49 protein-coding genes and 1 riboswitch (2 of these 50 only partly in view) are annotated in these 56,712 nt (G+C 64.0%); of the genes, 21 read left to right on the top strand and 28 right to left on the bottom strand.

Annotation, left to right across the window (positions count from 1 at the left end):
* Positions 1 to 993 carry the end of a translocation/assembly module TamB domain-containing protein gene (locus KLP40_RS02710; RefSeq protein ID WP_215592066.1) on the top strand. It extends 4,200 nt beyond the left edge of the window, so the window shows 993 of its 5,193 coding nt (coding positions 4,201-5,193); the start codon falls outside the window, past its left edge; its stop codon occupies positions 991 to 993.
* Positions 994 to 1,119: 126 nt separating this feature from the next.
* Positions 1,120 to 3,543, top strand: coding sequence for a translocation and assembly module lipoprotein TamL (gene tamL, locus KLP40_RS21505; RefSeq protein ID WP_215592065.1), 2,424 nt, complete (start codon positions 1,120 to 1,122; stop codon positions 3,541 to 3,543).
* Between the two features lie 97 nt (positions 3,544 to 3,640).
* Here tamL and KLP40_RS02700 read toward each other — a convergent pair whose 3' ends face one another.
* From KLP40_RS02700 to fdhD, 3 genes are all read right to left on the bottom strand, one after another.
* Positions 3,641 to 6,187: an FdhF/YdeP family oxidoreductase gene (locus KLP40_RS02700; protein WP_215592064.1), complete on the bottom strand. Its 2,547-nt coding sequence runs from the start codon at positions 6,185 to 6,187 to the stop codon at positions 3,641 to 3,643.
* 57 nt (positions 6,188 to 6,244) lie between these two features.
* On the bottom strand, positions 6,245 to 6,574 hold the full coding sequence (locus KLP40_RS02695; RefSeq protein WP_215592061.1) for a DUF7009 family protein: 330 nt from the start codon (positions 6,572 to 6,574) through the stop codon (positions 6,245 to 6,247).
* Positions 6,575 to 6,711: 137 nt separating this feature from the next.
* The gene (gene fdhD / locus KLP40_RS02690) at positions 6,712 to 7,587 is read right to left on the bottom strand and encodes a formate dehydrogenase accessory sulfurtransferase FdhD (RefSeq protein ID WP_215592059.1); all 876 of its coding nucleotides are present in this window, start codon (positions 7,585 to 7,587) and stop codon (positions 6,712 to 6,714) included.
* Positions 7,588 to 7,782: 195 nt separating this feature from the next.
* Here fdhD and moeB point away from each other — a divergent pair, with 195 nt between their 5' ends.
* The gene (moeB, locus tag KLP40_RS02685) at positions 7,783 to 8,874 is read left to right on the top strand and encodes a molybdopterin-synthase adenylyltransferase MoeB (RefSeq protein WP_215592058.1); all 1,092 of its coding nucleotides are present in this window, start codon (positions 7,783 to 7,785) and stop codon (positions 8,872 to 8,874) included.
* Between the two features lie 78 nt (positions 8,875 to 8,952).
* A complete protein-coding gene (locus tag KLP40_RS02680; RefSeq protein ID WP_215592056.1) occupies positions 8,953 to 10,116 on the top strand; it encodes a putative sulfate/molybdate transporter in 1,164 nt (387 codons plus the stop codon).
* 4 nt (positions 10,117 to 10,120) lie between these two features.
* Here KLP40_RS02680 and KLP40_RS02675 read toward each other — a convergent pair whose 3' ends face one another.
* The 4 genes from KLP40_RS02675 to moaA form a co-directional block, all read right to left on the bottom strand.
* Positions 10,121 to 10,930, bottom strand: coding sequence for a DUF2490 domain-containing protein (locus KLP40_RS02675; protein WP_215592055.1), 810 nt, complete (start codon positions 10,928 to 10,930; stop codon positions 10,121 to 10,123).
* Between the two features lie 115 nt (positions 10,931 to 11,045).
* Positions 11,046 to 11,849, bottom strand: coding sequence for an alpha/beta hydrolase (locus KLP40_RS02670; protein ID WP_215592054.1), 804 nt, complete (start codon positions 11,847 to 11,849; stop codon positions 11,046 to 11,048).
* A 568-nt stretch (positions 11,850 to 12,417) separates the two neighbouring features.
* The gene (locus KLP40_RS02665) at positions 12,418 to 12,696 is read right to left on the bottom strand and encodes a DUF1294 domain-containing protein (RefSeq protein WP_215592052.1); all 279 of its coding nucleotides are present in this window, start codon (positions 12,694 to 12,696) and stop codon (positions 12,418 to 12,420) included.
* A 58-nt stretch (positions 12,697 to 12,754) separates the two neighbouring features.
* Positions 12,755 to 13,771 carry a GTP 3',8-cyclase MoaA gene (moaA, locus tag KLP40_RS02660; RefSeq protein WP_215592051.1) on the bottom strand — a complete coding sequence of 339 codons (1,017 nt, stop codon included), beginning with the start codon at positions 13,769 to 13,771 and terminating at the stop codon, positions 12,755 to 12,757.
* 178 nt (positions 13,772 to 13,949) lie between these two features.
* Here moaA and moaD point away from each other — a divergent pair, with 178 nt between their 5' ends.
* Both moaD and KLP40_RS02650 read left to right on the top strand, forming a co-directional pair.
* Positions 13,950 to 14,192, top strand: coding sequence for a molybdopterin converting factor subunit 1 (moaD, locus tag KLP40_RS02655; protein ID WP_215592050.1), 243 nt, complete (start codon positions 13,950 to 13,952; stop codon positions 14,190 to 14,192).
* Between the two features lie 184 nt (positions 14,193 to 14,376).
* Positions 14,377 to 14,796, top strand: a complete 420-nt coding sequence (locus KLP40_RS02650) for a molybdenum cofactor biosynthesis protein MoaE (RefSeq protein WP_215592049.1) — start codon at positions 14,377 to 14,379, stop codon at positions 14,794 to 14,796.
* A 159-nt stretch (positions 14,797 to 14,955) separates the two neighbouring features.
* On the opposite strand, the gene KLP40_RS02645 is transcribed toward KLP40_RS02650, so the two are convergent.
* Together KLP40_RS02645 and moaC are read right to left on the bottom strand one after the other, a co-directional pair.
* Positions 14,956 to 16,131 (bottom strand): NTP transferase domain-containing protein, encoded by a 1,176-nt coding sequence (locus KLP40_RS02645; RefSeq protein WP_215592048.1) that lies wholly within the window; start codon positions 16,129 to 16,131, stop codon positions 14,956 to 14,958.
* Complete coding sequence (gene moaC / locus KLP40_RS02640) at positions 16,121 to 16,609, bottom strand: cyclic pyranopterin monophosphate synthase MoaC (RefSeq protein ID WP_125417263.1); 489 nt, start codon at positions 16,607 to 16,609, stop codon at positions 16,121 to 16,123. Before moaC ends, KLP40_RS02645 begins: the two co-directional genes overlap by 11 nt.
* Positions 16,610 to 16,987: 378 nt before the next feature.
* On the opposite strand from moaC, the gene KLP40_RS02635 reads away from it, so the two are divergent.
* Positions 16,988 to 18,217: a molybdopterin molybdotransferase MoeA gene (locus tag KLP40_RS02635; RefSeq protein WP_215592045.1), complete on the top strand. Its 1,230-nt coding sequence runs from the start codon at positions 16,988 to 16,990 to the stop codon at positions 18,215 to 18,217.
* A gap of 40 nt (positions 18,218 to 18,257) precedes the next feature.
* Here the strand turns inward: KLP40_RS02635 and KLP40_RS02630 are convergent, their stop codons facing one another.
* The 9 genes from KLP40_RS02630 to metH form a co-directional block, all read right to left on the bottom strand.
* Positions 18,258 to 18,920 (bottom strand): DUF2625 domain-containing protein, encoded by a 663-nt coding sequence (locus tag KLP40_RS02630; protein ID WP_215592044.1) that lies wholly within the window; start codon positions 18,918 to 18,920, stop codon positions 18,258 to 18,260.
* Positions 18,921 to 19,071: 151 nt separating this feature from the next.
* Positions 19,072 to 19,497: a putative signal transducing protein gene (locus KLP40_RS02625; protein ID WP_215592043.1), complete on the bottom strand. Its 426-nt coding sequence runs from the start codon at positions 19,495 to 19,497 to the stop codon at positions 19,072 to 19,074.
* 92 nt (positions 19,498 to 19,589) lie between these two features.
* On the bottom strand, positions 19,590 to 19,733 hold the full coding sequence (locus tag KLP40_RS02620) for an MFS transporter small subunit (protein ID WP_215592042.1): 144 nt from the start codon (positions 19,731 to 19,733) through the stop codon (positions 19,590 to 19,592).
* A 125-nt stretch (positions 19,734 to 19,858) separates the two neighbouring features.
* Positions 19,859 to 21,268: an OFA family MFS transporter gene (locus tag KLP40_RS02615; protein WP_215592041.1), complete on the bottom strand. Its 1,410-nt coding sequence runs from the start codon at positions 21,266 to 21,268 to the stop codon at positions 19,859 to 19,861.
* Between the two features lie 321 nt (positions 21,269 to 21,589).
* Positions 21,590 to 22,117 carry a hypothetical protein gene (locus KLP40_RS02610; RefSeq protein WP_215592040.1) on the bottom strand — a complete coding sequence of 176 codons (528 nt, stop codon included), beginning with the start codon at positions 22,115 to 22,117 and terminating at the stop codon, positions 21,590 to 21,592.
* A gap of 45 nt (positions 22,118 to 22,162) precedes the next feature.
* Complete coding sequence (locus KLP40_RS02605; RefSeq protein WP_215592038.1) at positions 22,163 to 22,732, bottom strand: energy transducer TonB; 570 nt, start codon at positions 22,730 to 22,732, stop codon at positions 22,163 to 22,165.
* 277 nt (positions 22,733 to 23,009) lie between these two features.
* Positions 23,010 to 23,483 carry a tetratricopeptide repeat protein gene (locus KLP40_RS02600; protein ID WP_215592036.1) on the bottom strand — a complete coding sequence of 158 codons (474 nt, stop codon included), beginning with the start codon at positions 23,481 to 23,483 and terminating at the stop codon, positions 23,010 to 23,012.
* Positions 23,484 to 23,590: 107 nt separating this feature from the next.
* On the bottom strand, positions 23,591 to 24,547 hold the full coding sequence (gene metF / locus KLP40_RS02595; protein WP_215592035.1) for a methylenetetrahydrofolate reductase [NAD(P)H]: 957 nt from the start codon (positions 24,545 to 24,547) through the stop codon (positions 23,591 to 23,593).
* A gap of 142 nt (positions 24,548 to 24,689) precedes the next feature.
* A complete protein-coding gene (metH, locus tag KLP40_RS02590; RefSeq protein ID WP_215592034.1) occupies positions 24,690 to 28,538 on the bottom strand; it encodes a methionine synthase in 3,849 nt (1,282 codons plus the stop codon).
* Positions 28,539 to 28,610: 72 nt separating this feature from the next.
* Positions 28,611 to 28,724, bottom strand: a riboswitch (SAM riboswitch).
* Positions 28,725 to 28,881: 157 nt separating this feature from the next.
* Here metH and KLP40_RS02585 point away from each other — a divergent pair.
* From KLP40_RS02585 to pulA, 9 genes are all read left to right on the top strand, one after another.
* Positions 28,882 to 30,015, top strand: coding sequence for a PA14 domain-containing protein (locus tag KLP40_RS02585; protein ID WP_215592033.1), 1,134 nt, complete (start codon positions 28,882 to 28,884; stop codon positions 30,013 to 30,015).
* 94 nt (positions 30,016 to 30,109) lie between these two features.
* Complete coding sequence (locus tag KLP40_RS02580; protein WP_215592032.1) at positions 30,110 to 31,105, top strand: SDR family oxidoreductase; 996 nt, start codon at positions 30,110 to 30,112, stop codon at positions 31,103 to 31,105.
* 246 nt (positions 31,106 to 31,351) lie between these two features.
* Entirely contained in the window at positions 31,352 to 31,942 is a 591-nt protein-coding gene (locus KLP40_RS02575) for a gluconate 2-dehydrogenase subunit 3 family protein (RefSeq protein WP_215592030.1), read from the top strand.
* Between the two features lie 115 nt (positions 31,943 to 32,057).
* Entirely contained in the window at positions 32,058 to 33,737 is a 1,680-nt protein-coding gene (locus KLP40_RS02570) for a GMC family oxidoreductase (protein ID WP_215592029.1), read from the top strand.
* Positions 33,738 to 33,828: 91 nt separating this feature from the next.
* On the top strand, positions 33,829 to 35,163 hold the full coding sequence (locus KLP40_RS02565) for a family 1 glycosylhydrolase (RefSeq protein ID WP_215592028.1): 1,335 nt from the start codon (positions 33,829 to 33,831) through the stop codon (positions 35,161 to 35,163).
* Between the two features lie 190 nt (positions 35,164 to 35,353).
* A complete protein-coding gene (locus KLP40_RS02560; protein WP_215592027.1) occupies positions 35,354 to 35,956 on the top strand; it encodes a hypothetical protein in 603 nt (200 codons plus the stop codon).
* Between the two features lie 188 nt (positions 35,957 to 36,144).
* Positions 36,145 to 36,888 (top strand): alpha/beta fold hydrolase, encoded by a 744-nt coding sequence (locus KLP40_RS02555; RefSeq protein ID WP_215592026.1) that lies wholly within the window; start codon positions 36,145 to 36,147, stop codon positions 36,886 to 36,888.
* A gap of 11 nt (positions 36,889 to 36,899) precedes the next feature.
* Entirely contained in the window at positions 36,900 to 37,751 is an 852-nt protein-coding gene (locus tag KLP40_RS02550) for an MIP/aquaporin family protein (RefSeq protein WP_215592024.1), read from the top strand.
* A gap of 106 nt (positions 37,752 to 37,857) precedes the next feature.
* Positions 37,858 to 39,852, top strand: coding sequence for a type I pullulanase (pulA, locus tag KLP40_RS02545; RefSeq protein ID WP_215592022.1), 1,995 nt, complete (start codon positions 37,858 to 37,860; stop codon positions 39,850 to 39,852).
* 192 nt (positions 39,853 to 40,044) lie between these two features.
* On the opposite strand, the gene KLP40_RS02540 is transcribed toward pulA, so the two are convergent.
* From KLP40_RS02540 to ruvX, 4 genes are all read right to left on the bottom strand, one after another.
* On the bottom strand, positions 40,045 to 42,372 hold the full coding sequence (locus KLP40_RS02540) for a patatin-like phospholipase family protein (protein WP_215592021.1): 2,328 nt from the start codon (positions 42,370 to 42,372) through the stop codon (positions 40,045 to 40,047).
* A 409-nt stretch (positions 42,373 to 42,781) separates the two neighbouring features.
* Positions 42,782 to 43,759, bottom strand: a complete 978-nt coding sequence (locus tag KLP40_RS02535) for a zinc dependent phospholipase C family protein (RefSeq protein WP_246558607.1) — start codon at positions 43,757 to 43,759, stop codon at positions 42,782 to 42,784.
* 155 nt (positions 43,760 to 43,914) lie between these two features.
* The gene (gene def / locus KLP40_RS02530) at positions 43,915 to 44,514 is read right to left on the bottom strand and encodes a peptide deformylase (RefSeq protein WP_215592020.1); all 600 of its coding nucleotides are present in this window, start codon (positions 44,512 to 44,514) and stop codon (positions 43,915 to 43,917) included.
* Positions 44,511 to 44,921, bottom strand: coding sequence for a Holliday junction resolvase RuvX (gene ruvX, locus KLP40_RS02525; RefSeq protein ID WP_215592019.1), 411 nt, complete (start codon positions 44,919 to 44,921; stop codon positions 44,511 to 44,513). The genes def and ruvX overlap by 4 nt, the downstream gene beginning before the upstream one ends.
* A 422-nt stretch (positions 44,922 to 45,343) precedes the next feature.
* Between ruvX and KLP40_RS02520 the strand changes: the two genes are divergently transcribed.
* Positions 45,344 to 47,026: a S41 family peptidase gene (locus KLP40_RS02520; RefSeq protein WP_215592018.1), complete on the top strand. Its 1,683-nt coding sequence runs from the start codon at positions 45,344 to 45,346 to the stop codon at positions 47,024 to 47,026.
* A 228-nt stretch (positions 47,027 to 47,254) separates the two neighbouring features.
* Here the strand turns inward: KLP40_RS02520 and KLP40_RS02515 are convergent, their stop codons facing one another.
* Positions 47,255 to 48,235, bottom strand: a complete 981-nt coding sequence (locus KLP40_RS02515; protein ID WP_215592017.1) for a transglutaminase-like domain-containing protein — start codon at positions 48,233 to 48,235, stop codon at positions 47,255 to 47,257.
* 312 nt (positions 48,236 to 48,547) lie between these two features.
* Between KLP40_RS02515 and KLP40_RS02510 the strand changes: the two genes are divergently transcribed.
* A complete protein-coding gene (locus KLP40_RS02510) occupies positions 48,548 to 49,753 on the top strand; it encodes a homogentisate 1,2-dioxygenase (protein ID WP_215592015.1) in 1,206 nt (401 codons plus the stop codon).
* Positions 49,754 to 49,935: 182 nt separating this feature from the next.
* The gene (locus KLP40_RS02505) at positions 49,936 to 50,472 is read left to right on the top strand and encodes a hypothetical protein (protein WP_215592014.1); all 537 of its coding nucleotides are present in this window, start codon (positions 49,936 to 49,938) and stop codon (positions 50,470 to 50,472) included.
* Positions 50,473 to 50,634: 162 nt separating this feature from the next.
* Here KLP40_RS02505 and KLP40_RS02500 read toward each other — a convergent pair whose 3' ends face one another.
* From KLP40_RS02500 to KLP40_RS02485, 4 genes are all read right to left on the bottom strand, one after another.
* A complete protein-coding gene (locus KLP40_RS02500; RefSeq protein WP_215592013.1) occupies positions 50,635 to 52,191 on the bottom strand; it encodes a hydroxymethylglutaryl-CoA reductase in 1,557 nt (518 codons plus the stop codon).
* Positions 52,192 to 52,281: 90 nt separating this feature from the next.
* The gene (locus KLP40_RS02495) at positions 52,282 to 53,157 is read right to left on the bottom strand and encodes a TonB family protein (protein ID WP_215592012.1); all 876 of its coding nucleotides are present in this window, start codon (positions 53,155 to 53,157) and stop codon (positions 52,282 to 52,284) included.
* A 1-nt stretch (position 53,158) separates the two neighbouring features.
* Entirely contained in the window at positions 53,159 to 53,242 is an 84-nt protein-coding gene (locus KLP40_RS21135) for an energy transducer TonB (RefSeq protein ID WP_246558616.1), read from the bottom strand.
* A gap of 252 nt (positions 53,243 to 53,494) precedes the next feature.
* Complete coding sequence (locus KLP40_RS02485; protein WP_215592011.1) at positions 53,495 to 54,295, bottom strand: WG repeat-containing protein; 801 nt, start codon at positions 54,293 to 54,295, stop codon at positions 53,495 to 53,497.
* 221 nt (positions 54,296 to 54,516) lie between these two features.
* Between KLP40_RS02485 and KLP40_RS02480 the strand changes: the two genes are divergently transcribed.
* On the top strand, positions 54,517 to 55,335 hold the full coding sequence (locus KLP40_RS02480) for a phytanoyl-CoA dioxygenase family protein (protein WP_215592010.1): 819 nt from the start codon (positions 54,517 to 54,519) through the stop codon (positions 55,333 to 55,335).
* 136 nt (positions 55,336 to 55,471) lie between these two features.
* Positions 55,472 to 56,254 (top strand): SDR family NAD(P)-dependent oxidoreductase, encoded by a 783-nt coding sequence (locus tag KLP40_RS02475; protein WP_215592008.1) that lies wholly within the window; start codon positions 55,472 to 55,474, stop codon positions 56,252 to 56,254.
* Positions 56,255 to 56,491: 237 nt separating this feature from the next.
* On the opposite strand, the gene KLP40_RS02470 is transcribed toward KLP40_RS02475, so the two are convergent.
* Positions 56,492 to 56,712, bottom strand: partial view of a phosphatase PAP2-related protein gene (locus tag KLP40_RS02470; RefSeq protein WP_215592007.1) — the final stretch only. It continues 430 nt past the right edge of the window; 221 of the gene's 651 nt are visible here — the last part of the coding sequence; the start codon falls outside the window, past its right edge; it ends in the stop codon at positions 56,492 to 56,494.

Here is a 56,712-nt window from a genome sequence, read left to right as displayed (position 1 = left end):
ACGGAGCGCGACTTCCTCATTGCCGAAGGCAGCTCCATCACCTGGTCGGGCGACCCCTACAACGGGCGGGCCGATGTGTCGGCTATTTACGTGGCCCGGGCGGCCCCGGCCGAGCTGCTCTCGGGCCAGGGCATCAGCTCCGAAACCCTCCAGTCGACGGCCCGCAACACGCTGCCCTTCAACGTGTACCTGAACGTGGACGGGGAGCTGCTCAAGCCCGAAATCAGCTTCGATATCCGCCTGCCCGAGGAAACCCGCTCCGACCTGCGCACCCAGATCGAGAACCGCCTGGCCCAGCTGCGCCAGCCCAGCCAGACCGACGAGCTCAACAAGCAGGTGTTTTCCCTGCTGGTGCTCAACCGCTTCCTGGCCGAAAACCCGTTTGAAAGCAGCGGGGGCAGCATCGTGGCCGACCAGCTGCGGGGCAGCGCCAGCCAGGTGCTCACCCAGCAGCTCCAGAACCTGACCGGCTCCTACCTCTCCAACCTGGGCGTGGAGCTGGGCGTGAATGCCCAGGCCGACTATTCCTCGGGCACCGAGAAAACCCGCACCGACCTGAACGTGGCCGTGCGCCGCCAGCTCTTCAACGACCGCGTAACCGTGCGCCTGGGCACCGACGTGCCCCTGGCCGGCGGCAACCAGGTGAGCGGGGGGCAGCAGAGCGTGAGCAGCTTCGCCGGCGACGTGAGCATTGAGTACGACATTCTGGCCAACGGCCGCCTGCGCCTGCGCGCCTACCGCAACAACGCCTACGGCGACATCGACGGGCAGTACGTGCGCAGCGGGGCCTCCCTGATTTACCAGCGCGACTACCAGAACTTCGCCGACCTGTTCCAGGGTATCGACAAGAACGTGAAGGCCGAAAATAAAAGCATCCGCAAGCGTCAGAAGGAGCAGCAGAAGGCCACCGACGACTCAGTGAAAACCACCGCCGTGCCGCCCCGCCGCGACTCGGCGCGGGTGGCTGCCCGGCCCGCGAGCAGCAGTAAATAGCTTTGCGTTGTTCGTTGCTTGTTTTTTGTTCGTCGGCTCCGTCTACCCAAGGCAATCGGACCGGACAGAACCAGCAAGAGCGAAAAACAAAAAACCAACAACGAGAAACGAAATAAAGAATAACCTGTGCCAGAACTTCAACCGCTACGTTTCTTTTCCTGCCTTCAGAGCGCCGGCCGGCGGCTGGCGACGGGGCTGCTGCTGACCGCGCTGGCCGGGTGCAGCGGCCTCAAGTTCATCCCCGACGATGCCCGCCTCTACACCGGCAGCACCGTCACGCTCAAGTCCCGGGTCGGGGCCCCGATTCCGAACGAGGCCCTGGTGCAGACCCAGTTGGAAGGCGTGATTTCGCCCCAGCCCAACAGCTCTATTCTGGGGCTGCGGCCCAAGCTCTACTTCTGGCACATGGGCGTGGGCAAGGAAAAGGGCCTGGGCCACTGGCTGGCCGACAAATACGGCGAGGCCCCGGTGCTTTTCAGCGAGGTAGATACGGCCAAGGTAGCCGACCTGATGCTCAACCGCCTCAACAACGACGGCTTCTTCAAGCCGGAAGTGCGCAGCAACATCAAGCTGGAGGAGCGTACGGCATCCGTCGATTACGTGGCCTCGGTTAATGAGCCCTACCGCATCAAGGAAATCTTCTTCCCCGAGCGCGATACGCTGCTCGACCGGGATATCCGGGCGACTCAGAACGAAACGCTGCTGAAGGTGGGCGAGCCCTACAACCTGCAGACCTTCGTGAACGAGCGAATCCGCATCGACGCGGCCCTCAAGAACAAGGGCTACTATTATTTCGCGCCCGATTACCTGCTGTTTCAGGTCGACAGCACCCTCGACAACCAGGTGAACGTGTACGTGAAGGTGAAGGGCAGCATTCCGCGCAAAGCGGCCCAGCCCTACGTGCTCAACCGCGTAACCCTCGACACCGACTATACGCTCCAGGACACGACCATGAACGAGACCCCGATCCGGTATCAGGGCTATCGGTACTATCCCGATGAGTCGATGTTCAAAGCCAAGTCCATTGTCAACGCCACCTTCCTGTATCCCGACAGCGTGTACCGCCGCCGCCGCGCCGACCAGACGCTGAGCCGCCTGATGAGTCTGGGCACGTTCCGCTTCGTGGACATGCAGTTCCGCCCCGCCCGCAACCAGCCCGACTCCCTGCAGTACGGCCACCTCAACGCCTTGGTGCGTATGACCCAGGTGCCCAAGAAGTCGCTCCGGGCCGAGGTGCAGATGAACACGTCCAACATCTTTACCGGGCCGGGCGTGGTAGTGCAGTACCGCAACCGCTCGGCCCTGCGCGGGGCCGAGCAGCTGCTCATCAACGTGCGGGCGGCCGCCGAAACGGGCAAAGGGGCCCTGTCGGGCGTTACGTCAACCCAGTTCGGAGTGGATGCCCAGCTGCTGGTGCCCCGCCTGATTACGCCCCCCTTCGATATCCGCCTGCGCAACTCCGACTTCCAGCCCCGCACCTTTTTCGAGGCGGGCTACAAGTACGTGCTCCGGACCCAGTTTTTCCGCCAGGACGTGGTGAACCTGGGCTATGGCTACACCTGGAAAACCAAGCTCACCAACGAACAGCGCCTGCAGCCCATCGACCTGCAGTACGTGCGCCTCAACAACACCGAGCCGGTGTTTGAGCGGCTGCTGGCCGAGCGGCCCTTCCTGGCCCAGAGCTTCCGCCAGCAGTTTATTCTGGGCAGCGCCTATAGCTACACCTACAACCAGCAGGTGCTGGAGCAGCGCCGCAATCAGCTCTACTTCAGCGGCGGCCTGGAGCTCTCGGGCAACCTGGCCTACCTGCTCAAGAGCCTCAGCGGCGCGGCCAAGGAGTCAACCGATAACGGCCCCCGGGCCTACCAGATTGCCGGCCAGGAATTCTCGCAGTACTCGAAGGTGAACCTGGAGCTGCGCAATTACTACCGCACCAGCAGCAACCCCACCAGCGGCAACAAAATTGCCGGCCGCCTGCTCATCGGGGCCGGGGTGCCCTACCTCAACTCCCGGGTGCTGCCCTACCTCAAGCAGTTCGGCATTGGCGGGCCCAACAGCGTGCGGGCCTTCGATGCCCGGGGCATCGGGCCGGGTACCTACCGCCCCAGCGTGGAGCAGCAGCAGCAGAACAGCGGCTTCTACGACCAGGTGGGCGACATCCGGCTGGAAGGCAACCTGGAGTACCGCCAGGACCTGTTTCCGTACGTGAAGGGGGCCGTGTTCGTGGATGCCGGCAACGTGTGGCTGGTAAACCCCGACGCCAGCCGCGCCACCTACGACCGCAACGGCAACCCCGACGGCCTGAACGGGCAGTTCCAGTTCAACACCTTCCTGCAGCAGCTGGCCGTGGGCGCCGGCGTCGGCATCCGCATCGACGTGCAGTTCTTCGTCATCCGCTTCGACGCCGCCGTGCCCATCCGCTACCCCTACGACGACCAGGACGTAGAGGTAAACACGGGCCTGCCCACCCCGCCCGGCAGCCTGACCAGGTTCAACGCCACCAGCGGCACGCCCATCAAGCTCAACATCGGCATCGGCTACCCGTTCTAAGAGAAAAGTTACCAGTAAGCAACAAGCCCCAAACGGGAAGTAGAATGGAATCTACTCACCGTTTGGGGCTTGTTGCTTACTGGTTAAGCCGGCTTCTCTACGCCTCGGCGCCCATGCGGATTTCAACCGGGGCGCCCACGGTTTTGTGGGCGGGTACCACCGTTACGCGTACGTACTTGGAAGTAGGCGTGTTGCTCTTCTTGGCCACGCTGCCGATGGGGATGAGCGGGTTGGCCTCGGGGAAGTAGGCCGACACGTTGCCGCGCGGGATGTCGTAGGGCACGGCTACGAACTTCTCCACCGTGCGCTCCTGGCCGTTGAAGTGGCTGGTGATGTCGATGAGGTCCTGGGCTTTGAGGCCCCGGTCGGCCATGTCCTGCTCGTGCATGAACAGCACGCGCCGCTCGCCATGGATGCCGCGGTACCGGTCGTTGTAGTCGTAGATGGTGGTGTTGAACTGGTCGTGGCTGCGCACGGTCATCAGAATCAGCTCATCGGCGCCCACCTCGTACTTTTCGAGCTCCGTTTTGGTGAAGTGGGCCTTGCCGTCCTCGGTCGTGAATTTCCGGTCGCGGGGGCCGTTGGGCAGGTAGAACCCGCCGGGCCGCCGCAGCTTCTCGTTGAAGCTCTCGAAGCCCGGAATCACCCGGCTGATATGGTCGCGGATGACGTCGTAGTTTTCCGTCATGGCCACCCAGTCGGCGATGTTGGTTTTCTCGCCGAGCGTGGCAATGGCAATGCCGCTCAGGATGGCGACTTCGCTTAGCATCTGGCCGGGCAACGGTACCAGCACGCCCTTGTTCTGGCTGACCACACCCATGGAGTTCTCGCAGCTGGTCATCTGGTGGCCGCTGCGCTGCATGTCCACGTCGGCGTGGGTGAAGCAGGGCAGCAGCAGGGCCGTTTTGCCGGTGATGAGGTGGCCGCGGTTGAGCTTAGTGCCCACGAACACGGTCAGGTTCTGCTTGCGCATGGCCTCGGCAATGTACTCGGTGTCGGGGCCGGCCGCCAGCAGGTTGCCGCCCAGCCCGAAGTACACCTTCACCTTGCCCTGGTGCATGGCCTTGATGCTGTCCACGGTGTCGTAGCCGTGCTCGGTGGGCGGCGTGAAGTTGAATTCCTTGCCCAGGGCGTCGAGGAAGGGCTTGGGCGTCTGTTCCCAGATGCCCATCGTCCGGTCGCCCTGCACGTTGGAGTGGCCGCGCACCGGGCAGGTACCGGCACCCGGCTTGCCGATGGCGCCCTTGAGCAGCAGCAGGTTCACGACCTCCTGAATGGTCTGCACGCCCTGGCGCTGCTGGGTCAGGCCCATGGCCCAGCACACGATAATCTTCTTTTTAGTGGCCAGCATGTTGGCCGCTTCCAGCAGCTGGGCCCGCGAGATGCCGCTGAGCAACTCGATATCCTCCCAGCTGGTGTTGCGCACGTTCTCGACAACGGCCTCGTAGCCTTCGGTATACTTGTCAATGAAGGCGTGGTCGAAAACCTGGCCGGGATTGAGCTCCTCGGCCGCCAGCAGGTGCTTCATGATGCCGCGCAGCAGGGCCATGTCGCCATCTACCCGCACCTGCAAATACAGGTCGGTTATCACGGTGCCGTTGCCCATGAGCGCGCCCAGGGCCTTGAACGGGTTCATGAAATCCTGGGGGTTCTTGAAGTGGTTGAGGCCGGCTTCAATCAGCGGGTTCACGCTGATAATCCGGGCCCCGTTCTGCTTGGCCTTCTGCAGCGCCGACAGCATCCGCGGGTGGTTGGTGCCCGGGTTCTGGCCCATGATCAGGATGACCTCGGCCTCGTGGATGTCGTTGAGCGTGACCGAGCCCTTGCCCAGCCCGAGCGTGGAGCTCAGGGCCGCGCCGCTGCTCTCGTGGCACATGTTGGAGCAGTCGGGCAGGTTGTTGGTGCCGAACTGGCGCACGAAGAGCTGGAACAGGAACGCCGGCTCGTTGGGCACCTTGCCGGAGGTATAGAACGTGGCCTCGTCGGGCGAATCGAGGGCGTTGAGCTCGTCGGCAATCAGCTGGAAGGCCTCGGCCCACTCGATGGGCTTGTAGTGGTTGTCGCCGGGGCGCTTCACCAGGGGGTGGGTGAGGCGGCCGGCGTTGTTCTGGTCCCGGTCGGTCATCTGCGAGAGTTGGGCCAGGCTGTGGCGGGCGAAGAACTCGGGCCCGCAGGCCTTATCGTCGGCATCCGAAGCCGTGGCCTTGGCCCCGTTCTCGCAGAACTCGGCCACCGAGCGGTGGTCGTCGGGGTCGGGCCAGGCGCAGCTCGAGCAGTCGAACCCGTCTTTCTGGTTCATCTTGAGCAGGCCGCGCGTGCCCCGGTCGAGGCCGCCTTCCTTCCAGCTGAACTCCATGCTCTTGAGTACGGCCGTGACGCCGGCCGCAATGGTCTGGCGGGGTTCCAGGCGCAGGCCGGTGAGCTGCTCGGGGGGCTGGGCCAGAATGTCGTGCCGGTACTTGGCGTTGGCCACATCGGGGGCCTGGATAGGATCTGCCACGTGGTGCTTGTTGGTGGGGTTGTAATGATCGGGAGCGGGCGCTTCCCCCTGATCGGGCCGCTCCCCGCTTTTCGGGGCGTTGGCGGCCTGCTGTTGGTGGGCCTTACCGGCTTTGCCAGGGTTGGCGGCGGGGGAATCTTCCATAGCTCAAATTGGGGAAAACGGTGGGGAAAAGCGGCTGGCTCAGGCCAGACGAACGGACTAATGCTTGCAGCCCAGGTCCTTTTCTACCAAGATATGCAGGAATTGGTTTTCAGATACTTCCATCTGGCCCCGTAAACTCACCGCGGCGGGGTCGGCCGACCAGGCCGCGGCCACGGCGGCGGGCAGCAGTACCCGCACGCAGCCCGCCGCGTAGCGCACCGTCAGCACCGGCGCTGCGGCGTCGCGCTCCAGCGTATAGGTCAGGCGTTCCGCGGCCGACAGTCCCAGCGGCACCACCGTTTCCAGCCGTCCCGCCGCGTGAAAGGCGGCCACTTCCGGCGGATCAAGGCGCAGGCGGAGCGTATTGTCTTCGAGGCGGAGCTTCATAGGTTATAGGTGATGGGGTGATGGGGTGATGGGGTTATGGGGTGAGGAGGTGAGGAGGTGATGGGGTGAGGAGGTGATGGGGTGATGGGGTGAGGAGGTGATGACAGGTATTGCTAACCTCATTACCCTTTACCTCCTCACCTCCTCACCTCCTCACCCAAAATCCGCCACTCGTGGCAGTAGATGTTGAAGCGTTGCTGGCGTACGAAGCCGCAGAGGGTCATGCCGAAGTTGCGGGCGGCCGAGACGGCCAGGGAGCTGGGGGCACCCACGGCGGCCATCACCGGGATGCCGGCCACGGCGGCCTTCTGCACCAGCTCGAAGGAGGCCCGGCCGCTGACCAGCAGCACCGCGTCGTGCAAAGGCAGCAGGTCCTGGAACAGGGCCGCGCCGATAACCTTGTCGAGGGCGTTGTGGCGGCCCACGTCTTCGCGCAGCAGCAGCAGCTCGCCGGCGGGCGAGAACAGGGCCGCCGCGTGCAGGCCGCCGGTTTGCTCAAACAGCTCCTGGGCCTCGCGCTGGCGCTCGGGCAGGGCATGAATCACGCGGGCGGCCACGTGCGGACCCGCAGTGGGCAGCACCGGGCAGCTGGCGGCGTGCACGGCCTCGATGCTGGTTTTGCCGCAGACCCCGCAGCTGCTGCTGGTGTAGAAGTGGCGCTCCAGCCGGGGCAAATCGGGCAGGGCGGTAGGAGCCAGTTCGGCGCGCACCACGTTTTCGCGTTCCTCCTCCTTTTCCACGTCGGGGCAGTAAAGGACGCCCTGCAAATCGGCCCGGCTCCGGATAATTCCCTCGGTAAACAGGAAGCCGGCCGCCAGCTCGAAATCGTGACCCGGGGTGCGCATGGTGATGGAAAGCGTGCGGTGCTCCCGCTGCCCGGCCGGCCCGTAGCCCACCCGGATTTCGAGCGGCTCCTCGGCCGCCAGCACGTCAGAGGCCGCGCGCACATCGTCGCCCTGCACTTTGTGCACGGTCACGTAATCGTAGCTGGTGGGCGGGAGGAAGGCTTTCAAGGAGAATTAAAAATGAAGAGTTAAAAATTAAAAATGCTGTTTGGTTGGGCTGCCACTGCCATAGTGCTGCGTGGCAGTCGGTCAGCGGCTACCCGGCGGCGCGAAGTCCGTAATCCTTAACTTTACCAGCCCCCGCAAGTTTTACCAGCTCCCTCTTCCATTTTTAATTTTTCACGTTTCATTTTAATTAAAAAAATGTCGCTCACTACTGAGGAACGCCAGGTGTACCGCCGCCACCTGCAACTGCCCGAAATTGGGGAGGCGGGGCAGCTCCGGCTAAAGGCGGCCCGGGTGCTGGTAGTGGGGGCGGGCGGGCTGGGCTGCCCGGTGCTGCAGTACTTGGCCGCCGCCGGGGTGGGCACCTTGGGCATTGTGGATGCCGATACGGTGGACCGCAGCAACCTGCAGCGCCAGATTCTCTACGGCCCCGCCGACCTGGGTCAGCCCAAAGCCGCCACCGCCGCCAAGGCCGTCAGGCGAATCAATCCGCTGGTAAAAACGGAGGTGCACCCCTGCCGGGTTACGCTGGGCAACGTGCGGGAACTGGTGAGCCAGTACGACGTGGTAGTGGATGGCTCCGATAACTTCCCGACCCGCTACCTGCTCAACGACGCCTGCGTGCTGCTGGGCAAGCCCCTGATTTCCGGGGCCATCTACAAGTTTGAGGGGCAGGTATCGGTGTTCAACTACGACGGCGGGCCCACCTACCGCTGCCTGTTTCCGCAGCCGCCCACCGCCGCTGAGGCGCCCAACTGCGACGCTACCGGTGTGCTGGGCGTGCTGCCCGGCCTGGTGGGCACGGCCCAGGCCACCGAAACGCTCAAGGTGCTGCTGGGCATCGGGGAAATCCTGAGCGGGCGGCTCTGGCTCTTTGATGCCCTCACGTTCCAGACCCGCACCCTCAAATTCGCCCGCCGCCCCGAGCAGGCGGCCCTCCACCTGGGCACCGCCCCCACCACCGACTACGCCGAGCTGTGCGGCACCAACGTCCAGTCCATCACGGTGGCCGAGCTGCACCAGCGCCTCGATTCCAATCAGCCGCCCTTCCTGCTCGACGTGCGCGAGCCCCACGAATTCGCTGCCGGCCACCTGCCGGGTGCTACTTCCCTGCCCCTGAGCGTGCTGGAAAAAGGCGTGGCCACCCTGCCCAAGCAGCACCCGGTGGTGGTGTACTGCCACTCGGGCCGCCGCAGCACCCAGGCCGTAGAACGTCTGCAAGCCGAGTTCGGACTCATCAACCTCCTCAACCTCGAAGGCGGCATGGTCGCCTGGGAAGATGCGGCGTGAGGTGAGGAGGTGACACACGTCCACCCCTCACCTTCTCACCCCATCACCTCCTTACCCCATCACCCCCTCACTCCCAACATGCCGCTTACCGCTTCGCCTGCCCGCCGTCCCCGTCTTCGTTTCGACCGTAATGAGCTGGCCGGGGCCTTCGGGGATTTGGGCACGGACCTGCCGCTGCTCATTGGCGTTATTGCCGCCTCGGGGCTCGATAGCGCGGGGGTGCTGGTGATGTTCGGGCTGATGCAGCTGTTTTCGGGGCTCTGGTACGGCATGCCGATGCCGGTGCAGCCGCTCAAGGCGTTTGCGGCCCTGGTCATTGCCCAGAAAATTCCCGGCCGCGTCATCTTCGGGGGCGGGCTGGCCGTGGGCGTGGGCATGCTGCTGCTTTCCGTCACGGGGCTGATTGACGGGCTGGCGCGGCTGGTGCCCAAGCCCGTCATCCGGGGCATTCAGTTCGGGCTGGCGTTGCAGCTTTCCACCCTGGCCCTCAAGCAGTACGTGCCCGCCGACGGTCTGCCCGGCTACACTTTGGCGGCGGCGGCTTTTCTCATCACGGTGGTGTTGCTGGGCAACCGGCGCTGGCCCGCCGCGCTGGTGGTGCTGGCTCTGGGCGTGAGCTACGGCCTGTTTTTCAAGCTCGATCTGGCTTCTGCCCAGCGCGCCATCGGGGTGCATCTGCCCCCGTTGCGCATCCCGCAGTGGCCCGATATTCTGACCGGCGCGGTGCTGCTGGCCCTGCCCCAGATTCCGTTGTCGCTCGGCAACTCGGTGCTGGCCACCCGGCAGGTGGTGCAGGACTACTTCCCCGAGCGGGCCCTGACGGTGCGCAAAATCAGCTTTACCTACGCCCTCATGAACCTGGTGAACCCGTTTCTGGGCGGCTTCCCGGTCTGCCACGGCTCGGGCGGCATGGTGGGCCACTACACGTTCGGGGGGCGCACCGGCGGCTCGGTGATTATCTACGGCGGGCTTTTTCTGGTGCTGGGCCTGTTTTTCAGCCAGGGCTTCCAGCAAATCGTCCAGATTTTCCCGCTGCCCATTCTCGGGGTGCTGCTCTTCTTCGAGGCCCTGAGCCTGGCGGCCCTGCTCCGCGACATCAGCGACGCCAGGGCCCACCTGCTGCTGGCTTTGCTTACCGGCATCCTCTGCGCCGGCCTGCCCTATGGCTACCTCGTGGGCCTTACGGTGGGCACGGCACTCTACTACGCCATGCAGCGTGGCTGGGTGGGGCTGGGGAAATAGTGGCTTAATCCGGCTGCGACGGCACGAATTCCGGGGAGTTGCCTGGCTGGCGGCTGAGACGGTATATCACCGATACCACCACGTTGTTTTTGGTGGTGGTGGTTTGGGGCGTGAATACGTTTTGGCGGTAGCTGGCAGCGGTATAGTTGGCCTGATTGAGCCAGCCGGCCTGCACGGTCCAGTGCCGATCGAACTGGTAGCCGAGTCCCGCGTACACCCGGTTGCGCTCGAAAAACGGGCCGCGTGGGTTGAAGAAGACCTCGTCGTAGACTGAAAGGAAGGCTGTTTTGTCGGTGATGGTGGGGTGATTGAGCGGCAGGAAGGCATTGAAGCGGTAGCGCAGCCGGTTACGGTACCGGAACAAGCCGGCCGGCACCACGTCATCCCGAAACGTAAACCAGCGCTGTTCCACGCGGTAGCGGTGCTCCATCTTGAGGCGGGCCGCCAGGTGCGTGAGCGTAAGCTGCTGCCAGAGGCGCTTTTCCACATTCAACGGACCGTCGCCCAGGTCGCGGTAGTCGGCGGTAGAGTAGCGGCCGCCGGCTACCATCAGGGTAAAATTCCTGGCCAGATCGTAGCTCACGCCGCCCTTCAACTCGGTGTAAAAGAACTGCCGGCCCAGGCCGTTGGCGCGGGTCTGCACTTCGGCGTAGCCCCCCCAGTGCCTGGGGCCGCCGGGCAATACCACCGTGCCGATTAGCCAGGTGCCCCACTGGGGGTCGGCAATGGAATTGGTTTGGGCGCGGACGACGGTAGGCTTCAGGGCCAGAAACAGCAGGCCAGAGCAGGCGAGCAGACGAGGTAGAAAGGGCATAGAAGGCCGAAGGTAGAAAACGCCGCGCCCTGTAGCCAGCCCCGGTACGTGCGCACCCTCTTTTTCGTCAGCAACAAAGCCGGCAGCAAAGGCACCAACGGCCGGATCATGCCGCTTACAAGCCAGTTAACACCCGTCGAATAGCCCGCTGATAATCTGAATTATCTGTCATGCCGTTGTGGCCCGCGCCGGGTAGGGTAATGAACTGGTCGTGGGGCTTGAGCTGCTGCCGGAGCCGGGCCGTGGATACCGGGCTGATGACCTCATCCCGGTCGCCGTGGAAGATGACGATAGGGGCCGTGACGCGGGCCAGCACCTCGTCGGTAGCCAGCGGGTAGCGCACGATGAAGGGTGGCACCCAAGGGTAATGCTGGCGCGCCATGGCCCGCATGCTCGCGTATGGGGCCTGCAATATCAGCTGATGCGGGTGGTGCCGGGCGGCCAGCCACGCCGCCGGCCCGGTACCCAGCGAGTAGCCCAGCAGCACAGTTTGGGCTTCCGGGAATTCGCGCGTGAGCTGCTGGTAGGCCGTATTCACATCGGCGAGCAGCTGGGCCTGGCTGCTGATGCGGCCCCCGCTTTTGCCGTAGCCCCGGTAGTCGAGCAGGAACACGCTGTAGCCCAGGCGGGTGTAGGTGGCCGCCACTTCGCCCCAGCTATCCAGCGCCCCACCGTTGCCATGTAGGTAGAAAATCAGCCCTTCGGAAGCGGAATCGGCTGGAAACAGCAGGCCGTGCAGGCGGGTGCCGTCGGCCGTCGGAATCCACCGCTCCTCAAACCGGTTGCTGAACCGGAAACGATAATCGGCGGGTAGTTTGGCAGGAAAAAACAGCAGCCGCTCCTGCTGAAAATACAGCAGCCCGCACACTGCCACGTACAGCGCCGCCCCCAGGCCCAGTATCCAGAATAATACCTTCATAGTAGGTCAAGGATAAATAAATCAAGGGCTTACTTCTGCTCTTTCCTTGCGAAAAAGGTAGAGTCCCGCAAGAAGGTAGCCCTTCGATTCAGACGTTGCTTTCTGTTGCCGCGGGGTAGGTAATGCAAACGAAGCCGAAGGGTATGCGAGCTTGGGGTGGAAGCTTTGCGTTTAACTGAACCCGAAACGGCAGGAAAATTATACCCAAACATCCCGCCGCCAAAAGTGTAGCCGCGCAGCGTAATCCGACTATCGGGTAGGGTGATACGGGTACCGATAGGTAGCGCATCAATTGATGGGACGGTCAGCCAGAAGCTCGTGACATGAATGTAATGAGCAACCCTCGGCTGGCTGGTTTTAACGCTGTATTGTAAAATTGTATGACTGCCCCGTACAATGGTTTCCTGGCCCTGCAGTGCCGCGCTATCCACGTAAGTTGCCTTCCTGAAAGTGCGAGTGGTTGTTAATCGGCGCAGTGGCTGGCAGCCGAGCAATGTGTTAGCTATCAACAAGCTAATTATCCAAGGTAATACTCTCATAGTGAGGTAAGAATATAGGTGTCATCTTATCAAAACGGCACCTTTATATGAGGCCACACGAAATATAACGCCACCCCCTGCAGCAGCGTCAGCAGCAGCGTGACGCTCCAGAAGGCGGCTTTGCGGTTTTTGTGGTGCAGCAGCAGGATGGCCGCCCACGCGCCGGGGGCCGCAGCCGGCAGCGTGGCGAAGTGCAGGGTTCTTTCCGGGATGCGCCGCTGGCCGCGCTGGGCCTTCCGCTTATCGAGGGCGAAGAGCAGAAAGCACAGCAGATTGAAAAACAGCAGGCAACTCAGAAGTACGGTCATGGTGCGGGAAGCGAAACGTGCAGCAGCAGGGCCGCAAGTTACGCGTCAACGGCTCCGCTTACCCCCCAATCGTGCTCATCGACTCGAAGCTGAGCTGGTGCAAGGGGCGCTGGCTTTCGGCCTCGAAGCCGTTGGCGGCGCGGTTGCGGAAGGCCGATTTCAGGGCATCGGCAATCTGCTCATCGGAGGAGCCGCCGCGCAGCAGGGCCCGGATATCGAGCACGCCCTGGTCGTAGAGGCAGGTTTTGAGGCCGCCCTCGGCCGTGAGGCGGATGCGGTTGCAGGTGCCGCAGAAGGTGCGCGAGTAGGCCGCGATGATGCCCAGGCGGCCCTGGTGCCCGGCCACGGTGTAGTGCGAGGCCGTGTCGCCGGGGCGGGTGGGCACGGGCGTCAGCTCGCCCAGGTTCAGGGCTAGGTGCTCCCGGATGCGGTTGTGGTTCCAGGGCAGCGTGGCGGGCGTGGCCTCATGGCTGTGGCCGTTGAAGGGCATTTCCTCGATGAAGCGCACATCCACGGGCAGGTCTCGGGTCAGCTCGGCCAGCGGCAGTAGGTCCTGAGTGTTCTGCCCATCCATCACCACGGCGTTGATTTTGACCCGGATGCCGGCCGCCAGCAGGGCGTACAGCGTGTCGAGCACGCGGGGCAGCTCGTCGCGGCGGGTGATGCTGGCGAAGCGGGCCCGGTCGAGGGTGTCGAGGCTCAGGTTCACCGCTTTCAGGCCCATGCGGGCCAGCTCGGGCACGTGGGGGGCAGTGAGCACGCCGTTGGTGGTCATGGTCAATTCTTCGATGCCCGGAATCTGGCTGAGGCGGTCCATGAACGGCACCAAGTCGCGGCGCACGAAGGGTTCCCCGCCCGTGAGGCGCACTTTGCGCACGCCCAGGCCGGCCATCAGGGCCACCAGCCGCTCCATCTCCTCGTAGCTCAGCAACTCCTGCTTGGGCAGGTACTGGATGCCTTCCTCGGGCATGCAGTAGAAGCAGCGCAGGTTGCACCGGTCCGTGACGGCCAGCCGCAAGTACTCCAGCGGGCGGCCATGGTTATCAAACAGAACGGAGGGTACGGCAGCGGACATACTCGGCAGGGAAAAAGCAACGCGGCGCACCGGCACCGCAAAACAAACAACGTAAATCTGCCTTTTCCGTTCGGGAAAAAGCATCGGCGGCCTTCCGGGCCGACCGGGGTTCGTCCGTTTGAGGCGAACTTACCGCCCGCCCCGGCCCCGGGGCTCACTTCGTAGTACATACTAACCGATGAACCTGAAAATTGCTTTGTTTGGCATTGCCCGCGAAATCGTGGGGCAATCGGTGCTGGAAGTTTCCGCGCCGGAAGGCCAGTCGGCCCAGGGCCTGCTCCACGACCTGCACGCCCGCTACCCCGCCCTAGCCGGCCTCAGCAGCCTCGCCGTAGCCGTCAACAACGAGTACGCCGCCGCCGACACGCTGCTGCAGGAGCGCGACGAAATAGCGCTGATTCCGCCGGTAAGCGGCGGGTAATTTCGGTTGCCAGTTGCCAGTTATCAGTTGCCAGTTGTTAGTTTTTAGGAAATACAGAACGTCATTCCGAGCCTGCGAGGAATCTCGCGTGTTGACGTTGAGTTACTTCCGCAACATCAGCACGCGAGATTCCTCGCAGGCTCGGAATGATGTTCTTTCCTCCTCCTTCCCTCATCACCTTCCCTTGATCCACATCGACCTCACCGACCAGCCCATCGACGTACCGGCCGCCCTGCGCAGCGTGGAAGCCGATGGGGCGGGCGCTATCAACACGTTCATCGGCACGGTGCGCAACAAGAGCACCGGCCGCCCCGTGGTGCGCCTCGAATACGAAGCCTACGACAGCATGGCCCTGCACCAGCTCCGTAAAGTAGCCGAGCAGGCCGCCGAACAGTGGCCGATGGTAGAAAACATAACCGTCATCCACCGCAAAGGAACCCTCCACATCGGCGACGTGGCCGTGGTCGTGGCCGTGTCCACGCCCCACCGCGCCGAGAGCTTCGTCGCCTGCCAGTACATCATCGACACCCTGAAGCAGGTGGTCACCATCTGGAAAAAGGAGTTCTATGAAGACGGTGACGTGTGGGTAGCCGCGCACCCGTAACCACTTTTCTGGCCGAAATCGGTTAAAAAAGAACGTCATGCTGAGCTTGCCGAAGCATCTCGCGTGCTAACGTTGGAGTGGTAGTTCGGTGTCAGCACGCGAGATGCTTCGGCAAGCTCAGCATGACGTTCTTTTTGAAATGACGCTCCTGATTTAATGCTACTCCAGCTCCTGCCGTACCTGCGCCGCTTCCTCGGGCGTGTTCACGTTGCGCAGCTCTTGGGGGGCGGGGGCGGGCAGCGCGGCCACGTCGGAGTTGATGAGGGTTTTGCGGGGGCAGCTGTAGCCCAGGCTCAGGAAACGCAGCAGCTGCGGGTAGCTGGCCGGCTCCCAGATGGTAATCAGCGGCTCGGGCCACTCGTTTTCGGGGCTCTGGAAGGCGGTGGCGAGGCGAGCCGGCTGGCGGTGCTGCACGAGGTGAGCCAGGGTGGTTTCGGAGAGAAACGGCAGGTCGCAGGCCACTACCAGCCAGGCGGCGTTGGGGTCGAGGCGTAGGGCCGAGAGGATGCCGCTGAGCGGGCCCAGGTCGGCGAAGGTGTCAGGCAGGGGGCGCAGGCCGGCGTATTCCAATTCCACTATCTGATCGGGGCGGCAGGATACGTGCACGTCCTGGCAGAAGGGGGCCAGCAGCTCGGCGGCGTAGGCGCGTTGCTCCTGGCCGTGGTAGGCCAGCTTGCCTTTGTCCTGGCCCATGCGTTGGCTACGGCCGCCGGCCAGCACCAGGCCCCGTAGCGGCGGCGCGGCGGCGCGCCACTCGTCCAGAATCAGTTGGGCAATGGCGGCGGTATCGTGCAGGGGCAGTACGGGTACCGATGCTTCGCCTAAGTGCGCCTGCAGGTAAGCGGGCACTTCCGTGACGCCTTCGGGCAGCAGCAGGGCGCGCACGTTGGTGAGGCGGTCCAGCTTCTTTTCCAAGGGCTTAGCGGGGTCCAGAATCACCAGTTGCCGGGCGGCCCGGAAGTGGTTGCCGTTCACCAGCACCAGGCTCTGGTGCTGCAGCAATTCGGGCTGGCTGAACCGGTCGAGAGGCCGCTTCACGTCGAGGCGGGCGAATCGGATGTTGTCGGTCAGCTCGGCGCTGGCCCCGGCCGCCAGCATGCCGGTTTCGGGCGTGGTGCCGTTGCGCACGGCATCGGCGGCGGCGTGGTCAGCGTCCACGTAGGCCACGCGCAGGGTATCGGTCAACAGCGGCAGCAGGCGGGCGGCCAGCTCCTTGATGCGGCCGCAGGGGGCACCCAGAATGGCCAGCTCGTGACGGCCAAACTCGCCGCCGTGGGGGCGGGCCAGCTGGGCGTGCTTGCTGCGGGGTTTGTCGGTGGGGGTGTTATCCGGCATGATGGAAGTCCTGTTTGCCGCCGGTTTTGCTGATGAGGCGGGTTTCCTGAATGAGAATATCGTGCGAGAGGGCCTTGCACATGTCGTAGATGGTAAGGGCCGCTACTGAGGCCCCGGTGAGGGCCTCCATTTCCACCCCGGTTTTGCCCGTTACGGTGGCCGTGCACTCAATCAGCACGGCATCGGGGCCGTCCACCTCAATGGTCACCTGGCAGTTATCCAGGCCCAGTGGGTGGCACAGCGGAATCAACTCAGAGGTGCGCTTGGCGCCCATGATGCCGGCCAGAATAGCCGTCTGAAACACGGGGCCTTTGCGGGTCGGCAGGTCGCCTTCTTTCACCAAAGCCATGATTTCGGGGCCGAGTACCACGCGGCTGCGGGCCCGCGCCACGCGGCGGGTGGGTTGTTTGGCGCCCACGTCCACCATGGCCGGCTGGCCGGCGTCGTTGAGGTGGGTGAGTTTAGCGGAGTCAGACATAGGTAGCACAAGCGTCAGCTTGTGGTTAGAGGAGAAGTAAAGGGTAAGCGCTGTACGAAGGTACCGCCCGGAAAGTAGCGCGAACGTTGCAGTTCGCGCCCCCGCGCCATTTGGGTGATTACCGTTCGGCTGTCGTTCCGGGGCGCGAACTACAACGTTCGCGCTACAACTCAGTTGGCTACACGAGGTTACCGGCCGATGTAGAGACGCGACACTTCACGTCTCGTCGTTGCTGATGTTGTTTGACGCGTGCAATACCAGCCGTTCAACGACGAGACGCAAAATATTGCGTCTCGTCTACATCTGCCTTTCCAAACAACTAGCGGTCGTATTCGTTGGGAAACGGCACAAGCTAAAGCTTGTGCTACATTTATCCCTATGATTTCTGTTGCTGAAGCCACCCGCCTTGTTGCCGCCACCATCCGCCCGCTGGGCGTGGAGTATCTTTCGCTGAATCTGGCCGCCGGCCGCGTGCTGCGCGAGGACCTGCGCGCCGACCGGGACTTTCCGCCCTTCAACCGGGTAGCCATGGATGGCATGGCCGTGCGCTACGAGGTTTTAACGGCGGGCCAGACGGAATTCCGCATCGAAAGTACTCAGTTTGCTGGCCAGCCCCCAGTGCCGGCGCAGGATGCCACCGCCGCCGTGGAAATCATGACCGGGGCCATGCTGCCGCCCGGCGTGGATACTGTGATTCGCTACGAGGACCTCACGTTCCGCACCGATGCCAATGGCCAGCGCTGGGCCACCGTGCAGGCGCTACCGCCCCGGGCCGGCCACAACGTGCACCCCCAGGCCGCCGACCGCCAGCAGGGCGACCTGCTGGTGCCCGCCGGCACCCGCCTGGAACCCGCCGAAGTAGCAGTGGCTGCCACCGTAGGAGCCGCCACCGTGGCCGTGTCGCGGCGGCCGCGGGTGGCCGTGGTGAGCACCGGCGACGAGCTGGTGCCCATCACCGAGCAGCCCCAGGCCCACCAGATCCGCCGCTCCAATGCCCTGATGCTGCAGGCCGCCGCCGAAACCGCCGGGTCCCGCACTGAGCTGTTTCACTTCGACGACGACCCCGCCGCTTTGCGCCAGGGTTTGCCAGCCTTACTGGCGGGCTTCGATGCGGTGGTGCTCAGCGGGGGGGTATCGATGGGCAAGGCCGATTTTCTGCCGGGCGTGCTGCAGGAGCTGGGCGTGGAGCAGGTGTTCCATGAGGTGCGGCAGCGGCCGGGCAAGCCGTTCTGGTTCGGGCAGCAGCCCGGCGGGGCGGTGGTGTTTGCGCTGCCCGGCAACCCGGTATCCACGTTCGTGAACTTCTACCGCTACGCCCGGCCCTGGCTGCTGGCCGTGCAGCAGCCCGCTGGCACCGTCGCCGCCGCAGCCGCACCCGTGCCCGCCGTCCTCACCCAGCCCATCGACTTCAAGCCACCCATGACGCACTTCCTGCTGGTGAGCCTGACGCCCGGCCCCGACGGCCGCCTGCTGGCCACCCCCGAGCGGGCCGGCGGCTCCGGCGACATGGCCAGTCTGCTCACTTCCAGCGGCTTCCTGGAATTGCCGCCGGAACCGGAGCACTTTCCGGCGGGCACGGTGCTGCCGGCGTGGCGGTTTCGGGGGTAGTGAGCGAAGTCAATTGCTGGCAGAAAGGCGAGTAGTCTACTTACTTAGTTGCCTGGAGTTGCCGTTGCATATCCTGGCCGAAATCCCATAGCTCCTGGATTGGCACTGGGGTGCGTTTGCTCCGGCGGATATCTTTCCCTTCCTGCGTGAACAGAAATGGATAGCACGCTAACCCCTGTGTGCCGGATAGCTGGCTGATTTCTTTTTCCCAGCCAGTCCAGCGTGCATCCCGATAATACGACGCAAGGTCACCGGAACAGCAGAACTGCAGGAACGCGGAGTACGTCATGTCGGTAGGCTCCCATTCTAGGCTGTCGGGCGCGAAATAAAAGATTTGACCTACCGTCTCCGGTCCGAAAGCACCTCCGTTCAGCGCGTAGAAGCCTCCCAAAACGTCATCGGCAACCAGTAGCATACCGGCAGGCTTGCCTTTGTTCCAGTCCATCAGTGTACGATTCAGACGGGGGCTGCCAGAGCCCAGGACACGCAGCCATCCGCCGTCAATCAGCAACCCACCGGTTTCGTAGAGAATAGCGCCCATGGGAGAACGGGTAGTAACTTGGGCGGCCAGCAGAGAGCTATTCGCCTGAGCGGGCTGGCGGGGCAGCACCTCCACCTTGTTTTTCGCTTCCCGGATCCACTGACTCACAAACTCCCAGGCAGGTTCCTGCCGATTAATTAATTCGGATAAAGGCTTCTTCATAGATGATTGGGCATTGGCGCCAGAGCTGATAAGTAAGCACAATAGTACTGCTGCACGTGATGGTAAAGACATTTTAGCAAATAGGGAAGCGGATGTGCGCTCTAGAAATCAAAGCAAGTTACAGCGAATCGACATTTCGTAGTTAACCTGATCATCCCTCAAAATCCAACCCGCACTGGAAGCAGTGGCACTGGGGCCGCTCGGGAGCCAGCAGCCACAGGCGCAGCTTCACGAACAGGTTGTCCTGAGGTTGGGGCTGGTGGCGGCACACCACGTCGGGGTGGTGGCAGCGGGGGCAGCGCAGCGTCGCGCCCGACTCCTCGTCGGGTGCATCCGGGGGCATGGCGTGCATGGCGGCGTGGTGGGGGTGCAGGGCTTCCTGAGCGGCGGCCACGTCCTGGGCCCGCACGTAGAGGCCCACGCTGCCCATCACCTGACCGTAGGGCCGGTTTTCGTTGCTCAGAAAACAGGGCAGGCCGGCCGCTTCCACCTGGTTGCGGGCCAGGTGGGCGGCAATGGAATCGGTAAAGGAATCCAGTAAAACTACGGCCGAAGCCTCGGGTACTTTCGCCGCCATAACGCAAACTAAACGAAATCGGAAAGCCACTAAACAACCACGGCACCCCTGCGGGTGCCGTGGAAGGTACGGACTATTGACCGGAACGGGGGTTACTGAAACAGAGTCAGGGCCTTAATGAAGGTCTGCGAAACGCCCCACAGCAGCGGGATGCCCACGAAGGCCCAGGCCAGAAACAAGGCCCCACCCGAACTGTTTTCGGGGGCCGCAGAAGAAGAAACCGGTGGTTGATTCATGAGGGAGATGGTAAAGAGGATGGGAGGAGTTGAGTTGTCAGGTGGTCGTTGTTAGTTGTCAGTGTTCAATCGGTAGCAGAAAGCAGCACTGACTGACAACTAACAACTAACAACCAGGTACGAACTCAATGGCCGCCGGGCTCGGCTTGAACCGGGCCTTTCTCGTTGTAGCGGGCATTTACGGCCGTTACGGCGAAGTTGGCCAGCAGGCCCACGACCAGCAGGCCGGCCATGGTGTAGAACACCGTTTCGTAGGCGGCTGCGCCGGTGAAGCCCGCCGCTTTGCGGCTCTCGTGCAGGAAGTTGACGATGAGCGGCCCCAGCACCCCGGCCGTACTCCAGGCCGTGAGCAGGCGGCCGTGAATGGCGCCCACCTGATACTTGCCGAACAAATCGGAGAGGTAGGCCGGAATGGTGGCAAAGCCGCCCCCGTACATGCTGATAATCACGCAGGCCACCACCACGTACAGGGTTAGTTGCAGGCCGCTGCCCAGGGTAGGAATGAGGGCGTAGAGCACAATACCCAACCCGAAATAAATGGCGTAGGTGGTTTTGCGGCCCAGCTTATCCGAGGCCGACGACCAGAAGAAGCGGCCCAGCAGGTTAAACAAGCTCAGCAGGCCCACGAAGCCCGCCGCCGCCGCCGCCGTCACGCCCCGGCCCGCCCCCAGGTATTTATCCGAAAACGTGTCCTGAATCAGCGGGGAAGCCGTTTCGAGTACCCCGATGCCGGCCGTAACGTTGGTCAGCAGCACCACCCACAGCAGCCAAAACTGCGGCGTTTTCAGGGCGTTGTCGGCTGATACGTTGCCGGTAGTAATCAGGGCGTTGGACTGGGTGCTGGGCACGTAGCCGGCCGGGACCCAGTCGTCGGCCGGAACCCGGATGGTCCAGACGCCGAACTGCATGAACAGCAAATAAATCACGCCCAGCGTCAGGAAGGTAGCGGCCACGCCCAGGGTGCCGGTGCCGCTGGCCTTAAAGTAGTCCATCAGGGCCACCGACATAGGCGAGGCAATCATGGCGCCGCCGCCAAAGCCCATAATGGCCATGCCGGTAGCCACCCCACGCCGGTCGGGAAACCACTTGATGAGGGTACTCACCGGCGAAATGTAGCCGATGCCCAGCCCGATGCCGCCCACGAAACCGTAGCCGAAATACACAATCCAGAGGTTGTGCAGGTGCACGCCCAGGGCCGCAATAAAGAAGCCGCCGCCGAAGCACAGGGCCGAAGCCATCATGGCCTTGCGCGGCCCTACCCGCTCCAGCCACTTTCCAAAAATGGCCGCCGACAAACCCAGCAGCACAATGGCAATGGAAAAGATAACGCCCAGCTGGGCCGGAGTCCAGTCGGCCGGGGCGGGGGCTTCGGGGTTGCCGCTGAGCAGGGCCCCGAGCGGCTTTTTGAACACGCTGAACGCGTAGGCCTGCCCGATGGCCAGATGAATGGCCAGGGCGGCGGGCGGCACCAGCCAGCGGTTGTAGCCGGGGCCGGCCACGGTGCGGCTGCGGTCCAGTAAAGAAGCTTCTGCCATGAGATGAAGGTGGTTTTGGGTGAGAAGGAGAACGGTTCCAGCCGCATTCGGAGGGCAGCAGGTGCCCGGAAATACGGGCTGAGGATCAATAAGGTAGACTCCTGTCCGCTGGGATAAGGAAATTAGCGCAACTATTTTTTGCTAAAAAACTATAGCTGGCCGGCTCCGGCGGAGCCTGCCGTATAGGCCTGCGAAGCAGAAAAACGCCCCTGGAATAGTGCTGTGCCTGCATTGCCACGGAGCCGGCCGCCGCCGCCGCCCACGCAAAAGCCCCGCCGAAGGGGCGGGGCGTGCAGCGAAAGAACAGCGCAGTCGGATGGGTCAGTCGTTCCTGACGGCCTGGCCCAGGTCCTTCACGTCGCGGCTGGTTTCGAGGGCCGTGAACTCGGTTTGCAGGGCCCGGATGTGCAGCTCGTCGCGGCCCTTGATATCGAGGCGGATGGCGCGGAACCGCGCGTTCAGGCGGCGGCTGATGGTAGTGGCGTAATCCCAGTCGCGCTGAGTCCAGGTTTTGCGGCGGGCCCGCACCTGCTGCATAAACTGCACGAAGGCGGGCTCGATGGTAACGGGCGTGAGCTGCTCCAGGTCGGCGTAAGAACCCAGCAGCTCGTTGGTGAAGGCCGCTTCGGCGGCGGGGTCGAGGGGCTGGCGGCTCCGGGCGCGGGAAACGGAGTCGAAGCGGGCGGCGCGGCGGCCGGCCACGCGCAGTTTGGCAGCGGCCTGGTCGGCCAGCGTATCCAGCTTACGGGCTTCCTGCTGCACAATTTCCTGCCGCTCCCGCGGCGTCGAGTCGCAGGCACTCAGCAGCGTAGCCGCTCCCAGACAGGCAAACAGAACAGAAGTTTTCATGGCCGAAAGGTAGGGATTCGGGGTGGAAAGCCGTAAGCCGCCGGCTTAGCGGGCCTGAAGGCGGAACGTGAAGGGAATTTCAAACTTGGAAACCACGGCCTGACTGCCCACCTGAGCCGGAATCCAGGCATCTGGGATGGTGCGGGCCACCCGCAGGGCCTCCTCGTCGCAGCCCGAGCCTATGCCCACCACCACCTGGTGGTCGATGGCGTGGCCCAGCGTATCCACCACAATGGAAATCAGCACCCGGCCCTGCACGTTTTTGCTCTGGGCCGCGGGCGGGTAGTTGAGCTTGCTCATAAAAGGCACCAGCGCGGCATCGCCCCCGATGTAAAAAACAGGGTGGGTTACCCGCTGTCGCGTCCACTGGCCGCTGGCATCCTTTACCGAATACGGCACGTCATCGAACGGGCGGAAAAAAACCAGCTTGTTGGCCGTGTGGTCGTACTTCTGCGCAATAACCTGGGTTCCGTCGCGGGTATAGGCATAATATTCCCAGACGCCGGTTTTCTCCCCTTTGTCTATCATACCGCTGCCGGCGTCGGTTTTACGCAGCTTCTGGGCCTGGGCGGAGAAGGAAATAATAGCTAAACAGAGGAATAAAAATTTTTTCATGAGCAAAAGGTGGGAGGTGGGAGACGGACAGAATGCAGCAATAGCTCCCGAAATAGATTTTGGGAGCTGGTAATAACCAAAAGAAAAGCCTTATTAGTGCAAATTAAGGCGCCGTTCTACGGCGGGTGGGACCATCAAAAATCCTGCCTTACTGACAAGATGAGGCCCTGGCTGATCGGGGGGGATTGATCAGAACCAAGGCTTGGTCCGGGAAATTTACAACTATCCGCTCACCCGGCAAAGCACCGGAACAGGAATGTGCCAACCGGCGGCCGGGTTATCCGGGACCTTCGCGCAGACCGTTGCGCAGGGTGCGCAGTTGCGTTTGCAGGCCGGGCCAGGCCGGGCAAAGCTGCTCCAGGCGCGTGAGGTAGCGCAGGGCACCCCGGGCATCGCCCAGCATCCGGTGCATGATGGCTAACCCCCACAACGCGCCGAAATGGCGGGGCTCCCGACGCAGGACCTGGCGGGCATCGCGCAGGGAGGCCTTGTACTCGCCCCGCAGGTAATAGGCCGTAGCGCGCTTGTTCCAGCCCTCGGCATACTCGGGGGCGGCTTCAATCAAAAAGGTGAATTCCTGAATGGCCAGCGTATACTCATCGGCGGAGAGGGCACGCATGCCGTTTTCCAGGCGCTTATCCAGCACGGGATGACCCGCCGTGAGCCAGATTTGCCAGATCCCGTCCTGGAGGGCCTCAATTTCGGCGGGCGCCGTGGCCTCGCGCAGGCGGGCAAACAGTTCGTCGAGCATGAGGTGAGATGGTGAAATGGTGAGGTGGTGCGTTTTACGTTGAGTTGGCATGTTATGGCGTGATCAGGACATAAAACCCACCATTTCAGTATCTCACCAGTTCACCTTTAAAACAGGGCCGAAGCCACCCGGCGGATGCTCTCCGACTTGCCCATGCTGTAGTAGTGCAGGCAGGGCACGCCGTGGGCCATCAGCTCGCGGCTCTGGTTGATGCACCACTCAATCCCGATTTCGCGGGCCGTGAGGTTGTCGGGGGCCAGGTGCACGGCGTCGACCAGCGCGTCGGGCAGGTTGAGGTAGAAGGAGCGGGGCAGGGCCGTGAGCTGGGCTTTGGTGGTGAGGGGCTTGAGGCCGGGAATAATTGGCACCAGAATGCCCGCCGCCCGGCACTTCTGCTCGAACTGGAAAAACTGCTCGTTATCGAAAAACATCTGCGTCACGATGTACTCGGCCCCGCGGTCCACCTTGTGCTTGAGGTAGCGGATATCGGCCCCCGAGTTGGGCGACTCGAAGTGCTTCTCGGGGTAGCCGGCCGTGCCGATGCAGAAGTCGGTGGCCCACACGTCATCCTGCTCCTCATCCAGGTAGGCGCCCTTGTTCAGGTCGGCTACCTGCCCGATCAGGTCGCAGGCGTAGGCGTGGCCGTCGGGCTCCGGCACGAAGCGGCCCTCGCTCTTGATTGGGTCGCCGCGCAGGGCCAGCACGTTGTCGATACCCAGGAAGTGCAGGTCGATGAGGGCGTTTTCGGTTTCTTCCTTCGAGAAGCCCCCGCAGATGAGGTGGGGCACGGTGTCCACATCGAAGCGGTTTTTGATGGCCGCGCAGATGCCCACCGTACCCGGCCGACGGCGCACGGTTTTCTTCTCCAGCAACCCATTGGCATGCTGCCGGTACACGTACTCCTCGCGGTGATACGTGACGTCTATAAACGGCGGCTTGAATTCCAGCAGCGGCTCAATGTTGGAGAACAGGTTCTGGATGTTCTCGCCCTTTTTGGGCGGCAGCACCTCAAAGGAAAACAGCGTTTTGCCGTTGGCGCGGGTCAGGTGTTCGGTTACTTTCATCAGAAGCGCCAACTGGCAGGTGGCGAGGCGTTGGATGTAGCGCGAAGCTTTTGCTTCGCGTTTTGTTAATGAGAACAGATGCCGTGGTTGCGTGACAACACTATCAGCAACGGTACAAGAAGCAAAGGCTTCGCACTACTGGCTACCCTGCCGTTACCGGCACCGCCGCCGGCTCGTAGTTCAGATTCGGCATCAGCCAGCGTTCCAGCTCCGGCAGTGGCATGTGCTTGCGCGCGGCCATATCGGCTACCTGGTCCTGGCCAATGCGGCCGAGGCCGAAGTAGCGGCTGTCGGGATGGGCGTAGTAGAGGCCGCTCACGGAGGAGGCGGGGTACATGGCCAGGTTTTCGGTGAGGCGAATGCCGGTGGCGGTTTCGGCGTCGAGCAGCTGGAACAGGGTGATTTTCTCGGTGTGGTCGGGGCAGCCGGGGTAGCCGGGGGCGGGGCGTACGCCTTTGTATTTCTCCTGAATCAGGTCCTCGTTCGATAGGTTTTCGGCCGGGTCGTAGCCCCAGAACTCCTCGCGCACGCGCTGGTGCAGGCGCTCGGCAAAGGCCTCGGCGAGGCGGTCGGCCAGGGCCTTCATCAGGATGCTGCTGTAGTCGTCGTGCTCAGCCTCGAACCGCTCCAGGTGCTTCTCGATACCGATGCCGGCCGTGACGGCAAAGCCGCCGATGTAGTCGGCCCGGCCGGTTTCGCGCGGGGCCACGAAGTCGGAGAAGGCCAGATTGGGCACGCCCTCGGCCTTTTCGCTCTGCTGGCGCAGGGTGAAAAACTCGGTGGCTACTTGCTGGCGGGTGTCGTCGGTGAACACCTGCACCGTGTCGTGGCCGACGGTGTTGGCAGGCCAGAAGCCGATGACGGCGCGGGCCGTGAGCAGCTTCTCGTCGATGATCTGGCGCAGCATCTTCTGGGCGTCGTGGAAGAGCTGAGTGGCGGCCTCGCCCACGTTCGGGTCTTCCAGGATGCGCGGGTAGCGGCCTTTCAGCTCCCAGGTCTGGAAGAACGGCGTCCAGTCAATATACTTAGCCAGCTCGGCCAGGTCGTAGTCTTCCAGCGCCTTGGTGCCCAGGAAGGTCGGCTTCACGATGGGCGTAGCGGCCCAGTCGGCTTTGAAGCCGTTTTCGCGGGCGGCCTCAATGGTCAGGTAGTTTCTCTCGCGCTGGCGGCCGGCGTAGTCCTCGCGCAGCTGGCGGTACTCCTCGCGCACGGTGCGGGCGTACTCGGCATCGGCCGAGCCGAGCAGGGCGGCGGCCACGCCCACCGAGCGGGAGGCGTCATTTACGTGCACGATGGGGCCGCTGTAGTTGGGCGCAATCTTCACGGCGGCGTGCAGGCGGGAGGTGGTGGCGCCGCCGATGAGCAGCGGGGTTTTCAGGCCGCGCTTTTCCATTTCCTGGGCCACGTACACCATCTCATCCAGGCTCGGCGTAATCAGGCCGCTCAGGCCGATAACGTCCACCTGCTGCTTCTGGGCTTCATCGAGGATGCGCTCCAGCGGCACCATCACGCCCAGGTCCACGATGTCGAAGTTGTTGCAGGCCAGCACCACGCCCACGATGTTCTTGCCGATGTCGTGCACGTCGCCTTTTACCGTGGCCAGCAGGATTTTACCGGCCGTCTGCCGGTCGCCGCTCTGTTTGTCGGCCAGCAGGTAGGGCTCCAGATAGGCCACCGCCTTCTTCATCACCCGTGCCGATTTCACCACCTGGGGCAGGAACATTTTGCCGGCCCCGAACAGGTCGCCCACCACGTTCATGCCAGCCATCAGCGGGCCTTCAATCACCTCCAGCGGGCGGCCTACCAGCTGCCGGACTTCCTCGGTATCCTGGTCGATGAACTCGGTAATGCCTTTCACCAGCGCGTGCTGCAAACGCTCCTTCACCGGCAGACTGCGCCATTCCTGGTTGTTGGTTGTTGGTTGTTGGTTGTTAGTCGATTTGTCCTTGATGTTGTCGGCGAAGTCCACGAGGCGCTCGGTGGCATCGGCGCGGCGGTTCAGGAGCACGTCTTCCACCAGCTCCAGCAAGTCCTGGGGCACCTCATCGTACACGGCCAGCTGGCTGGGGTTCACGATGCCCATGTCCAGGCCGGCCCGGATGGCGTGGTAGAGGAAGGCCGAGTGCATGGCCTCGCGCACCACATCGTTGCCGCGGAACGAGAAGCTGATGTTCGAGACGCCGCCGCTGGTGAGGGCGCCGGGCAGGTTCTGCTTGATCCAGCGAACGGCCTCGATGAAGTCCAGCGCGTAGTTGCGGTGTTCCTCCATGCCGGTGCCCACCGTCAGGATGTTGGGGTCGAAAATGATGTCCTCGGCCGGGAAACCGACTTCGTTCACCAGGATATCGTAGCTGCGGCGGCAGATTTCGATGCGCTTCTCGTAGTTGTCGGCCTGGCCGTTTTCGTCGAAGGCCATGACCACCACGGCCGCGCCGTACTGGCGCACGGTGCGGGCCCGCTGCCGGAACACCTCCTCGCCTTCCTTCAGGGAAATGGAGTTGACGATACTCTTGCCCTGCACGCACTTCAGGCCGGCTTCCAGCACGCTCCACTTCGAGGAGTCAATCATGACGGGCACCCGCGAAATGTCGGGCTCCGAGGCAATCAGGTTTAGGAACGTGGTCATGGCCTGCTCCGAGTCGAGCATGCCTTCGTCCATGTTCACGTCGATAACCTGCGCGCCGCCTTCCACCTGGTCGCGGGCCACCTGCAGGGCCTGCTCGTAGTTGCCGGTGCGGATGAGGCGGGCAAAGGCGCGGCTGCCGGTCACGTTGCACCGCTCGCCCACGTTCACGAACAGGCTGTCGGCGGTGATGTTGAACGGCTCGAGACCGGCGAGGCGGGTGATGGCCTCACCCCCTAGCCCCCTCTCCGGTAGAGAGGGGGGACTAGTTTTTAGCTTTGTCTTAGCATCTAGTACTAGTTCCCCCTCTCCCCCCGGAGAGGGGGCTAGGGGGTGAGGCGCTCGTGAGGGCAACTCCCGCGGAGCGTAGCGCAGCGCCAGCTCACTTAAAGCCGCAATGTGCTGGGGCGTGGTGCCGCAGCAGCCGCCCACCACCGTCACGAGGCCGTCGGAGAGGTAGCCTTCCACCACGCCCGCAAATTCCTGGGCCGACTCATCGTAGCCGCCAAACGCGTTGGGCAGGCCGGCGTTGGGGTAGGCCGAAATGTGCACGTCGGCAATGCGGCTCAGCTCCTTGATGTACACCTTGAGCTGGTCGGCGCCGAGGGCGCAGTTCAGGCCCACGCTCAGCAGCGGCAGGTGGCGGATGGAGTTCCAGAAGGCCTCCACCGTCTGGCCGCTCAGGGTGCGGCCCGAGGCGTCGGTAATCGTGCCCGAAATCATGACGGGCACCACTTTGCCGCCTTCATCGAAGAACTTCTGCACCGCGTACAAAGCGGCTTTGGCATTGAGCGTGTCGAAGATGGTTTCGATGAGCAGGGCGTCGGAGCCGCCGTCCACGAGGCCGCGCACCTGCTCCAGGTAGGCGGTGGCCAGCTCGTCGAAGGTCACGGCGCGGAAGCCGGGGCGGTTCACGTCGGGCGAGAGGCTGGCGGTGCGGTTGGTGGGCCCCACGGCCCCGGCCACGAAGCGCGGCTTGTGGGGCGTCAGGGCCGTAAACGCATCCGCCGACTCCCGCGCCAGCCGCGCCGACTCGTAGTTCAGCTCATATACAATGTGCTCCAGCGCGTAGTCGGCCTGGGCGATGGTAGTGCCGCTGAACGTGTTGGTTTCCACCATGTCGGCCCCGGCGGCAAAGTACTCGTCGTGAATGCCGCGGATAATATCGGGGCGGGTGAGGCTGAGCAGGTCGTTGTTGCCGCGCAGGGGCTTGGGGTGGTCCTGGAAGCGCGTGCCCCGGAAATCCTCCTCCGTGAGCGGGTGGCGCTGGATCATGGTGCCCATGGCGCCGTCGAGAATCAGCACGCGCTGACGCAGGATGTCGTGGAGGGGCGACGTAGTGGCGGGGGCAGGGAGGACGGTCGGCATATCGGCTCTTCTAAAGAAAATCAGCAGCAAAAAGTGCCTATCCAGAAAGAGCCGCGCGGGACGCGAATCCTGTTCTTATCTTCTTCCAACGCCCGCAAAGGCCCTGGAAAGGGAATTAGCACCTTGTGTTGTGGCAGGTTGCTAAGACGTCATCGGGCCCAATCCCTCGGTCTTTCTGGATAAGTAACGGGAGCGAAGATACAACCGGAATCCTGGGAATCGCAACGGGCCAAGGCAAGGGGCGGGGTAGTGGGGGGGATGGGCGCAATACGGCGTTCAATGCTTCGTTGAAATGAGAGCTGTTTTGCTTAGTTTGGGCAGTCCTTATTCCTACGCTTTTCTTATGCTACCATTTCGCTATGCTGCGTCCGGAGTTGCCGGCCTGCTTCTATTGACTACATTCCGCAGCCCTGCTCAGACCCTGACGCCCCACGGCCTGACGGGCACCTACTATAAAGGGGAGAATTTCGAGCGGGCCGTGCTTAAGCGCGTTGATAATCAGCTGGATTTTGAGTGGCGCAAGCTGCCGCCCGCCCCGGGCGTACCGGCCGAACATTTTTCGGTGCGCTGGACGGGCTTTCTGGAAGCCCCCGTAACGGGCCAGTACGTGCTGCATCTGACCGTGGACGACGGTGTGCGGGTGTGGTTGAACGAGCGGCTGCTGTTTGACTCCTGGCGCGACCAGCACTTTACCAAAGGCCAGGCCCGGGTGCAGCTGGAGGCCGGCAAGCAGTATCCGCTGCGGGTAGAGTACTATCAGAACGCGCTGGACTCCCGCTTGTTGCTGGCCTGGCAGCGGCCCGACGCGTCGATGGCGGATTTTTTTGGCGGACAGTCGAGTGTTCAGCCCATTCCCATGCGGTATCTCTGGTCGGCCCGGCCGGTGCGGGCCCGGCTGGCCACCGCCGCCGATACGGCCGCGTTCATGGCGGCCCGGCGGGCCCGTATCACGTCTGTGCCCGCTAAAGCGGCCCTGGTAATTGGCTACCTGCCTCGCTCGTCGGAGCCCATCCGGAAGTCGGCTTTGCCCGCCGCGGCTAAGCCCACTGCCCGGCCCGTTGTGGCCGCCCGGCCCCTCCCGCCGCCCGCGCCCCAAAACGGCCAGCCGGCGCTGGCGGAGCTGGCCAACCTCAGCAAAGGAGCCGCCCTGACGCTGCCCAACCTGTACTTTACCCAGAGCACGGCCGAGCTGCTGCCTTCCAGCCAACCTATGCTCAACGAGCTGGCCCAGACCCTGCGCCGCCAACCCGCTCTGCGCCTGGAAGTGGCCGGCCACACCGATAACGTAGGCGAGGCCCACCTGAACCTGCGCCTCTCCCAGCAGCGGGCCCGGGTGGTGCGCCAGTACCTGGTGCAGCAAGGCATCGACTCGGTGCGGCTGGTGGCGCGGGGTTACGGCGGCACGCGGCCCGTAGCTGACAACCGCGACCCGCAGCAGCGTGCCCGCAACCGCCGGGTAGAAGTAGTGGTACGTTGAGCCCGGGCAGGAGTACAATTTGGGCTTTGCCGAACGTGCGGGCCGGTTTCGCGTAAGGCGAAACTCCACGCTACTTCTTTCCGAACTCCTGCTTATGGCTACCAAAAAGAACCCCACGCCCGCCGACGCCCCGCAGCCCGCCGCTAAGCCCGCCGGCAAAACGGCCGCCACACCCGCCGCCAAAAAAGCCGCCAAAGCGGCCGATGAGGCTCCCGAGCCCGTGCAGCGGCCCACGGCCAAGGACATGAAAAAGCACGCCCAGAAGCTGCCCTACCCGGCCAAGCAGGCCGACATGGACCTGCAGCCGGGCATGAGCTTCAGCACCTACCGCCCCGCCGGTAAGCTCCAGGATAAAGTGGCCCTTATCACCGGTGCCGACTCGGGCATCGGGCGGGCCGTGGCCGTGGCCTTTGCCATGGAAGGTGCCCACGTGGCCATTCTTTTCAACGAAAACACCGTGGACGCCGAGGAAACCAAGCGCCTCGTGGAAGCCCAGAACCGCCAGTGCATCCTGCTCCAGCTGGACGTGCGCGACCCGGAGCAGTGCCGCCAGGCCGTGCGCCGCACCCGCGCCGAACTGGGTGGCCTCAATATTCTGGTCAATAACGCCGCCTTCCAGATGGCCCAGCAGAAGTTCGAGGACATTCCCGAGGAGCAGATCCGCCGCACCTTCGACACCAACATTCTGGGCTACATCTGGATGGCCCAGGCCGCCGTGCCCCACCTCCGGGAGCACGACTGCATCATCAACACCGGCAGCATCGTGGGCCTGACGGGCATTCCCCTGCTCATCGACTACGCCAGCACCAAGGCCGCCATTCACGGCTTCACCAAGAGCCTGGCCCAGAACCTGGGCGAGCGGGGCATCCGGGTGAACTGCGTGGTGCCCGGCCCGGTCTGGACGCCCAACATCCCCGGCACCATGCCCCGGGAAGAAATCGAGAAATTCGGCCACGAAGTAGCCCTGGCCCGCCCGGGCCAGCCCGAGGAACTGGCCCCCGCCTACGTGCTGCTGGCCTCCCAGGACGGCTCCTTCATGACCGGCTCGCTCATCCACGTAACCGGCGGCAAAATGAGTAGCGACGGGTAGGGTGAGATGGTGAGGTGGTGAAATGGTGAGTGGATGTTCTGCAACCCTGACGGCGTACGCGGCGCTGATGGGGGCCGGATAACTCATTTTCACCGGCTCAAAACCCAACCGTACCATCCGCCTGTTTACCTCGCACGCCGCTGTTACTGCCTGGCTGAGTGACTTGGCGGCCTGACTGTGCCAAAAGAGCCGCCCGGGCCCGCCGAACGTCAAACTCACCACCTCGCCATTTTACCATCTCACCTCATGGAATACCCCGCCGGAACCGTTCGGGCGCTGCTGCAAACCGATCTGGTGACGCCCGCCACCCGGGCCGCGCTGGAGGCCCGCCTGGCCCCCCAGACCGACTACGCGCCCCAGTTCTTCGACGCCGACACCTACCAGCTGCTGCGGGCCGTGGCCGCCCGCGTCTTTCCCCAGCCCGAGCGCGAAACGCCCATCGAGCTGGCCCCGAACGTGGACAAGCGCCTGCTCGAAGGCCGCGCCGACGGCTGGCGCTACGATGCCATGCCCCCCGACCGCGAAGCCTACCGCCTCGGGCTGGGCGGCATCAACCAGGCGGCCCAGGCGGCGTTCCGGCAGGATTTTGTGGAGTTGACCACTGAGCAGCAGGACGTCATCATCGGGCAGCTGGCGGCCGGGGAGGCCCCGGGTGAAAACTGGCAGCAGGTGCCTCAGGATAAGTTTTTCGAGGAAATGCTGGCCGAGCTGGCCGAAAGCTATTACGCCCACCCCCTGGCCCAGGAGGAAATCGGCTACGTGGGCATGGCCGACGTGCCCGGCTGGACCCACATCGGCCTCAACGAACTGGAACCCCGCGAACCGGAGGAAAAGTGAGATGGTGAGGTGGTGAAATGGTGAGTTGACGTTGTAACGGCTCCATTTCACTGCCTTGGTCGGCCGCGCCGCCCGAACAGCCACTCACCATTTCACCACCTCACCATCTCACCTTATGCCCGACGAAGAAACGCTGGAGGAAGGCACGCTGACCCCGCTGCAACCCGAAATTCAGGACCCGCTGCTGCGGGAAATACTCGAAGAAAACGACCTCCAGGCCGACCCCAGCCGCAACCCGCTGGAACAGCCCGCCCCCCTGCCCGACCCCTCCGACGAAGTAGACTGCGTGGTGATTGGGACCGGCGCGGGCGGCGCGCCCCTGCTGGCCCGTCTGGCCCAGGCCGGCCTGCGCGTGGTGGCTCTGGAAGCCGGCCCCCGCCGCGACCCCAAAACCGACTACGCCACCGACGAAAAAGCCCAAAACTTCCTCTTTTGGAACGATGAGCGCCTTTCGGCCGGGCAGAATCCGGTGGCTTTTGGCAAGAACAACTCCGGCACCGGCGTGGGCGGCTCCACCCTGCACTACACCGCCTACACCCCCCGCGCCCACCGCTCCGACCTGACCCTGCACACCGACTTCGGCCAGGGCGTCGACTGGCCCTTCGGCATCGAGGAGCTGGAGCCCTACTACGAGGAAGTGGAGCACTTCCTGGGTGTATCCGGGCCCACGCCCTATCCCTGGGACCCCACCCGGCGCAAGGGCTACCCGCTGGCTCCGCTGCCGCTTAACGGGGCGGCCCAGCTTATGGAGCGGGCCTGCGGCAAGCTAGGCATCCGCACCTCGCCGGCGGCCAACGCGGCTCTGTCGGCGCGCTACTACCAGGAGGGCATTGGCTGGCGCGAGGCCTGTACCAACCGGGGCTTCTGCCAGGCCGGCTGCAACCGCGGCGCCAAGGCCAGCATGGACGTCACGTTTCTGCCCCTGGCCGAGAGCTTCGGGGCCGAAATCCGGGCCGATGCCTACGTGACGGAGATTGAGCGCGACGCCACCGGCCGCATTACGGGCGTGGTGTACGAGCAACACGGGCGCACCGTGCGCCAGCGCTGCCGCCACCTGTTTTTGTGCGCCGGCGCCGTCGAAACGCCCCGTCTGCTGCTGCTCAACGAGTTGGCCCTGAACAGCGGGCAGGTGGGCAAGCACTTCATGGCCCACCCCGGCATGCAGGTCTGGGGCACGTTCCCGGAGGATATCCGCCCCTACAAAGGCATTCCCGGCGGCCTGATTTCCGAAGATACCCACCGGCCCCAGGACGCTGACTTTGCGGGTGGCTACCTGCTGCAAAGCATCGGCGTGATGCCCGTGACTTTTGCCACCCAGATGGTGCGCCAGCGCAAGCTCTGGGGCCAGCCCCTGCGCGACTATATGCGCAACTACAACCACATTGCCGGTATCAACATTCTGGGCGACTGTATGCCCCACGCCAGCAATTTCATGGAGCTCAGCGACGAGAAGGACGCCCGGGGGCTGCCCAAGCCCCGCCTGCACTTCACGGCCCAGGAAAACGAGCAGCGCATGAACCGCCACGCCGAAAAGCTGATGCGCCAGATCTGGCAGGAGGCCGGCGCCACCGACATCTGGGCCTTCGAGCGCTACGCCCACGTCATTGGTACGGCCCGCATGGGCCGGCGGGCCGACGAGGCCGTAGTCGACCCCGACGGCAAGGCCTTCGACGTGCCCAACCTCTACATCTGCGACAACTCCGTGTTCCCGAGCGCGCTGAGCGTTAACCCGGCCCTCACCATCATGGCCCTGAGCCTGCGCACCGCCGATAAGTTTCTGGCTACCCTTCGGTAGTGCTCAGTGCCTAGTGCTTGGTGCTTAGGTATTTCTTTTGAATTGATTAAAACGGCCTAAGCACCAAGTACTAGGCAATAAGTACCAAACAATGAAGTCCTTCCTGACCCATATCAAAGAAAAGTTCGGCGACGGCCATTACGCGGGCGACGAGTACGGCGGGGCCGCCGGGCACGATGGCTCGGGCCTGCCCACCGGCAACGCGGGCAACTTCATGTTCGCCACCGGCATCGAGTGCTCCTACCCGATGATTGCTAATAACACTATCCGGCGCGATTTGCTGGCTGAAACCGACCACTACAACCGCTACAAGGAAGACCTGGGGCTGGTGCAGGAAATGGGCCTGAAGGTGCTGCGTTACAACCTGCCCTACTACCTGATTCACCAGGCCCCCGGCAAGTACGACTGGAGCTTCGCCGACCTGGCCATGGCTGAAATCCAGCGCCTCGGTATCACGCCCATTCTGGACCTGATGCATTTTGGGGTGCCCGACTGGCTGGGCAACTTCCAGAACCCCGAGCTGCCCATTCACTTCGCCGAGTACTGCGGGGCCGTGGCCCAGCGTTACCCATGGGTGCGGTTCTACACGCCCATCAACGAGATTTACGTGACGGCCCGGGCCTCCGCCAAAGACGGCATCTGGAACGAGCAGCTCAAGGACGACCGGGCCTTCGTGACGGCCATGAAGCACCTGGTGGCCGCCAGCATCATGGGCAACCAGCAGATTGCCCGCCACCGCCCCGACTGCGTGATTGTGCAGAGCGAATCGGCGGAGTACATCCACGAGATGCGGGCCGTGGAAAGTCCCGAAATCCGCCTGGTCAACAAGCTGCGCTTCCTCTCGCTCGATCTGCTGTACGCTCACCCCCTCGATTCGGAGGTGCTGCTGTTCTGCCTCGATAACGGCCTGACCCGCCAGGAGCTCGACTGGTTTATGGCCGGTGAGCCGCCCGGCTACCAGATCATGGGCAACGACTACTACGGCCGCAATGAGCGCATCATCAAGCCCGATGGCACCTGGTGCCAGGCCGAGGACGTGCTGGGCTGGTACACCATGACGCGCCAGTACTACGAGCGGTACCGCAAGCCCGTGATGCACACCGAAACCAACTCCTTCAACCCTGTGGACGCCGAATGCTGGCTCTGGAAGCAGTGGGTGAACGTGCAGCGCATCCGCCAGGACGGCGTGCCGGTCGTGGGGTTCACCTGGTACAGCCTGCTCGACCAGCTCGACTGGGACATCAGCCTGCGCGAAAAGCGCCTGAGCGTAAACGCCTGCGGCCTCTACGACCTCGACCGCAAAATCCGGCCGGTGGGGGAGAGTTACAAGATGCTGCTGAAGGAATTCGGTCAGATTACCCTCATGCCCCACGCTGAAATCTTCGAGTTCACCACCCGGCCCGCTACCCTGAAAGTAGAAAAATAGGGCTGACAATTTCTGGTTTCCCCAAGGGCTACCACCCTGGCTGGTCGTACGAACAGACGTGCGGCGGGCCAGGGTTTTTTTTGAGTAGGCTGCCAGCTAACGGTTCCGGGAATTTTTCCCATTACCAACTCTGGCACAGCTTTTGAAAATGGCCACTCAGAATTAGTTCCCAAACCATCAGAAATACTTTATGAAAACGTCTGTTACCTCCTACTTCCTGGCAGCCTGTGCTTCCCTGATGCTGGTCGCCTGCTCCGACAAGCAAAACGATCCGGCTCCTGATCCTACCCCCGATCTGACCCTGTCCAGCTACTTCGATTTTACGACTGTTACCCCCGCTGGCGGCGTGGCGCATCACGGCTACGGCACCGGCCACTCCTCGCTCGCTATCAAGGGCGAAGGTGCCATGAACGCGCAGATACTGGCCCTGGATTTCGCCGCCGGCACCGATGCTGTGCACCTGGAAGTGGAGCGGGCGGCCCTGGGCAGCACCTGGACCGGCACCTACGCCCTGCGCAGCCGTAACCAGCAAACCGCGCCGGTTTTTGTTTCCTATATCTACCGGGGAGCAAGCGGCGGGTCGTCGATTTACCGTTTCAGCGACACCACCAACGACCTGATCGGCGACGTGACCATCACGGCCTACGACGCCCGGCGGCAACTGGTGAGCGGCCGCTTCGCCGTGGAAGCGCCCCGCCAGCTCGACCCCAACGCGGGCTTCAGCCCCGACGCTCCCAAATGCGCCATCATCTTGCAAGGCGACTTTAAAAATCTGAAAATAAAAGTCCGCTAGAAATCCGCGTGCTGCTTTCCCGCAAGGCCATTCCGGTTAACCGGGATGGCCTTGCTGTTGGGGGTGGGGGCTGGCGGGGCCAATGGCGCCCCGGCGTCGGCGCCGGCCCTGCTGGAGGCGGTAGTTAAAAAATCGGCGGGTCGTGGGGCCGGGGCCGGCAATTGGCCCCGGTTTGCCGTACAAGCCCCATGCCCCAACCGCTTACTTTCCTGGCCCTGCACTACTGGGCCGGCGCCGGCCACGAATTCGACCAGGTGGCCGCCCTGCTCGCCCCCGATTACCGCCTGCTGGCCCCCGACCTGGGGGGCTTCGGGGCCGCCCCCGTTCCCGCCGGCGGCCTCACCGTAGACGCCTACGCCGACGCGGTGGCGGCTTTTATAGCGGCCGAAAAGCTGAGCTCCTACGTGCTGGTGGGCCACAGCATGGGCGGCAAAATTGCCCTGGCCCTGGCGGCCCGGCAGCCGGCCGGACTGGTGGGCCTGGCCCTGCTCAGCCCCTCGCCGCCCACCCCGGAACCCATGACCGAAGCCGACCGGCAGGCTAGCCGGCACGCCTGGGGCCAGCCGGCGGAAGCGGAAAAAACGGCCCGCCATATCACGGTCCGTGCGCTGTCCGCCGCCCCGCACCGGCAAGTGGTGGCCGATAACCTGCGTACCAGCCGCGCCGCCTGGGATGCCTGGCTGCTGCACGGCAGCCGCGAAAACATCAGCGCCCGGATGGCGGCCGTGGCGGTGCCCTGCACCATTCTGGCCGGCGACCAGGACCCGATTATGTCGCCCTCGGTGCACGGCCTGGAAACGCTGCCCCTGCTGCCCGCCGGTACCCCGCTGGAAATCATCGGCGGGGCCGGACACCTGCTGCCCTACGAGGCTCCGGCAGAAGTGGCCGACCTGCTGCGCCATTTCGCGCAGCGCTGTGAGGCGGCCAGTTGAACCGGCGCCCGATGGCTTCAACCCCTCCCGATACCTTTTGGCGCCGGCTGGTCCGGGCCGGCCGCCGGCACTGGCCGCACTACCTGGCCGAAGCCGCGGGCCTCGGGTTTTTTGTGGTGTGCGCGGGGCTGCTCACGGTACTGCTGGAACACCCGGCCTCCCCGCTGGCGGCCGTGGTGCCGGCCAGTGCACTGCTGCGGCGGGCCTGGCTGGGAGCGGGCATGGTGCTGGTGGTGGTGGCCATTGTGTACAGTCCCTGGGGCCAACGCTCGGGCGCCCACATCAACCCGGCCGTGACGCTGGCCTTCTGGCAGCTGGGCAAGGTAAGCGCCACCGATGCCCTCTGGTACGTGCTGGCTCAGTTTGCGGGGGGCGTGGCCGCGGCGCTGTTGCTGCAACTGAGCCTGGGCACCCACTGGTATGGCCACCCGGCCGTGGCCCACACCCTCACCCAGCCCGACCCTGCCCGGGGCGGCTGGCCGGTGGCCCTGGGGGCCGAATTCGTTATTTCCTTTATCATGATGATGGTGCTGCTCCTGGCCCTGCACTCGGCCCGGCTAAAGTCCTTCACCGGCTGGCTGCTGGGGTTGCTGCTGGCCGTCTACATCACGTTCGAGGCCCCGCTTTCGGGCATGAGCCTGAACCCGGCCCGCTCCCTGGGCACGGCCGTGGCAGCGGGCAGCTACACGGGGTTGTGGGTGTATTTTCTGGCCCCGCCGCTGGCTATGTGGCTGGCCACGGTCGTTTTTCGCTACTTCCACCACGGCGAAGACCTGGCCGGCGCCATCCTGGCCGGCTGCGACCCCGCACCCGTCTCACCCCACGCGCCCGGCCAGGAGCCCCCCCACTACCCCGACGAGTAGCCTGGGCTAAGTAGCCGGGCAGGCGGCCTGCCCGGATGTCTCCGTCCGGGACGGTCTGTTTTACCGACCTTCGCCGACCTTCCGACTCCCGTTTATTGCCTGCTGCATGACTGTCCGCCTGCTGACCGCCCTGTTCCTGCTCCTGATGCTGACTACCTGCCGCACGGCGCTGGTGCCCGACGCGTACGAAGCCTACCCCACCTACTCCGGTCCCGATCTGGGGCTGACCTTCGTGCGGGGCCAGGCCCGGCTGCGGGTGTGGGCGCCCACCGCCGAGCGGCTCCAGCTCAAGCTCTACGCCGCCGGCACCGGCGGCGCGCCCGTGGCCGAGTACGCCATGCAGAAATCAGCGGGCGGTACCTGGACCTACGCGCTGCCGGCCCGGCCGCCGGGACAGTTTTACGTGGTGCAGGCCACCATTAAAGGCCGGCAAATGGCCGAGGTGCCCGACCCCTACGTGCACGCCGTGGGCCTGAACGGGCAGCGCGGGGCCCTGCTCGACCCGGCCACCGTGCACCCCGCCCAGTGGGAGGACGACCGGCGGCCCAGGCTCGGCCAGGCTACCGACATGGTGATCGGGGAATTGCACCTGCGCGACGTGTCCATGAGTCCGACTTCCGGGATTGAGCAGAAGGGCCGGTTTCTGGGGCTGGCCGAATTGGGCACCACCGGGCCCGGAGGCGTGAAAACCGGCCTCGACCACCTGTCTGAGCTGGGCATCACCCACCTGCACCTGCTGCCCACCAACGACTTCGCCTCCCTCGACGAAAGCCAGCCGGGCCGCTACAACTGGGGCTACGACCCGCTGCACTACTCCGTGCCCGAGGGCTCCTACGCCGCCGACCCCGCCGCCCCCGCCGCCCGCATCCGGGAACTTAAGCGCCTGGTGCAGCAGCTCCACCGCCGGGGCCTGCGCCTGGTGCTCGACGTGGTGTACAACCACACCGCCGACGCCGCCCGCAGCTCTTTCGAGCAGCTGGTGCCCGGCTACTACTACCGCCACCGCCCCGACGGCTCCCTCTCCGACGCGGCGGCCTGCGGCAATGAGGTGGCCTCCGAGCGGCCCATGGTGCGCAAGCTCATCGTGGAATCGGTGGCCTACTGGGCCCGGGAGTACCACGCCGACGGCTTCCGCTTCGACCTGATGGGGGTGCTGGATCTGCGCACCATGCGGGCCGTGCGCGTGGCCCTGGATGAGGTCGACCACAGCCTGTTTGTGTACGGGGAGGGGTGGACGGCCGGGGCCAGTCCGGTGTCGGAAACCCAACGGGCAGTGAAGGCCAACGTGGGCCGGCTCGACCGGGTGGCGGCTTTTTCGGATGAGCTGCGCGATGGGGTGAAGGGCCACTACGCCCGCCACCGGGAGCCGGGTTTCGCCAGCGGGCAGCCGGGCCTGGAGGAGAGCGTGAAGTTCGGCATCGTGGCCGCCACCCGCCACCCCCAGCTCGACTACGCCAGGGTAAACTACTCCCGCGCGCCCTGGGCCAGCGCCCCGGCCCAGTGCATCAACTACGTGGCCTGCCACGACGATATGGTGCTCTGGGATAAGCTGCTGGCCGCCGTGCCAGGAGCCGCGGAGGAGGAGCGGATCCGTATGGACGTGCTCAGCAACACCATCGTATTCACCTCCCAGGGCGTGCCGTTTCTGCCCATCGGCGACGAGTTTCTGCGCACCAAAAACGGCTCTCATAACTCCTACAACCTGCCCGACAGCGTCAACCAAATCGACTGGGCCCGCAAGGTCCGCTACCAGCGCGTGTTTCAGTTCTACCGCCAGCTGATTGCCCTGCGCAAGGCCCACCCGGCCTTCCGGCTGCCCACGCAGGCCCTGGTTGCGGAGCATCTGAAGTTTCTGCCCGGCCTGCCCGCCTCCACCATCGGCTACCAGCTCCTGGGCCACGCCGGCGGCGACGCCTGGGATACCATCACGGTGCTCTTCAACGGCCGCCGCCAGCCGGCCCGCCTGCCCGTGCCCGCCGGCCGCTATTCGGTGGTGCTGAGCGGCCTGGAAATTAACCCCGCCGGCCTCCGCCCGCTGGAGGTGGCCGGGGAGGCCGCCGTAGAAGTGCCCGCTTCGTCGGCCCTGATTCTGGTGCAGTAGCGCTGGAGTGGTGAATGGTCTTTGCGAGTGCAGCGAAGTACTCCTTCTTTCGCGCAGCGCAAAGCCCGGAAAAGCAAAAAGCCCCTGACGTCCGCGCTGGCGTCAGGGGCTTGTGATTTGGTCAGGATTGCGTGCCTGGAAATGGACGGATTGCGTCGCTGCACTCGCAATGACCCCTCACTATCTCACTGCTTAATCCAGCGCCCGGTCGCGGAAGAGCACGTAGCCGATGTGGGCGAATACGCCAAACCGCTTGTTGGAATCATCATAGTGAATGACTTGCAGGGCGGCCGGTCCGACGGGCGTCTGGTACACGAGGCCGGTCATGGCCGTGAGGTAGGGGCGGCTCACGGCCGGTCCGCGGGTGGGCAGCAAAGGGTTGGCGTCCTGGCGCTGCCAGCCCCGGAACAGGGTGTGGGCGTACACTTCGGTGCGCCACTCCAGCGAGCCGGCAATGGCCCGGACGTAGCGCAGACCCACCGCCGCGAAGGCCGTGCCCCGGTAACGGTCCAGGAACAGGGTGCGCGAGTCGGGCAGGGGCAGGAAGGCGGCGGCCGACGTGAGCGAGGAGCGGTAGGTGGCAAACGAGCCCTGGGTGCTGAGCTCCGACTCAATCAGGTAGCCCCAGGCGTGCACCGGCGTGCCCACCGAATCCGTCTTGTTGAAGGTAAAGTACTGCTCGTTGTAGAGACCCAGCTTCACCCAGTTGTGCTTTTTGGTGCGGCCGGGCAGGTCGTTGGCGGTACTGCCGGGGTCGTATTTTTCCTCGGCCGTGACGCCGCGCAGCCCAAACTCCACGCGGCGGCCGCTCACGGCGTACTGCCGGCGGTTGAGGGAGTTGCGCTCGAAGCTGGCCGCCACCGTCAGGCCCTGGAGCCGGCTCTGGTCGAGGCGGGCGTCGCTGTTGATGTTGTCGGTGTTGGCAAACCGGTCGCGGTTCGTGAACACGCCCCCGCTCAGAATGTAGCGGCTGCGGTAGTTGGGGCTGATGCCCACCTGCAGGTAAGTTTTGAAATCGCGCTGCTGAATCTGGGTGTTCTGGGCCGAGGACCCGAGCAGGCCGCCGGTATCCTGGTAGTTGAAGTTGTTGAACGTGATGACCGGCTCGAAATACAGCGGTGTGTTGCCCGGCACGCTGATGCGGAACGAGCCCCGGGCCCCGTTGTAAAAGCGCCCGATGGTGACGTCAGCCTTCACCGTGTAGAGGTAGCGGTTGAGGTAGCGGTAGCCCACGCCCAGGTAAAAGTTGCTCATCGAGCGGGTCGAGAGCAGCACGCCCAGGTCGGTGGTGAGGTTGCTGTTCTGGCGGGCATCCACGCCCAGCACGTAGCCTTTCCGGGCCTTATCGTACTGAATGCGCGGGTACACGTTGTTGAAAAAGTCGTTGTTGACGAGGCGGTAGTAGCCTTCCTCCACGTCGCCGGGGGTATAGCTGGAGCCGGAGCGCTGGAAGAAGCGGCGCACAAACTCCTGCTGCTCTTTCGGGATGCCCTGCACCGTAATCTGGCTGAACTCCGGCTTGGGCGCCCGCTCCTGAAACGCCTGCCGACGGGCCTGCAGGGCCACCGTATCCTGGCGGCGCGGAATGCGCTGGCGCAGCAGTTCCAGCTTCTCCTGCGCTGCCTGGGTGCCCAGTTCCACCAGTTGCCTGGCCTTGCCGAAATCGGCCGCCGTGATGTCGCCCAGGTTGGGCTGAATGAAGATGCCGTTCTTGCCCACCGAGGTGGTATCGGCCACATTGGAACCCAGAAACAGCAGGGTGCTGGTCAGCAGCTCATCGTCCCGTTCTTTGGGATACTTGTTAAACGCCACGTCGCCCACGTTCACTCCAATGATAACGTCGGGGCGAAACTCGTCGCGCATCACGCCGGTGGGGAAGTTATCGACCACGGCCCCGTCGAAGAGGTAGCGGCCGTCGGGCTGGCGGATGGGGCGAAAGGCCAGCGGGAAGGCCATGGAGTTGCGCACGGCATCGGAGAGCGAGCCGCTGCGCTGAATCACCTTCTCGCGGGTGAATACCTCCGAGGCCACGGCCCGGTAGGGCACCAGCAGGTTATCGAAATTGTAGTCGGCAATGGCGCCGGCCGGCGCCAGCATGGTGGCCAGCACGTAGTTGAGGGTCACGTCGTTCACCAGGCGGGGCGTTACGCGGGCCTTGAGGGTGGAGTCGACGGCCAGGCGCAGGTGTAGGGCGGCGGGGGTGGGGTCGGCGTCGTAGTAGTTGTACACCTTGCCTTCGAGCGGGTCGCCCGACACCCAGGTCTGGAATTCGGGCTTGAGCACGATTTCCTCAATCTGCTCGGGCGAGTAGCCGGCCGCGTACATAGCGCCCACGATGGCGCCCATGCTGGTGCCCACGATGTAGTCAATGGGGACTTGGTTTTGCTCCAGCACCTTGAGCACGCCCACGTGGGCCAGGCCTTTGGCGCCGCCGCCACTGAGCACGAGGCCCACTTTCTGAGCATGGGTATCGGGCCGGCACAGGCACAGCAGCAGGAGTATGTAGTAGAGTTTGCGCATATAGTTCAGCAAGGGAAAAACAGGGGTATCCGCGGGGGCGGGGCGCGTTTCCTACGCAAGGGCCGGGGGCAGGTTGTCTGCCCGGCCGGGGCGAGGCTACGGTTGGGCTTAATATGACTATTTTGTCGGCGAAAGTGCCGGATTACGTGCCCGCCGGGCTCATCATTTCCGGGAAAACGGCGTACGCCGCCACCGGCCAGGCAAAACCCGGTAGGTGATTCCCCGGGCCAGCTTATCGGTTCTGAACACGTACACGGCGCTGCAAAGAACGGCGGCGGCGGCCAACTTCCCACCCGCCTGAGGGATACACAGAACCGGACCTCCTCGAAGGCTACACCGGACACGTTCCTTCGCCCTGCCCAGAATAGCAAAGTACTTACCGTCCTCGGGCTGCGCCCCTTTTTATTACTCACTCCTCGTGCCCGGCGGCGGCCCGGGCGGGGGCGGCTTCGAGCTGTTTGGCTTCGAGGGCCAGGCGCTGCTGCTCTTTTTCGGAGGGCGTGCGGGGCAGGGCGCTCAGGTCGGGCTGGCCGGCGTCTACCCAGGCCGTGTACCAGAACGCGCCCACCAGACGCACGGCCAGCCGCAGCTGCCGCTCCACCTGCCCGCTCAGGCGCTGGTGGTAGGCGCGGGCGAAGTCGCGGGAGTAGGTGCGTACCGTGAGGTTGCCGCGCTGCTCGAAGCCGTACCTGCGGTCCTCCGGCATCTGCTGGCTCAGCTCCCGTTCAAAGGTCAGCACCGAGTCGACGGCGGCGTGGGAGCGGGCCACGGTGGCCCAGACAACGTCGGTGGGGCGGTCCAGATAGGGCGCGGGGCCGGTGAAGAAATCGTAGCCGCTGCTCAGCAGCTCCGGCAGGCGGCTTTCCCAGAAGCCGTGAATGCCGCGCTGGCCCGTGAGCTGGCCGTTGTAGTTGCGGGTGGTGTGCAGGGGCACGCAGGCGTCGGCAATGTAGTGGCCCAGGTCGGCGGAGAGGTGCAGAATCCGGTCGGTGTCGTGGGCCTGGAAGGCGGCCGTGAGCTGGCCTTTCATGCGCGCTACCTGCCAAGGCACCACGCCGTGGCGCAGCAGCGAATCTTCACCCAGCAGGGCCACCGCGTCGGGGTAGGAGCGGGGCAGCTTGTAGGCGGCCGAGTCGCCGTACACGTCCAGGTCGAGGAAGTGGCGGGGCGCTTCGCCGGGCACCACGGTGCGCCGCGAGTCGGGCCGGGTGGCGTTGGTGGTCAGGTAGTCGATGTTGGCCTTGTAGAAGCCCACCATCTCGGGCGGCAGCGTGAACACGGCCAGCCGGTTGATGAGCCGGTGCGCAAAAAAGCCCCAGGCCCGGCCCGGGGCGGGCAGCAGCAGCAGGGCCAGGAGCATAGCGGGGCCGGCGGAGCGAATCGTCATAACGGGATAGATAAGCTGATAGTCAGCAATATAAAAGGTTTCTCGATGCTGCCAAATCCCCGGCCGTACAGCCGGCCCGCCACCGGAGTACAGCCCAAAAAAACGGCCTTTCCGAAGAGGAAAGGCCGCGGGCTTTTAGACTGTATCTGGTCCGCTTACCGCCGGCCCTGGCCCACGAAGCGCATGCGGTAGTCGGCGTCCACGTCGCCCTTGCTGATGCGGGCGAGCTTGCCCTTGAGCAGCTGTTTTTTCAGGCCCGAGGCATAATCGGTGAACAGCACGCCTTCCAGGTGGTCGTACTCGTGCTGAATCACGCGGGCGGTGAGGCCGGTGAAGGTTTCCTCGTGCACCTGGCGCTGCTCGTCCTCGTAGCGCAGCACAATGGTGCCGTGGCGCACCACCTTCTCCCGGATGCCGGGAATGCTCAGGCAGCCCTCCTCGAAGGCCCACTCCTCGCCGGTTTCGCTTACCATAACGGGGTTGATGAAGGCCCGCTTCACGGGCGCATCCGTCGGCACGTCCACAATCGGGTTGCCGTCCTCATCCTCGTCGAGCATGGGGGCTGAGTCGATGACGAACAGGCGGATGCTCTTGCCAATCTGGGGGGCAGCCAGGCCCACGCCGTGGGCGTGGTACATCGTCTCGAACATATTGGCGATGATCAGCTCAAGCTCGGCGGCCGGATACTCGGCGGGCAGGGGTTTGGCGAGGGTTTTAAGTACCGGGTCGCCGAAGGCAACAATGGGGTAAATCATCGGGATTCGAGGAAAGATTGCAAAATGATGGTGGCCGCCACCTTGTCCACGGTGGCTTTGTCGCGGCGGTCCTTCTTGCCCAGCCCGCCGGCCAGCATGGCCGCGTGGGCCATGCGCGAGGTGTACCGCTCGTCGATTTCGTGGACCGGCACTCCGGGGAACTCCTTGCGCAGGCGGCGCAGCACGCCCACCACGGCACTGGTGGCATCGGTGGCCTCGTTGCTGAGCGTGCGCGGCATGCCAATGACCAGGGCCGCCAGCGGCTCGCGCAGGTGGTAGGCCTTCAGGTAGGCCAGCAGGTCCTGACTGTGAATCGTGTCGAGGGGCGTGGCGATGAGCTGGAGCGGGTCGGTGACGGCCAGGCCCACGCGCTTGTGACCGTAGTCGATGGCAAGAATACGGCCCATCGCGAGAAAAACAGAAAAGAAAGCCAAGCGGCGGCCGTTCAACGGGTTAGCCAAAGCCGCGGCCCAAAGATACGACACCCGTTCCGAAAGCGGATACCCGGCGGCGGCGGCGGCGGCCGGTAGCAGCGTGGCACCGGGCGTTCAGCGCCAAAACCCGGCCGTTGGGCGAGATCAGACGGTCTTTTTAAAATACTATAATAATCTTTGCAGGGTGCTCAGAGTCAGGCGGTTTTCAGCTACTCCGAAGGGCCTTTGGGGAGCTGCAATTTATCTTCGACTAATAAAAAATTGCACTGTTATTCGAAAATGCCTATACCTCTATGTGTGGGGTGGGTTTCTTGGAAAAGTTTCAATAGTTTTGAAGACCTGTCTTCTCCCCGGATTGCTGATTATCGGTTGAACAACTACTCTCTCAACGCTTTATGACCACCGAGCCGAACGACTCACCCCGCCCGGCCCAGGAATCCACGCCGCGCATTTCGCGGTGGCAGGTGCGCCAGCCCTGGCTGCTGGGGCTGGTGCTGGCCTGTGGCATTCTGGTGGGGGCCAACCCTTTCCGGCCGTCCGACCAGAACCCCGACCTCACGGCCCGCGGCTACTTAAAGTTCAAAGAAATCCTGAGCTACGTCGACCGTGACTACGTAGACTCGGTAAATGCCGAGGAGCTCTCGGATTACGCCATTGCCCGCATGCTGGAGCGCCTCGATCCGCACTCGGTCTTCATCCCGGCCAAGCGCCAGCAGCAGGCTTCCTCGTTTCTGCAGAGCGACTACGACGGCATCGGCGTCGAATTCAACATCTTCCGCGACACCGTGACGGTGGTGGCCCCCATCAGCGAAGGTCCCGCCGAGCAGGCCGGCCTCCAGCCCGGCGACCGGATCCTGACTGTGAACGGCCAACCCGTGTCGGGCGTGCATTTTACCACCGAGCAGCTCTTTGGTAAGCTCCGCGGCCCCCGGGGCAGCGCGGTGCAGCTGCAGGTGCTGCGCCACGGTCTGGCCCGGCCCATCGGCGTGCAGGTAACCCGCAACCGCATCCCGAATACTTCCGTGGACGTGGCCTACATGGTGGACAACCAGACCGGCTACATCAAGGTGAGCCGCTTCGCCAGCGGCACCTACGACGAGTTTAAGGCCGCCCTGGGCGATTTGCGCCGGCAGGGCCTCACCCAGCTGGTGCTGGACTTGCGCGGCAACCCCGGCGGCTACCTCGACCGGGCCACCAAGATGGCCGACGAGTTCATCGGGGGCACCAAGAAAATTGTGTACACCGACGGCAAGGGCGACCAGTACGATTCCCAGACGTTTTCGCGGGTGGCCGGCGAGTTTGAGGAAGGCGCCCTGGTGGTGCTCGTGGACGAAGGCAGCGCCTCGGCCGCCGAAGTGCTGGCCGGGGCCCTCCAGGACCACGACCGGGCCCTGCTGGTGGGCCGCCGCACCTTCGGCAAGGGCCTCGTGCAGCAGCCCATTGCCCTCAACGACGGTTCCGAGCTGCGCCTGACCATTGCCCGCTACTACACGCCTTCGGGCCGCAGCATCCAGAAATCCTACGGCCACGGCCTGGCCGAATACGAAAAGGACCTCCAGAACCGGGCCGACAACGGCGAGTATTTCCACGCCGACAGCATCCACTTTGCCGACTCCCTGCGCTACCGCACGGCCCACGGCCGCACCGTGTACGGCGGCGGCGGCATCATGCCCGATATGTTCGTGGCCCGCGACACCTCGGCCCAGTCGGCCTACTACCTGCGCCTGCAGAGCCTGAATCTGGTGCGCGAGTACAGCCTGAGCTACTACCAGGACCACAAGGAGGAGCTGGACGCGCTCCGCTTCGAGCAGTTCAACGAGAGCTTCCGCATTACCGATACCCAGCTCCAGCAGCTCGTGGCCCGGGCCAGCCGCGACGGCCTCGCGCCCAACACCGCCGGCCTGCGCCGCTGCGCCCCGCTGCTGCGCACCCAGCTTAAGGCCCTCATTGCCCGCAGCGCCTACGGCAAAGCCGCCTACTTCCGGGTCCTGAACCAAGACGACGCCGAAATGCAGCAGGCCCTGCACGCCATCCAGACCCCCAACAACCCACTCATGCTGAGCCTGCTGGGCCAGTGAGCTGATTGTTGTCCAGGGGTAAAGACGCAACATGTTGCGTCTTTACCCCTGGACAGTAGCCTGCAAACCGCCATGAGTACACCGATAAGCTGGCGTGTAGCAAAAAGAGCTGCAGCAATTTAATTTGCTGCAGCTCTTTTTGCTACACGCAAACCGGTTCACGGCACCGTTACGCGGCGCGGTTCCGCTTGGCGGCTGCGCGGCCGTAAGTCTGGCGCCCGGGCCGGGTTACTTTGCGGCCTTGTCCTGGAAGCGGAAGGTGTGCTGTACGCCGGCCAGGAGCTGGCCGTCGGCTTCGGCGTAGGGGTAGATAAAGTAGTTGAGCGGGGCGGCCTGTTGGCGCGGAGTCAGGGTCAGGTCGCGGCCCCGGCTGAATTCGAGGCGATTCTCGTCGTGGGCGCCGAAGAAGTAGTTGCGGCGGGCGGGGTTTTTAGCGGCTTCGGAGGCGTCGATAGGCACCCAGCCGGTTTCGGAAGTGAAGAACTCGGCCCAGCAGTGGTAGCCTTTCACTTCGGCCGCGCCCCGCTCGGGCGGCAGCGGGAAGCCGATGCTGAAGCGGGCCGGAATGCCCAGGGCCCGGCAGTAGCCGATAAACACGGCGTGGAAGTCGGTGCAGTTGCCGCGGCGGGTGTCGCAGGCGTAGTAGATGTCGCCCCGGCCCCAGCCCTGGCCGGTTTTGTCGTAGCTGACGGTGCTCACCACGTGCTCGTAGATGGCGCGGGCCTTTTCGAGGTCGGTTTTCGCCCCGGCCCTGGTTACCACTTCGGTGGCCCAGAGGCGGATTTTGGGGTCGAGGGGCACGAGGTTGTCGGGGGCCAGCCAGCGGCTCAGGTTGGGGTCGGCTTTTTCCTTAGCCGGGCGCTGGCCTGTGCCAAGGCTGGGCGTGAGGTGCTCCCGGCGGGTGGCGTCGAGGCGCATCGTTACCTGAAACCCCTGCAGGCTCGCGCCCGTGGCCCGCAGGTGCAGGATGCGGTTGCCGTACTCGCCCGTCTGGATATCGTAGGGCACCGGGGCCGTTACCCGCAGCCCCCGCACCTGCTGCGAGGTATCGTCGTGGGGCACCGGCAGCCACACATCCACGGCCCGGGTGCCGGCCGGGGCGGCGGGCACCAAGGCCGTGTACTCGAAGGAGAACGTGCGGGTGCGCGGGACCGGGGCGGCCTCCGCCGGGGCCAGCAGCGCGAGTAAGGGCAGCAGGAAAGACAGCATGGGGCAAAGGTACCGCGTAATTGGTGGGGAGGTGGTGGGGAGGATAGGGTAAGAACGTCATTCCGAGCGGAGCCGAGGAATCTCGCGTGCTGATGTTGATAAAGTAATCCTGTCGTTGAGTTACCATTACAACGTCAGCACGCGAGATTCCTCGGCTGCGGCTGCGCCTTCGCTCGGAATGACGTTCCTTTCTCTGACAACCAACAACCAACAACCAACAACCCACAACCCAAAAACACCCCACGGAGAAACTTTGTACCTTCACCACCCGGCATTGCTGCTTGTTTCCCACCCGAAATTTCCACCCCCGTTATGCCTTTTTATCAACGCTTAGGTCAGATTCCGCGCAAGCGGCACACCCAGTTCCGGCAACCCGACGGCTCGCTCTACCACGAGCAGCTGGTGGGCACGCTGGGCTTCCACGGGGTGTCGTCGCTGCTCTACCACCGGCACGCGCCCACCGAAATCCGCAAGGTGGGCGAGGCCCGGCCCTTCGCCCCCAAGCTGCTCAAGGACCGCCCTCTGGCCCCCGCCCACCTGCGCACCCTGGGCCAGACCAGCACCGGCGGCGACTACCTCCAGGCCCGCCAGACCCTGCTCGGCAACGCCGACGTGACCATGAGCATCTGTAATCCCACGGAGCAGCGCATGGACTACTACTACAAGAACGCGCTGGCCGATGAGGTGATTTTCGTGCACGAGGGCCGGGGCGAGCTGTGGAGCCAGCTGGGCAAGCTGGCCTTCGAGCCCGGCGACTACATCGTTATTCCGCGCACTATCATCCATCAGCTCCACTTCGAGGAAGGGCCGGTACGCCTGCTCATCATCGAGTCGTTCAGCCCCATCGAAACCTGCCGGCGCTACCGCAACCACTTCGGGCAGTTGCTGGAACACGCGCCTTACTGCGAGCGGGACTTCCGCGGTCCTTCGGAGCTGATTGAGGGCGACGTGCGCGAGTCGGGCGAGTACGAGGTGCGGGTGAAAAAGGACGGGCTGCTCCACTCCCTGGTTTATGGCCACTCGCCCTTCGACGTGGTGGGCTGGGACGGCTACTTCTACCCCTACGCCACCAGCATCCACGATTTCGAGCCCATTACCGGCCGCATCCACCAGCCGCCACCCGTGCACCAGCAGTTCGAGGGCCAGAACTTCGTCATCTGCTCCTTCGTGCCGCGCCTGTTCGACTACCACCCGCTGGCCATTCCGGCCCCCTACAACCACTCCAACGTCGATTCCGACGAGGTGCTGTACTACGTGGCGGGCAACTTCATGTCGCGCAAGGGCGTGGATCTGGCCTCGTTTACCTGGCACCCCAGCGGCATCCCGCACGGCCCGCACCCCGGCACCGTGGAGGCCAGCATCGGCAAGAAGGAAACCCACGAGTTGGCCGTCATGCTCGACACCTTCCGGCCCCTCTACCTCACCGAAGCCGCCCTGGCCTACGAGGACGAGAAGTATCCCTACAGCTGGCAGCCCGAAGCCCACAACCCGCCCAAAGCGGCGGATATGATGGACTAGCGGGGAAATGGGGAGGTGGTGAAATAAGGAGTTTGATGTTCTGTGGGCTCTGAATGCGCTATTTGTGCAAAAAGGGTTCTGGACCATCAAACTCACCATTTCACCACCTCACTATTTCACTGCTAGCCCCTCCCATCCGCCCGGACATCCTTTTCGTAGATTTCTGGCAAAATTCTACTCCCATGAAAAAAATCCTGTTTCTCGCCCCGCTGCTGGTGGCCCTGGCCCTGCTGGGCAGCTGCAAGAAAATCCTCGACCTGCTGGAGTTCAACGTGGAGGATTCCCAGACCATCGTGATTCCGAAAACGATACCGTTCGGGCAGTTTTTCCCGCTCTCGCCGGTGGCCGTGCCCTCCAGCAGCCAGAGCACCTACGCCAAAAACGGCACCTCCGCCGACTACGTGCAGGACGTGACCCTGGAAAAGCTCGACCTCACCATCACCAGCCCCACGGGCCAGAACTTCGACTTCCTCAAGCGCATCGAAATCTACATCAGCACCGACGCCCGGGGCTCCGACAAGGTGCTGCTGGCTTCCTTGAACCCGGTGCCCACGGGCGTTACCAGCATTTCCCTGACCCCCGCCAACCAGAAGCTGGACCTGTTCCTGCGGGCCGATTCCTACACCCTTATCACCAACGTGGAAGTGGTAAAGCCCCTGGGCCAGGACGTGACCATCCGCGCCGATGAGCGCTTCAAGGTGAAGGCCCGCAAGCCATAGTTTTTTAGAGCTCAGAACTTAGAGCTTAGATCCTAGAACCTAGAACCAAGAAGTGAGCTGTCTGTGCTGATAGCCCTATTAGACAGGGTTATTAGCACAGGAAGCTCGCTTCTTGGTTCTAAGTTCTAGACTCTAAGTTCTAAGCTCTAAGTTCTCCAACAGCTACCGGTTCCGGCCATACTGCTCGTGGGAGCTGACCCAGTCGGAGCTGCTGATGGCCGAGCCCAGGCTGAGCTCGCCGGCCAGCACCACGCCGGCCACGATTTCGGCGAACTTGTTCACGGTGCCGCGGCCCACGCAGCCCAGCATGCGCAGGTACTCGTTCTGGGTGGCCAAGCCGGTGCCGCCGCCGTGGGTGGCTACAATCAGACTCGGGATGGTGATGCTGATGTAGAGGTCCTTCTCGGGCGTGATTTCGGAGTAGAGCACCCCGGCCGACGACTCCGACACGTTGGCCACGTCCTGGCCGGTGGCGATGAACATGGCCGTGATGCCGTTGGCCGAGTGCGCGCCGTTGTTGTTGGCCCCCGAAATGAAGGCGCCCACGTTGCTTACCTGCCCGTGGTAGGCCAGCTGTTCGGGCGTCACGCGCATGCGCTGCTGCAGGATGTCGCGCTTAATGACGGCTTCGGCCACCACGCGCTTACCGCGGGTGCGCATCACATTGATCTGGGAGGCCTTTTTGTCGGTGGCGAAGTTGGATTCGAGGTAGAAGTGGCGAATGGGCGCGCCCTTGTAGTTTTCCAGAATCCAGGAGCAGGCCGCGAAGGTGGCCCGGCCCACCATGTTTTGGCCCGCCGCGTCACCGGTGCTGTAGTTGAAGCGCAGGTAGGCGAACTTGTTGCTCAGGTAGGTGTCGATGTACTGGAGCTTGGCAATGCGGGAGGTGCTTTCGGCCTCGGGCCGGATGCGGCCGATTTCCTCCTCCACCCAGCGGCCGAAGTCGCGGGCCCCGCGGGCGTCGTCGAACACGAACACCGGGGCGCGCTGCATGGCGTCGCCGATGACGGTGCATTTCACGCCGCCGCTGAGGTTGAGCAGCTGAATGCCGCGGTTGTAGCTGGCCACCAGCGTGCCCTCGGTGGTAGCCAGCGGAATCAGGAAGTCGCCCTGGGCGTGCTCGCCGTTCACGTGCAGGGGCCCGGCCAGGCCCACCGGTATCTGGGCCACGCCCGTGAAATGCTCGCAGTTGCCCTGCAACTCGTGGGCATCGAAGGAGTACTGCTTGAGGTGGTGGAACTGCTGGCCCGTGAACTCCTCGGCAAATTCCTGGCGGGCCCGAATGGCCTCGTCGGCGTAGTCGTCCTGGTCGGCGCGCGGGATGCGGGGGCGGTTGTCGGGCCGCAGGCTGATGCTGTCCTCCACTTCCACCGTCAGGTCGCCGAACGGGTCGGCCGCGAACTGAATCTGCACGGTGTGCAGGCCCTCGGAGAGCTGGTCGGTGGCCAGGTGAAAGGTGGCCGACTGGCCGACCGGCAGCGTAAAGCCCGCCGCGTCGGCGTTGAAGGCCACGGCCGGCCGCACGTCGCCCTGGCCCAGGTCGATGGCAATCTGCTCCACACCCAGCCGCTGGTCGTCAATCTGCACATAGTCGATGCGGGTGATGCGGACCGTATCGAGGCGGTTTTTGATGCTGAAGGCCACACCCTCGGGCGTATTGTGGAGGCTGCCGCGGGTATAGAGCAGCTTGAGCAGCATGGGACTGGGCGTAAAGAGCATACGGGCAGGATTAGACGTGGGAATTTGGGCGGGGTAAAATAGAAAGGTTTTCGGTTAGAAGCTTGACGGTAGGGCGGAAAGTCCCGATACCTACTGCATCCGGAACGTAACGGGCACGACCATTTCGTGGGGCCGGTCTTTTCCGCCGCAGGCTGCCGGGGTAAGATGGCCGCTCAATAACTGTACTACCCGCAACGCCTCCGCGTCGAAGAGTGGATGCAGCTTGTTCAGGACCTTCGCCCGGTACACCTGCCCATCGGGACCTACTATAAAGGAAACGTGTATTCGCCCTTCGACATCTTCCCGGGTATGGGGCCAGCGGAGGTTTTGCTGAATAAACAGCCCGAGGTTGTCCTTGCGGTTGCGCGCTCGGTAAGTCGGTAGCTCCTCACAAATCATCACTGGACCGCCATGACCAATTGCCCGATACGTTTCGAAAGTGACGATATCAGTAAGCCCATCTTCAGGTAGGGGAGCTGCATCCGTCCCTCGGAAGGCTAGCGGCAAGGTGATTCCTACGGCCGCCGCCCGGCCGTCGCGGCTGCCCGGGGTGAAATGCCCACTTAGCAACCCGGCCAGCCGCAACGCCTCCGCGTCGGCCAGCGGATGCAGGCTCTGCACGATACGGGCGTTGCGTATGTCTCCGCGCTCATCAATGGTAAACCGAATGAACACCGTGCCCCTGACGGACTGCGGCAAGCTATCCGGCCACTGCACATGTCGGTTCAGAAAGGCACGCAGACTGTCTTTGCCGCCTATAAAAACCGGTAATTTCTCATCACAACTCGGGTAGAAATGGTGTGCTGTCGCACTTAGGGTCTGCTTCTCCGGGTTCTTGAGGTCGTTGTCCGGCAAATCGGTCAGGTCGATAGGAGCCTGGGGCACTTGATAGGCATCTACTATCTGGGCGACTCCTCGGGAGCCAGTTGCCAGCATCAAACAAAGAAAAATGAACCGGACAGCCATCTTACTTTACATTGAAGGTGACAGGCAGTGTGTAGCTAACATCTACAGCCCTGCCGCTCTGCGTGCCCGGTTTCCAGGCCGGCATCTTATTGATGACCCGTAATACTTCTTTGTCTAGCAGTGGCGGCCCTGGGTGGTGGGCGTCATCAGGAGCCAGTCTTCGGCGCAGGCCCGCAGGCGGACGTTGAGGAGGGGTAGCGGGAGCATAACGGGATACGATTGGGCGGTAGAAGATACTGATTCTATCTGCGTTTCCCAGGGCTTCAGCCCTGGGCTATTCAGCGTTTTGCCAAAGAACTGCGCTGCGTTTCACAGGGCTGAAGCCCTGGAAACCCGGCTACTTCTTCTGGGTCAGGGCCTCGGTATCCTCCCAGAACTCCCGGCCCAGGGCATCGAGGTAGCCGAAGCGGCCGGAGGGGGCCTGCACCCGGGCCACGCCCCGGAAGTAGGGCTCGGCGCGCAGGTAGCGGATTTCGGTGAGGCGGGTGCCCTCGGGACTGAGGTAGCCGAAACGGCCGTTCTGCTGCACGATGGGGTACTCCAGGTTGCCGCCGAGCCGGATGGAATCGTACTGCGGGGGCTGCACCAGTTTGCCCTTGCCATTAATGACGCCCCATTTCGTGCCCTGGCGCACGAAGAGCAGGCCGTTGTAGTTGTCCCGGATTTCGTCGTAGATGGCCGGTACGGTGGCCGCGCCCACCGTGAAGCGGAAGCCTACCTTGCCCCCGGCCGCGTGCACGATGTCGCCCTGCTCCAGCGGGTCTTCGTCAAAAGCGGCGGGGCGGGGCGGCAGGCGCTGGCCGCCGGGGTCGATGTCGAAGGTTTCGCCCTGGAGCTCCACGGTGGCGCGGTTGTCGTGGAAGTTGCCGGCCCGGGTGAAGTGCACCGGCGTGACGGGGTTGCCGCCGCCATCAATGTAGCCGTAAAGGCTGTCCTGACGCACCCAGGCCAGCTCCTCGGCGAAGGGACCGGCCTCGTCGTAGCGCGCGGGCAGCACCAGGCGGCGGCTGCGGTCGGCGTAGCCCCAGCGGCTGCCCTGGCGGAAGGGCACGAGCCGGCTGGCCGCCGTCTGGGCTCCCGCGTCGGCGGCGGCCAGCAGCAGGGTCAGGAGCAGGAGCGAAAGCGGAACCCATTTCATGCGCGGAGAAGATTGAGAGAACCAGGGCGTTCCTGGCTAAGATACGCACGGCAGTCAAACCAACCGCCGGTCGGGCGGTTGATTGCCGCCGGCTGCGTCAGGGAAAGTTCTTCCGGGAAGGGCGGCCGGCTTACCACCTGCCCACCACCCGCCCCGGGCCGGCCGGGCTGCGTATCTTTGCCCCGGTCCAACTGGCGGAATACATTTCTGCCGTTTTTAGCATGTCAGCCATATCCGAATCATATCCCCGCTTCACGTTAGGCGCCCGCCTGACCCAGGAGCAACTGGCGTTTTTTCAACAACACGGCTTCTTGCATTTCCGCGCCTTCGCCGAGCCCGCCACGGTGACCCAGCTGCTGCGGGCCTCCGAGCAGGTGCAGCAGCGCTGGCTGGCCGAGGGTGTACAGAAAGTCAACGGCGTGCCCATCAAGTACGGCAAGGACGTGGACGGCTCGCCCATTGTGCAGCGGTTCGCCTTCGCCTCCCACCACAGCCCCGTGCTGCGCGAGTTTTTGCAGGACCCGCGCTTTGCGGCCCTGTTCCCGCTGCTCGAAGCGCCCGGCGGCCGGGTGGGCGAGGATGAGAAGGACGGCCTGGTCATCAACCACTACGTGAACGTGCCGGGCTCGGAGTTCTCCCAGATGGGCTGGCACACCGATTCGCTGCGGGACGTGTTCTACGGCAAGAAAATCGGGCCGATGCTGAACGTGGGCCTCCACCTCGACGGCACGCCCGCCACCAACGGGGGCCTGCGCCTGCTGCCCGGTACCCACCGCCAGAGTCTGCGCGACATCCTCTTCCGCAAGAAATACTACAAGGACGTCAGCGCCGACCCCCAGGAAGTGGCCGTGGAAACCGAGCCCGGCGACCTGACCGTGCACGACGGCCGCATGTGGCACCGGGTGGCCCGCTCACCGCTGGTGGGCGAGGTCTCGCGCCGCCGCGTGATGTACGTGCCCATCCTGGCCGGCAAGTACGAGCCCAAGCACGACAACAGCCCCACGCCCTTCTACCTGCGTTTCCTGCACCTGGTAAAGTGAGGTGAAATAGTGAGATGGTGAAATGGTGAGTTGATGTTCAACCGCCCCGATTGCGCCATTTGCACTCCCTGCGCCGCTGGGGCCCACGCGCCGCCCGAACATCAACCCACCACCTCACCACCTCACCATTTTACCCTTGAAAACTGCCCTTATTACGGGTGCCTCCCGGGGCATCGGGCGGGCACTGGCCCTGGAGCTGGCCCGCCGCGGCTACGACGTATTGCTCACCGCCCGCTCGGAGGGGCAGCTGGAAGCCGTGGCCGCCGAAGTGCGGCAGCTGGGCCGTACGGCCCGGGTGCTGGCCCTGGACCTGGCCGCGCCGGCCGCCGCCGACCAGCTGGCCGCCTGGACCATCGCCCAGCCCGGCGAGCTGACGGTACTGGTCAATAACGCGGGCTACGGCTTGTGGGGGCGGTTTGAGGAGCTTTCTTTGGCCCAGCAGCAGAACATGCTCCAGCTCAACCTGCACCTGCCCGTGGCCCTGACCCACGCGTTGCTGCCGGCCCTGCACCGGCCCAAGGCAGCCTATATTCTGAACGTGGCCAGCACGGCCGCCTACCAGGCCGTGCCCACGCTCACGCTCTACGCGGCCAGCAAGGCGTTTCTGCTTAGCTTCAGCCGGGGCCTGCGCTACGAGCTGCGCGAAACGGGCGTGTCGGTGAGCTGCCTCAGCCCCGGGGCCACCACCACCGGCTTCGCCGACCGGGCCGGCATGAACGCCGACCTCCAGGCCACGGCCAACAAAGTCTCGATGACGCCCGAACAAGTGGCCCAGGCCGGCATCACGGCCCTGCTGGCCGGCGAGGCCGAAGTTATTCCCGGCGCCCTCAACAAAGTATCGGCGGCCCTCACCAGCGTCGTCCCCAAAAGCCTCACCGAGCGCATCGCGGCGGGGATTTACGAGAAGTATCTGGGGTAGGGGGGGACGAGGTGATGGGGTAACAGGTGAGGAGTTGATAGGGGGATAGGTGAGAAGGTGACAGGTGAGGAGGTGAGAAAAGGCACGTCATTCCGAGCGCAGCTTAGCGGAGCCGAGGAATCTCGCGTGCAGTGGTAACTCCGGCGTTAGGTTAGTTGGTGCAACATCAGCACGCGAGATTCCTCGGCAAGCTCGGAATGACGTTCTTTTATCTTACCTCCTCACCTCCTCACCTCCTCACCTCCTCACCTCCTCACCCCAAACTCCCAAAACCCGCCCGCTGCCCCACCAGGCCAGGGCGGCGAACAGGGGGGCGGCCAGCACGTCGTAGGTGTAGTGGGCGTGCTGGATGAGTACCAGCACCCCGATGGCCCCGGTGCCGGCCAGCAGCAGAGTGCGCCGCCCGCCGGGGGGCACGGCCAGGGCCAGCAGCAGCAGGGTGGCGGTGTGGCCCGAAA

This window comes from Hymenobacter piscis, assembly GCF_018760735.1.
GTDB classification, from domain to species: domain Bacteria; phylum Bacteroidota; class Bacteroidia; order Cytophagales; family Hymenobacteraceae; genus Hymenobacter; species Hymenobacter piscis.
The sequence above is the reverse complement of the archived record's forward strand: the minus strand, read 5'-3'. Positions and strand labels throughout refer to the sequence as shown.

What these genes read in the sequence shown, in the direction of transcription:
- KLP40_RS02700 (WP_215592064.1), bottom strand. Translation starts at nt 6,187, where the DNA reads ATGGAAGATTCCCCCGCCGCCAACCCTGGCAAAGCCGGTAAGGCCCAC.
- KLP40_RS02695 (WP_215592061.1), bottom strand. Translation starts at nt 6,574, where the DNA reads ATGAAGCTCCGCCTCGAAGACAATACGCTCCGCCTGCGCCTTGATCCG.
- moeB (WP_215592058.1), top strand. Translation starts at nt 7,783, where the DNA reads ATGTCGCTCACTACTGAGGAACGCCAGGTGTACCGCCGCCACCTGCAA.
- KLP40_RS02680 (WP_215592056.1), top strand. Translation starts at nt 8,953, where the DNA reads ATGCCGCTTACCGCTTCGCCTGCCCGCCGTCCCCGTCTTCGTTTCGAC.
- KLP40_RS02675 (WP_215592055.1), bottom strand. Translation starts at nt 10,930, where the DNA reads ATGCCCTTTCTACCTCGTCTGCTCGCCTGCTCTGGCCTGCTGTTTCTG.
- KLP40_RS02670 (WP_215592054.1), bottom strand. Translation starts at nt 11,849, where the DNA reads ATGAAGGTATTATTCTGGATACTGGGCCTGGGGGCGGCGCTGTACGTG.
- KLP40_RS02665 (WP_215592052.1), bottom strand. Translation starts at nt 12,696, where the DNA reads ATGACCGTACTTCTGAGTTGCCTGCTGTTTTTCAATCTGCTGTGCTTT.
- moaA (WP_215592051.1), bottom strand. Translation starts at nt 13,771, where the DNA reads ATGTCCGCTGCCGTACCCTCCGTTCTGTTTGATAACCATGGCCGCCCG.
- moaD (WP_215592050.1), top strand. Translation starts at nt 13,950, where the DNA reads ATGAACCTGAAAATTGCTTTGTTTGGCATTGCCCGCGAAATCGTGGGG.
- KLP40_RS02645 (WP_215592048.1), bottom strand. Translation starts at nt 16,131, where the DNA reads ATGCCGGATAACACCCCCACCGACAAACCCCGCAGCAAGCACGCCCAG.
- moaC (WP_125417263.1), bottom strand. Translation starts at nt 16,609, where the DNA reads ATGTCTGACTCCGCTAAACTCACCCACCTCAACGACGCCGGCCAGCCG.
- KLP40_RS02635 (WP_215592045.1), top strand. Translation starts at nt 16,988, where the DNA reads ATGATTTCTGTTGCTGAAGCCACCCGCCTTGTTGCCGCCACCATCCGC.
- KLP40_RS02630 (WP_215592044.1), bottom strand. Translation starts at nt 18,920, where the DNA reads ATGAAGAAGCCTTTATCCGAATTAATTAATCGGCAGGAACCTGCCTGG.
- KLP40_RS02625 (WP_215592043.1), bottom strand. Translation starts at nt 19,497, where the DNA reads ATGGCGGCGAAAGTACCCGAGGCTTCGGCCGTAGTTTTACTGGATTCC.
- KLP40_RS02620 (WP_215592042.1), bottom strand. Translation starts at nt 19,733, where the DNA reads ATGAATCAACCACCGGTTTCTTCTTCTGCGGCCCCCGAAAACAGTTCG.
- KLP40_RS02615 (WP_215592041.1), bottom strand. Translation starts at nt 21,268, where the DNA reads ATGGCAGAAGCTTCTTTACTGGACCGCAGCCGCACCGTGGCCGGCCCC.
- KLP40_RS02610 (WP_215592040.1), bottom strand. Translation starts at nt 22,117, where the DNA reads ATGAAAACTTCTGTTCTGTTTGCCTGTCTGGGAGCGGCTACGCTGCTG.
- KLP40_RS02605 (WP_215592038.1), bottom strand. Translation starts at nt 22,732, where the DNA reads ATGAAAAAATTTTTATTCCTCTGTTTAGCTATTATTTCCTTCTCCGCC.
- KLP40_RS02600 (WP_215592036.1), bottom strand. Translation starts at nt 23,483, where the DNA reads ATGCTCGACGAACTGTTTGCCCGCCTGCGCGAGGCCACGGCGCCCGCC.
- metF (WP_215592035.1), bottom strand. Translation starts at nt 24,547, where the DNA reads ATGAAAGTAACCGAACACCTGACCCGCGCCAACGGCAAAACGCTGTTT.
- metH (WP_215592034.1), bottom strand. Translation starts at nt 28,538, where the DNA reads ATGCCGACCGTCCTCCCTGCCCCCGCCACTACGTCGCCCCTCCACGAC.
- KLP40_RS02585 (WP_215592033.1), top strand. Translation starts at nt 28,882, where the DNA reads ATGCTACCATTTCGCTATGCTGCGTCCGGAGTTGCCGGCCTGCTTCTA.
- KLP40_RS02580 (WP_215592032.1), top strand. Translation starts at nt 30,110, where the DNA reads ATGGCTACCAAAAAGAACCCCACGCCCGCCGACGCCCCGCAGCCCGCC.
- KLP40_RS02575 (WP_215592030.1), top strand. Translation starts at nt 31,352, where the DNA reads ATGGAATACCCCGCCGGAACCGTTCGGGCGCTGCTGCAAACCGATCTG.
- KLP40_RS02570 (WP_215592029.1), top strand. Translation starts at nt 32,058, where the DNA reads ATGCCCGACGAAGAAACGCTGGAGGAAGGCACGCTGACCCCGCTGCAA.
- KLP40_RS02565 (WP_215592028.1), top strand. Translation starts at nt 33,829, where the DNA reads ATGAAGTCCTTCCTGACCCATATCAAAGAAAAGTTCGGCGACGGCCAT.
- KLP40_RS02560 (WP_215592027.1), top strand. Translation starts at nt 35,354, where the DNA reads ATGAAAACGTCTGTTACCTCCTACTTCCTGGCAGCCTGTGCTTCCCTG.
- KLP40_RS02555 (WP_215592026.1), top strand. Translation starts at nt 36,145, where the DNA reads ATGCCCCAACCGCTTACTTTCCTGGCCCTGCACTACTGGGCCGGCGCC.
- KLP40_RS02550 (WP_215592024.1), top strand. Translation starts at nt 36,900, where the DNA reads ATGGCTTCAACCCCTCCCGATACCTTTTGGCGCCGGCTGGTCCGGGCC.
- pulA (WP_215592022.1), top strand. Translation starts at nt 37,858, where the DNA reads ATGACTGTCCGCCTGCTGACCGCCCTGTTCCTGCTCCTGATGCTGACT.
- KLP40_RS02540 (WP_215592021.1), bottom strand. Translation starts at nt 42,372, where the DNA reads ATGCGCAAACTCTACTACATACTCCTGCTGCTGTGCCTGTGCCGGCCC.
- KLP40_RS02535 (WP_246558607.1), bottom strand. Translation starts at nt 43,759, where the DNA reads ATGACGATTCGCTCCGCCGGCCCCGCTATGCTCCTGGCCCTGCTGCTG.
- def (WP_215592020.1), bottom strand. Translation starts at nt 44,514, where the DNA reads ATGATTTACCCCATTGTTGCCTTCGGCGACCCGGTACTTAAAACCCTC.
- ruvX (WP_215592019.1), bottom strand. Translation starts at nt 44,921, where the DNA reads ATGGGCCGTATTCTTGCCATCGACTACGGTCACAAGCGCGTGGGCCTG.
- KLP40_RS02520 (WP_215592018.1), top strand. Translation starts at nt 45,344, where the DNA reads ATGACCACCGAGCCGAACGACTCACCCCGCCCGGCCCAGGAATCCACG.
- KLP40_RS02515 (WP_215592017.1), bottom strand. Translation starts at nt 48,235, where the DNA reads ATGCTGTCTTTCCTGCTGCCCTTACTCGCGCTGCTGGCCCCGGCGGAG.
- KLP40_RS02510 (WP_215592015.1), top strand. Translation starts at nt 48,548, where the DNA reads ATGCCTTTTTATCAACGCTTAGGTCAGATTCCGCGCAAGCGGCACACC.
- KLP40_RS02505 (WP_215592014.1), top strand. Translation starts at nt 49,936, where the DNA reads ATGAAAAAAATCCTGTTTCTCGCCCCGCTGCTGGTGGCCCTGGCCCTG.
- KLP40_RS02500 (WP_215592013.1), bottom strand. Translation starts at nt 52,191, where the DNA reads ATGCTCTTTACGCCCAGTCCCATGCTGCTCAAGCTGCTCTATACCCGC.
- KLP40_RS02495 (WP_215592012.1), bottom strand. Translation starts at nt 53,157, where the DNA reads ATGGCTGTCCGGTTCATTTTTCTTTGTTTGATGCTGGCAACTGGCTCC.
- KLP40_RS21135 (WP_246558616.1), bottom strand. Translation starts at nt 53,242, where the DNA reads ATGCCGGCCTGGAAACCGGGCACGCAGAGCGGCAGGGCTGTAGATGTT.
- KLP40_RS02485 (WP_215592011.1), bottom strand. Translation starts at nt 54,295, where the DNA reads ATGAAATGGGTTCCGCTTTCGCTCCTGCTCCTGACCCTGCTGCTGGCC.
- KLP40_RS02480 (WP_215592010.1), top strand. Translation starts at nt 54,517, where the DNA reads ATGTCAGCCATATCCGAATCATATCCCCGCTTCACGTTAGGCGCCCGC.